The organism is Pseudoalteromonas sp. 3D05, from assembly GCF_002723455.1.
Lineage (GTDB): Bacteria > Pseudomonadota > Gammaproteobacteria > Enterobacterales > Alteromonadaceae > Pseudoalteromonas.
The window spans coordinates 701-55,752 of the sequence record NZ_PDUS01000012.1; the positions used below are offsets into that span (position 1 = coordinate 701).

Genomic DNA, 55,052 nt, shown 5'->3' on the forward strand with positions numbered 1-55,052 from the left:
CCTAGAACCTAGAACCTAATGTTCCCATATCGCTCTTGAATTTATTCTATTTACCTCCATATAAATCTAGTCGATATTTGTTGTGTCATTTGATTTAAAGTTATCTTTACGGCGTTTTTAAATTTTTTCGATTAAAAATGGCTAACTTTATCAACAGATAGTTCGTTGTATCGCAGAGTCTGGTATAGTGGCGCACGAGATAAATGCTGAAAATTACAGCGTTTATCAAAATTGCTAATTAATATGTTCTTTTTTATGAGCAGTATATTAATTAGTAATATTATCCCCATTGTTTGGGGGCATAAAATGGGTTAGTTGATGTTCAGCTAACAAAGAATACATTGTAACGGTTTTATCATGATATCTAATTTATTTACCAAGATTTTTGGTAGTCGCAATGACCGCACTATTAAAAATTTAAGAAAGACGGTCGCGCTAATCAACGCGCTTGAAACGCAACTAGAAGCGCTTTCAGACGAAGATTTAAAAGCCAAAACAGCAGAATTTAGAGAGCGTTACGATAACGGGCAAAGTCTTGATGACATTTTGCCAGAGGCATTTGCTGTCGTGCGTGAGGCGTCAAAACGTGTTAATGGCATGCGCCACTTTGACGTTCAGCTTTTAGGTGGCATGGTTTTACATCAAGGCCGCATCGCAGAAATGCGTACAGGTGAGGGTAAAACCCTTACTGCAAGTTTACCTGCTTACCTTCGTGGTTTAACAGGTAAGGGTGTTCACGTTATTACGGTGAACGACTACCTTGCTAAGCGTGATGCTGAAACTAACCGTCCATTGTTTGAGTTTTTAGGCTTAACAGTGGGCTGTAATGTACCAGGCATGATGCCACAACAGAAAAAAGAAGCGTACTCAGCAGACATTACCTACGGTACAAATAACGAGTTTGGTTTTGATTACTTGCGCGACAATATGGCGTTCAGTATTGATGAGCGCGTACAGCGTCCACTTTACTTTGCTGTCGTGGATGAGGTGGATTCAATCTTAATCGATGAGGCGCGTACTCCGCTCATTATTTCAGGGCCTGCAGAAGATAGCTCGCAGCTTTACACCGAAATTAACACCATTGTTCCTTTACTTGAATTACAAGAAAAAGAAGACGAAGAAGGTGTTGAAGGCGATGGCGATTTCACCATTGATGAAAAAGCAAAACAAGTTCATTTAACTGAACGTGGCCAAATTAAAGTTGAAGAATTACTTTCGGAGCGTGGCTTAATTGAAGAGGGCGATTCGCTTTATTCTGCAGGTAGCATTACGTTACTTAGCCACATTTATGCTGCGTTACGTGCTCATAAGCTTTATCAAAAAGACATTGATTACGTTGTTAAAGAAAACGAAGTAATTATTGTTGATGAACACACAGGCCGTACAATGGAAGGTCGTCGTTGGTCTGAAGGTTTACACCAAGCTGTTGAAGCAAAAGAAGGTGTAAAAATTCAAAACGAAAACCAAACGTTGGCATCAATTACCTTCCAAAACTATTTCCGTATTTACGATACCCTTGCAGGTATGACAGGTACTGCAGACACTGAAGCATTTGAGTTTCAGTCAATCTACGGTTTAGATACTGTTGTTATGCCAACTAATAAGCCAATGATCCGCGACGATCGTGCTGATTTAGTGTATCTAACACAAGATGAAAAATACGAAGCAATTTTAGTTGATATTAAAGATTGCCAAGAGCGTGGGCAACCAGTGCTTGTTGGTACTATCTCGATTGAAAGCTCTGAGTATTTATCGCAGTTTTTACGTAAAGAAAAGATCAAGCACAACGTACTAAATGCAAAGTTCCACGCGCAAGAAGCCGATATTGTATCTGATGCTGGTTTACCAGGCACAGTAACCATTGCTACCAACATGGCAGGTCGTGGTACAGATATCGTACTCGGTGGTAACTGGAACAGCGAAGTTGAAAAGCTGGATAACCCAACTGACGAGAAAATAGCTGAAATCAAAGCTGCGTGGCAAATTCGTCATGATGCTGTAATTGCAGCGGGTGGTTTACATATTATTGGTACTGAACGCCATGAGTCGCGACGTATTGATAATCAGTTACGTGGTCGTTCGGGTCGTCAGGGTGATGCTGGTTCAAGCCGTTTCTACCTTTCGATGGATGATGCGCTAATGCGTATATTTGCTGGTGAACGCATGACTAACATGATGCGTAAACTCGGTATGCAGCGTGGCGAAGCCATTGAACATCCATGGGTAAACCGTGCTATCGAAAACGCTCAGCGTAAAGTAGAAGCGCGTAACTTTGATGTTCGTAAACAATTACTTGAATACGATGATGTAGCAAACGATCAACGTCGTGTTGTATACGCACAGCGTAATGAATTACTTGTTGAAGGTGATATTTCTGAGACAATTACGGTAATTCGTGGCGATGTACTTAACGGTATGATTGACCAGTACATTGCACCGCAAAGCTTGGCTGAAATGTGGGATATCCCGGGTCTTGAAGAACGCTTAAAACAAGACTTCTTATTGGAACTGCCAATTTCGCAATGGTTAGCTGACGACAGCAAGCTATACGAAGAAAAATTACGTGATCGTATTGAAGAAGCGGTTACTAATGCCTATAAGGAAAAAGAGCAGCAAGTTGGTGAGTCTGTTTTACGCCAGTTTGAAAAAGCAATTATGCTACAAAGCTTAGATCAGCATTGGAAAGATCACTTAGCTGCGATGGATCACCTACGCCAAGGTATTCATTTACGTGGTTATGCGCAAAAGAATCCAAAGCAAGAATATAAGCGTGAGTCATTTGAGTTGTTCTCTGAAATGCTTGAAAACCTTAAAGTTGATGTTGTAGGCATTTTAAGTAAGGTTCAAGTGCGTGCAGAAGAAGATGTTGAAAAAGTCGAAGAGCAACATCGCCGCAGTGAAAATGCGCCTCGTCAGTACCAGCATGAAGAAGCTGAGCACGTGGGTGGTGAAGCACCAGCAGGTGCTACAGTATCAGCCCGTACGGAGCCAAAAGTAGGCCGCAATGAGCCATGCCCATGTGGTTCTGGCCAAAAGTTTAAACAGTGTTGTGGTAAATTAAAGTAACCCTAGTTTAAACGTTGAAAAAGCGACGCATGCGTCGCTTTTTTGTTTTTAAATTAAGGGGAAAGGTTAAAGGGGAAAGGTACTAGGTTCTAGGGAAGTAACTAGGAGCTAGGCGCAATTCTTTCTTCTTGGTGCGGCTATTAAGCTGTTTTTGCGTCAGCAAGCTTAACGCCTACGGGTGTTAAGATTAATTTCGGGGTTAATGTTTTATTTGTAGGCGAGTGGCTTGCCACCGCGTTTTTAAAGATTTTAATGATGTTTGTTTTGCGTCAGCAAGCCTGATGTCTATAGCTTTTTTATAATTAAAGAAAAAGGGTGTCCAATGACCAAAAAAATTGTCCATGTAGCTGTTGGTGTGATCAAGGCAGGTAATACATTATTTATCTGCAAGCGACCTGACGACAAGCACCAAGGGGGTTTGTGGGAATTTCCAGGTGGTAAGGTAGAAAGCGGTGAGAGTGTGTTTGAGGCCCTTAAACGTGAATTACACGAAGAGGTTGCGCTTACTATAAACAGCTCAAGCGAACTAATGGTCATAGAGCATGACTATGGTGATAAATGTGTAAAGTTAGATGTGCATTTGGTCACAGATTTTAGTGGTGATGCTCATGGCGCTGAAGGCCAAAAAAGTGCGTGGGTTGAAATAGCCAAACTAGATGAATACAACTTTCCAGCCGCTAATGTTGATATAATCAATAAGCTTAAGTCACTTGGCTAAAGCATAGGTTTACAAGGTTAAAGCGAATAAGCCACAAGTTAAAAGTTACTTGTGGCTTTAAATTTATTTATAAATATTCAAACACTTTGATAACGCGCTCTACGCCAGATACGTTTCGAGCGATATTCACAGCAGCATTTGCCTCTGCATCACTTACTAAGCCCATCAAAAAAACTTCGCTGTTTTCAGTTACCACTTTAATGTTATTACTACTGATGTTTTCAGCAGTGAGTAACTGAGTTTTAACTTTTGATGTTAACCACGAATCATGTGTTTTCGTACTAATACTGATATTAGAGCCAATTCTAATTTGGTTGTGAATTTTACGAATGCCTTGAATGTTTTCAACCGCTTGCATGGCTTCGTTTTTCATTTCTTGCGTGGCTACTTGGCCAATCAGCAATACAATCCCGTTAACACTAATGGCGTTGAGGTTTGCGTGATCTTTTAAGCGCTGTACGTCGTTGATGGCAATACCACTTTTAATTTCAATGTTACTGTCGTCAATCTGTGAGCCGATGGTACGGCGATCATTCGCGGCTGTTACGGCGCCTGCGGTACCAACCACAACAGCAGCGGCACAACCTTGCAGCAATAAAACGGTACTAATAATAATAAGAGACTGCTTGAGCATTAACTTTCATCCTGCGGAAATAGGGTTAAATCAATAAGCTCACTTAAACAATGTAAATTTACTAAGTGAGATTCAATAATACGACTTGGACGTTTTGAGGGAACACGTATTTCTACATCATTAGCGCCTAACAACCCCACGAGTTCACCTCCGTCATCGCCTACCATAACTATGACCTTCATATCTTTGGTAAGTGCAGCTTCGACGGCAGAAATTATATTTTTTTCATTCCCATTGCTGGCTAACACCAACAATAAATCACCTTGGTGTGCAAAAGCTCTAATTTGACGCGCGAATGTCTCGTGGTCTTCACTTTGGTTGTTTTGGCCTAAGTTAATGTGCTCCTGCGAGAGTGCAATTGCTGGCAAGCACGGGCGTTCAGTTTCGTAAAAGTTGATAAGTACGCCAGCCATGTGCTGTGCAAGCATGTGACAACTTGCAGTGCCACAACAAATCAACTTATTACCATTAATAAGGCTCTGTGCAATAGTAAATGCAGCGGATTCCAATGCGCTTGGTAGTACTTCACCTGCCGCAATTTGTACTTGAATGCTTTCTTTAAAAATTTCTTTTATAGTGTCTTGCATATTAAAATACGTTTTTTATCCAATTAAGTTGTTGCGATGTGTCGCCAGTTATTGCGACAAAATCGATTCTTAGCGGCTGGTTTGTTAGCTTTTTTGCCGCTAAATAATGATAAATAGTGCGCTTTAGACGCTGTTGCTTTTGTTTTCCTAACGCATGAATAGCGCCGCCTTTTACTTTACTACTGCGAAATTTAACTTCAACAAACACCAAAGTGTCTCCGTCACGCATTATCACATCTAGTTCACCATAGGGGCAGTTATAATTTCGCTCTATGGGAATTAACCCTTGCTGTTGTAAATATTTTTGAGCTTCTAGCTCGTAGTATTGACCTTTTTCTCGGCTATTTTGCCACAGCTGCTTAAACCACGACATGACAACATCCTTGTTGGTATTAGTACATTATTCACCGCTTGCAACTTGCATAAACAAAGGCACAGGGGCTTGTGTTTTAAGTTTTACAGGCTTTATTTGCTTATCTTTATATTGCGCCCAATTTAATTGACGATTAATTTGGCCGTCACTGGTAATACTCAATTGGCCGGTTAAACCTGCATACTGTTTTCCAGGAAACACTCTCAGCTGGTTTAGATCATCAAGTAAGGCGACTGAATCGTACGCCATCGCGAATAAACGCTGGCTAATATCTACTTGCTCAGGCCACAGTGAGTTATATTGTTGACGCAGTGTCTGATTTGCAATTTGACCACTTAGCATCCAAGGTAACTCAGTAAAATATAGACCATCAAGGTCACCTTTGTCAGTTCTATCTATTTGCTTACTATGACTTTTAGAGCTTGCATAAAGAGGAATACGATCGGCAAAGGTACTCACGTTCACATCTAAATAGGGTTTTATTAAGCGTGTTTCAGTCGCATCACCTAAGATATAAATTACATCGATATCTCTGCGCGAACGCGTTTCGCTTTCTACTTCTGTTTTAAATAATGCTTTCACACCTTTTATACGCTCTTTAGACTCAGCGACTTCGAGCAAACCTTTGATTGTATTTGGCATGTCTTTTTTGTCTTTATAAAGACCTACTTGCGGTTGGGTTTCGCTGTAGCGCTGCCATTGAACATTAAAGTAATCAACCAAGCGTTGACCAGCACTGGTATCTGGTGCAAGAAGCATAGGCTTTTGATAGCCCTGCGCTAAAAAGTGTTCTAACGCTTGTTGTACTTCATGCTCTGGGTTTAATGCAAAAAAGTAATGTTGAGCTGAAGTTCGCTCGCCTTCAATCGCGTTTAAATGCAACGTAGGGTAGCTTTTCAACGATTGCTCGTTTGTCAGTTTATCTATATTTACTTTAAGTAGCGGGCCAATTACAAAGTTGGGCTGAATTTCATTTAGTTTGGCGTTAATTTCTGATGTGCTTAGCATTTCATCAATAAAAGTGGTTTCATTTATTTCACTATTATCGAGCGCACCTAGGATGCCGGCTTTTAATGCATCACCTAATCGTTCATTTGCACCTGACTGGGGGAGTAATACTACTAAACGTTTTATATTTAGCGGCTCAGCTGCTAGCAGTTCTGCGTCTTTCTCTGGTAAAACCGCCGATGCAGGGTGGCCAGGGTAACGTCTTTGCCAGTTGTTGATTGCTTGGTCGAGCTCAACCGGTGCCCCCGAATATACTTGGTGGTATAACGCTAAATTAACCCAGCCTTGTTGAACAACCGAGCCACGATTAAAGCGTTCTAAAGCATAAGAAGATAGCTGCTGTAAGTTTTGCCATAGCGCTTGGTTTAAACTTGGAATAGTTAAATTACTTTTGCTAGCTGTTTCAGATGCTTTAAAAAAATAAGGCACGGCTTTTTTCGGTAACTCTTGTGATGTATACACACTGCCCGTTAAATATTGGTGCCACGCATAGTGCTCAGCTTGAGTAAGCTGGTTATTTAAAGTAGCTAGCATTTCGAGCGCTAAGCTGTTTTTGCCTTGTTGTTTTTGCGCAAATGCGATGTAAAGTTTGTTTTGAATTTGATCAACGCTGGGGGTTTGTTCAAGGTCAGTGCATATTTGCTCTAATAATGGCCAGCGCTGCTCTGTAATGGCAGCATCGCGTGCGCTATAAAGCAGCTGAATTTTATCTGCACCTTGGCGATTTAAGGCAAGTTGGTACATTGAGCGTGCATCAGTTGCTTGAATTTGTGCCGAACTATTCGCTGAACTAAGGTTTTCACTGGTTTTAGTCGGTTTTTCGGTTGTACTACAGGCCGATAACCCTGACAATATGATTAATAGACTAACAAGTTTAAGTCGCACAATGATTTCCCAATACGTTAACGCGATTTGCTTATATTACTGACTGACGCAGGAGACCTCAATGTTAAATGAGGAGAATTCAGATAAAATCGGCACTCTTTACATCGTTGCTACCCCAATTGGCAATTTTGACGACTTAAGCCAGCGCGCAATTGCGACACTATCTCAAGTTGACTTAATCGCTGCTGAAGATACACGCCACACTGGCAAGTTGCTCAGTCACTTTGGTATTAAAGCTAAAACCTTTGCTTTGCACGACCATAATGAAAAACAAAAAGCGCAGCAAATTATTGACCAGCTAAATCAAGGGTTAAATATTGCATTAGTTTCAGACGCAGGTACTCCGTTAATAAGCGACCCAGGCTATGCAGTGGTAAACTTATGCCGTGAACAAGGCGCGCATGTCACACCTGTGCCAGGTGCATGTGCTGCAATTACGGCAGTGTGCTGCTCAGGACTACCCACTGATCGTTTTCAGTTCATTGGTTTTACTCCAGCTAAAAGTAAAGCGCGCCAAGATTTTTTCATTGAAGCAGTAAATTCAGGCATTACCAGTATTATGTATGAAAGTACGCACCGTATAATGGCCAGCCTCGATGATTTAGAGAGTGCCCTTGGTAGCGAGCAACAGGTGGTATTTGCCAAAGAGCTAACCAAAACCTTTGAAACCTTTTTTAATGGTACGGTAGCTGAGCTCAAGCAATTTTTAACAGATGACCCAACCAAGCAACGTGGTGAGATAGTATTGATGCTGCCAGGCAAACCAAAGCTAGTTGACGACATTCCACCCGAAGCACGTAAAATGCTTGCGCTACTTGAAAGCGAAATGCCAATGAAAAAAGCCTGCGGCATTGTGGCTGATTACTTTGGTATGAAGAAAAACGCTTTATATAAAACAATTATTGACGAAAAAGGTTAATTCTTTACTGCACGTAGCATCAAGCTCAGGTATACTGCGCGCCGAGTCAGCCAAGATAATCGCTGCCTGCAACGAAAATGCGCAGGGGGAGGAAAGTCCGGGCTCCACAGGGCAGAGTGCCAGCTAACGGCTGGGGGGCGTGAGCCCACGACAAGTGCAGCAGAGAGGAGACCGCCAACTTCGGTTGGTAAGGGTGAAAGGGTGCGGTAAGAGCGCACCGGGCCGCTAGTAATAGTCGGTTGCAAGGTAAACTCCACTCGGAGCAAGACCAAATAGGGTTCCTTATGGCGTGGCCCACGTTGGAACCGGGTAGGTTGCTTGAGCCATAGAGCGATTTATGGCCTAGACGAATGATTATCGCTTTCTTCGGAAAGAACAGAACCCGGCTTATAGGCTGACTCACTCATTCAATAAAAAAGCCCGCAGTTAACGCTGCGGGCTTTTTTGTGTTTGAAGTTAAATGATATTACTGCCTTGCTCTGGATCGCGAGATTTTTCTGCTTGTTCTCGTATTTCGCCGGTGTCACTGCTGACATCATCAACACTTGATGCAGTAACCTGTGAAGTATGCGGTTTTTTTGCCGATGAAGGGGGATTTCCTGTTTGACGAGACTCGCTTTTAGCTGGGTAAATATCTTCACCTTGGCTATTGAGTAATACACGTTCGCGGGCGTCATCTGGCATACTAATGCCGTGTTCAGTAAACTCATTAATTAACTCACGCATTAATTGCGAGGCGACTTTTAATACACTGTGTTCTTCACTGTTGACCCAAAAGTAAATAGTAAAATTGAGCGTTGCCGAGCCTAAATCATTAATTAGCACTTGCGGGGTAGGATCATTTAATACTGCATTCTGATTACCAATGATTGTTAATGCCAACTGCTGGGCACTCTTTGTATCGTTATCGTAGCCAATACCTAACGTAAAGCTGCCGCGCATTTTTGGGTTTGCGGTTAGATTTTTAATCGTGTTTTTGTATACGGTGGCGTTGGGGATTTGAATGTGGTTGCCGTCAAAATCGACCAGCGTTGTGGCGCGTGCGGTGACCTTTTTTACAACACCTAAATGACCATTCACTTCAATGACATCATCGATTCTAAATGGTCGTTGCACACTCAGTAGTAAGCTAGAGATAAAGTTTTCAGCAATGTCTTTAAATGCAAATCCGAGTATTAAACCAAGTAGCCCTGTACCACTCATTACAGCGACTGCAAACTCGGTTAACCCCGCCAAGCGAAGAAAAATATACAAGCCAAATAAAATGATAAGGGTACTTATAAAACGCCTTACTACCAAATGAAGTAAGCGACTTTCACTAACATACCCTAAAGGTTTTAGAAGCAGGTAAGACAAAGGGCGGGCAACAAAATAACAGCATGTGACAGCTAAAATACCTAATAAAATAGCGGGTAGCATTTGCCCTGCGGCGTGTAAAAACTGCACGACTTGACTTTGGATGACAGCGACAGTGGATTGCCAAGAATACGCAGCCGATGCTGCAGAGGTATCTTTAGATGCGAATGTAACAATTTGATTTAAAATAACATATAAATTATTCACTGACTGTCCTTGTACTTTCTAACGTTTAATCTTAAGCGATATCTTTGCAATTAAAAGGCCAGTGTTACTTGGCAGGTATATTGCTGCGTTTTTAGTAAGTTCATTTGCAATGTATTTAAATGTAGAGCAACCCGCTGCTATTGCGAGTGGCATTATGTAGAGAGTAAATTATGGCAAAAAATAAATATGGTTATCGGGCAGATTCACCTAGTAAAATCCCTTTACGCGGCTGGTGGAGCATTGTAAAGCGCGTGTATGCAAATTCATCAAGAGATAACTTGTCGTTTGTGGCAGCAGGCGTTGCATTCTATGCATTGTTAGCTATTTTTCCCGCCATTGCAGCGTTAGTCTCTGTGTATGCTTATTTTTCATCTCCGGCTGAGATTACAGCTCATTTAAGTCAATTTATTACCTTGATACCGCCCAGCACGCGTGAAATCATCTTGCAGCAAGTAACCGATGTAAGTCAAAAATCACAAGCGACTTTAAGCTTCAGTGCGATCAGCACATTAATTTTGGCGGTGTGGAGTAGTAGCAAGGGCTCTCAAGCACTAATAACTGCGTGCAATATTACTTATCATGAGAAAAATAAACGTCAGTTTTTAATTGCGTTATTAATGAGGTTTGTATTTTCTGTTGGCGCAATTATGGTTGCTGTGATCGCCTTGTTGATCATTGGTATTTTACCCGTTGTTTTAAATTTAGTTGGACTTACACAAGGTGTGGATCTTGTAATACAACTAATATCATGGCCATTTTTAGCAGTGATATTTAATGTTGCATTGGCGTGCCTATACCGTTATGCACCGCATCGCCGTGAGGCAAAGTGGCGATGGGTTACACCGGGTTCATTGTTTGCGACTGTATTGTGGATTTTGGCGTCTGTCGGGTTTTCATTTTATGTCGCTCAATTCTCCTCCTATAACGAAACGTATGGATCACTAGGCGGTGTTGTTATCATGCTGATGTGGCTATATTTAAGTGCGTACATGATTATTTTTGGCGCAGCTTTTAATGCCAGTATTGAGCAGCAAACATTATGTGATAGCACTAAAGGTGATGACAGTGAGTTAGGTGAAAGGGGCGCTTATGTGGCCGACACCCTTACAAAACGTCAAAAAAAGCAGCACGCCAATAAAACGGATGCAGATGATTAAGACTTATAACCTAAGCCGCAGCATTTTTGTTACCTACATGGGTGTAGGAAAGGGGCGTAAGCAGGACGCGCAAGCATTGCTCGTTTTGACTTAGCCCACTAGGGTACAAACCTCGCGCGCGATTAAATCGCTCCTAGTATGAACAAATTTTAATCCGCTAAGGGTCAACTGACCCTCGCTATTAATTGTGTTGTTTATTCACTAAAGCAATGAATTCTTTCTCAGGCAATGGTTTTGAAAACAAGTAGCCTTGCCCATAGTCACAGCCTAGTTGCAGCAATAAGTGGTGCTGTTCGCGAGTCTCAATTCCTTCTGCAATTACTTTTAAATTAAACTGATGAGCCATATTGATTAAGGCTTTACACAGAGCAAGTTGCTGATTCCCTTCTTTGATATCATCAACGAAGCATTTGTCTATTTTTAAATAATCGGCATCCATTTGCTGTAAATAAGCGAGGGACGAGTAACCCGTACCAAAATCATCGAGCGCCAGCTCCATACCTGAACGCTCTAATGATTTAAGGCGCTGTTGTGTTAGAGGCTCTTGTGAAATCATCAGGCCTTCAGTGATTTCTGCTACGATAGCATTGAGAGGTAAATTGGCTTCGTGCAGTAGCTGCGGCCATTTATCTATGCCACTGTCTAAGCAACTGAACTGCACAGGGGATACGTTAACACTCAATTGAAAGCTGTTATCGATGCTGCGAAGAGTTTGCAGTGTTTGCAATGCCTTGGTAAATGCGAACTGACCAAGTGGATTGATGTATCTTGACTCCTCAGCAAGTGGAATAAATTGGGCTGGGCTAATAAGTCCTTGAACTGGGTGTTGCCAGCGCATTAATCCTTCAGCTTTGTGGATTTTCTCGGAGCTAAGATCGACAATTGGCTGATAATAAAGTTCGAATTCATGCTGCTCAATCCCGTAGCGCATGCTTTTTAGTAATTCCATTCTATGCTGTGCTTGTTCACGCAGTTTTAAACTGAAGAACTCGTAGCAATTGCGACCATTTTGCTTGGCTTGGAACATGGCCTGATCCGCGGCCTTGAGTAGTTGCTCACATGAGTCGCCATCCGTGGGGGCAATCGCAATACCGATACTCGCTGCAATAAAGATTTCTTCTTCTTCAAGCAGAAATGGTTGCGACATAGCTTGAAGTAGATCTTTAGCTACTTTTTTAATGTGATCTTCACTGATAATTTTTGTGTGCACGATAACAAATTCGTCACCACCAATTCGGGCCATAAAATCAATATCTTGATTTGTTTCATGTAGCCTGTGCGCAATCATTTTAAGTAATTCATCACCATAAAAGTGGCCTAATGTATCGTTAATATCTTTAAAGTGATCAAGATCCAGCAACATGATAACCAGCGGCGAATCTTTACTGTAATTTTTACTCAATCGTTGATTTAATCGGTCCTTTAACTCAACTCTGTTAGGCAAATTGGTTAAATGATCAAAGTGTGTTTGATGCCATATTAATTCATCAGCTGCTTTTTTTTCTGTGATATCTGTAAAAATAGCCACGCGACGGTGAGGGTTGCCGTATTCGTCATAAACAGTATCTATCGTTAGCCATTCAGTAAAAAGCTCACCATCTTTTCGTCTATTTTGTATTTCACCTTGCCAACGACCTGACTGCTCAATCATTTGCCACATTTCTTTGTAGAAAGACTTTTTGTGTCTTCCTGAATTTAAAATGGAAATGGGTTTACCCAGTACTTCGTCTTTACGGTATTGAGTGACCTCGCAAAAAGCAGGGTTAACATCCAATATAATGGCATTCGGATCGGTGATAACCATACCTTCACTGCTATTTGCATAGACTAAAGAGGCAAGGTTAGAGGCTTTTTCAGCATGTTTTCTAGAGGTGATATCTTGGAGTACCAGAGTGTATTCGTTGCTATTAGGTTTAGCGCTAATTCTTACCTCGTAAACGTGCTTTGGATTCTCATCTGAGTCTTGTAATTCAAATTGCGCTGTCTCTTTGCCTGTCGGTAAGTTTTGTAGTAATTGTTTGCTTTTCTCTTCGTCGAGTAAATCGCGTAAATGCAGTTTGGAATTAGCATAAACAGGTTTATTTAAGCGTGAAACTTGCCCCCCTAAATTAAGCACATCACCATGAATATTAATACGGATATAAATATCAGGTAATGCACTGAGTAAGCTACTTAACTCGCTATGCTGGCGCTTTACATGTGCTTCAGCGGCTAAGCGTGTTTGCGCCATTTCTTCGAAGTGTTCGTATAGAGAGTTGAGCTCAGGGCTTTTTAGGCTAAATTGCTTTGGTAGATATCCTTTGGCAAGCTCTTGAATGGCGCAAGTTAGTTGCTTTAATGGGGTAAGTATTGCTTTTTTTAATCGCAAGTGAGCAAACACACACATTATCGAAATAATTATAATGAACGTGATTAGGGCATTAATAAAAAGCTGGTTTGCATTTTCAATGTCTTTATCAAAAGGGATAGCAATATAGGCATTGAGCGTGTTATTTACTTCATCTTTGTACATTTGTTGTTTATGGAGTACGTGATTAACGCCGTTAAAATCAACAATGTTGTTAAAGCCTGATGTTGCATCACTGAAACCGTATTCGCTGATGTTTTTGCCAAACCTTTTTGCATCATAGGGGGAATTAGCCAAAACCCGGTTGTGGCTGTCGGTAATTATCGCAAGCGTGCCTTGAGGAAGGTGAAAGCTTGCCAGTTTTTTACTCCACCAATCCAAAGTAATAACACTCACAACTACGCCGTAAGGAGTCTGATTTTCATCAAGCAGTGGGTATGCAAAATTAACTGTGAGGGTATCTAAACTTCGATCTTTTTGAAAAAAACCGATCGCAAAATCTTTCGTAGCAAGGGCGTTTTTAAAATATTGACGATCACTAATATTGATGTTCTTGTTCATACCACTTAATAAACAGCGTGGCTTTCCTGTTAAATCAATGATCCCAATATTGGCTATTTCCAGGTTAAGCGCACTTATTTTTTTTAAATAGGCTGGGCATCCCTTTTTTAGTGGGGCTGAAAAATCATCTAATCTTGCAAGTTGAACAGTAAAATTTTTTACTTCATTTAATAAGCCTGCTTGCTGTGTAGTAAGTTGCTGTGCAATAGCAAGTGCTTGCATACGGCTTTCTTTGAGTACATTTTCTTTTGCATACCAAAGGCTAAACAAAATAGCCACAATGCCAGGTAGGCTTAATAAAATGAATAAGCGATAAAGACGAGTTTGTAATGATAAAGATAAGATAACGATACTCTTTATTATTTTCATTTGGTGCAAAATTGTATCTAAAAAACTAAAAAATAACCATATAATATATAAGGCTATTTACCATTCTGTTTAAACGAATGATTGATACTATTTTATGCAATGGTTGTTTTTCGTTTATGTGCATATTATTAATCATAGTTAAGCATATGAGAGCAATCATGCAAATATTAAATATCCTATCAAGTTACGCTACCAGTGATGGTGATGGAGTCAACATTAGCCGTATTCCTGGGTTTGATGGCAAGCACCTAAACCCTTTTTTAATGATTGATGAATTAAAGTCGAACGATCAAAATGATTTTATGGGTGGGTTTCCTGCACACCCGCACCGCGGGGTTGAAACTTTTACCTATATCATTAAAGGTGGTTTTGAACATCAGGATCAAATGGGGAATAAAAAAGCTATTCGTGCGGGAGATGTACAGTGGATGAGTACAGGCTTTGGGGTTATTCACAGTGAAATGCCACTGGCAGATGCAAAAGAAGGTATGCACGGCTTTCAAATTTGGCTCAATATGCCAAGCGCAGATAAGTTAAGAGCGCCAAAATACCAAGACACAACAACTTCGCCTGCACCCGTGAAGCAAGATGAGCAAGGCGTTAAGTTAACTGCATTAGCAGGCAGTTGGCAGTTTGCTGATGAGCAGCAAATTTCAAGTCTACAAGATTTAGCGGCTAATGGCATGTTGGCTGATGTGACATTACCGGCAAATACTCAGTTTACACATGCGCCTTTAGCTCAATCAAAAGTTATGATTTATGTTCATACAGGTGAAATTGATACGGAGCAAGCGGGAACGGTTAAAGCTGGGAGCTTGCTTATTTTACAGCCAAACAGTGCAATTGCTTTTAGCTCAAGCAAGGGCGCGGGTGTATTGTTGCTTGCGGGTGAGCCGCTTAACCAACCAATTGCACACATGGGACCGTTTGTTATGACTACCCAAGCTGAGTTGCAACAAGCCGTTCGAGATTATCAATCCGGTAAATTTGGTACATTATAGGAGATTATTATGGGCTTACTTGTCGATGGTCAGTGGCATGATAAATGGTATGACACTGATAATAACCAAGGTGAATTTAAACGTGAAGCAGCTCAACTACGCAATTGGGTGACACCTGATGGCAGTGCTGGAAAAACAGGGGACGCTGGCTTTAAAGCTGAAAAAGGACGCTATCACTTGTATGTGTCACTTGCGTGTCCATGGGCACACCGTACGCTTATATTTCGTCATTTAAAAGGGCTTGAAGATTACATTAGCGTATCTGTTGTAAGCCCTGATATGCTTGAACATGGATGGACATTTGATAAATCTAATCACAGTTCGGGTGATGATTTATTCGATAAAGCTTATATGCATCAAATTTATACAGCGCATAAAGCTGATTATTCAGGCCGCGTGACTGTTCCTGTGTTGTGGGATAAAAAGACCAATCGTATTGTCAGTAATGAGTCTGCCGAGATTATTCGTATGTTTAACTCAGCATTTGACGGATTAACCGGGAATACCATGGATTTCTATCCGCATGAGTTGCGCTCTCAAATAGACGAGGTAAATGACTTTGTTTATCACAACATCAATAATGGGGTATACAGAGCTGGGTTTGCGACGACACAGCAAGCATACACTGACGCTTTTGATGATTTATTTAGCGCGCTTGATAGCATAGAAGCTCGCCTAGAGAATAACCGTTATTTAGTGGGGGATACGCTCACTGAAGCTGATTGGCGTTTATTCACGACTTTAATCCGATTTGATAGTGTGTATGTTGGTCACTTTAAATGTAATTTACGCACCATTGAAAGCTACCCTGCAATGAGTAATTACTTGCGTGAGCTATATCAAATTGCTTCAGTAAAGGAAACGGTTGATTTTTATCATATTAAACGTCATTACTATTTTAGCCATACAATGATTAACCCAACGCAAGTAGTACCCAATGGTCCTTATATAGATTATCAAGAGCCACATAATCGAAATTAAATAAAAGAGCTACGAGCATTCATTGTTCGTAGCTTTTCATTACCTTGGTGATGGTATCAATACCAAACATCACTTTTTGTACAAATGATTCAGCGCTTTTAACTAAATTAAAGTTAGGATGTTGAGACCAAATTGCTTGTAACTTGTTGTCGATTAATATGGCTTGTTTGTCAGATTCGTTTCGTACGGGGTTATTGCTATGAATGCTTTGCCCTGATTTAGCTGCTGTTTCAAAAAAAATCACAGCGTCGTATTGTGTAAGTTCTGTTTGCAAATCCGTGTTAAGGCAATCAAAAAAATCGCTAGTTTCATCAGGCCAATAAGCTAAACCATCTAAACTACCACGGTCACACAGCATTAAGCGGTTTGGGTGTTCGGTACGTTGAATATGTTCTAGATTTTTTTGTAGATTGAATATGGCTTGCTGATGGGATTTTATAAGGTGTGGTTCGTTGTTTCGTTTGATCCCTCCGCTAAATAACATAGTCGCGGATTCAGGGACTACCACTATTTGTTTAGAAAACTCTCGGCGTAATAAATCAATTGCTGTGGTTTTCCCGCCGCCAGGACCACCTGTTAATACGATGCGCTTTTTCAATTTATTTAACTCATACACAAATGTAATAACTGTACGTTAATGAAATAAAGTAAAGATGAGAAGCCTAAATAGACACTTTACTGATGCGGATCATATAAAATAGCTGAATACTGGATAATAAACCTATCTCTAGCAATATTTATAATGCTTTTCGTTGCAATGAATTATTAAATTCAATTCGCTAAAGCTAAAATCTCCAACTGAAAGTGATTAACAATGTTTGTCCTCTAATACCATTTTAGTTGGTGCATACTTTAGCTATGGCTCAGGTTAAATAAACCGTAAAAGCCAAGTAAACTTACTGAGCTTACTCAGTTTACTTTGGTTTGAGTCATTGTTTTTCAATGCTTGGTAACCTGCCCCAGCTGTAAATGCACTGGCAATACCAACGTTGGTAACTGCGAAGCGTTTAAGCCGGTAGTTTAAGGCTTGGTGATGCTGACGCTTGAGCTCGTCGCGAAAATCCATTTTTTCAGTGAGTTCTTCCACCCTTTGCTGTGGCTTATTAACGAAGTAATCAATGATCATGAGTCATCCTTATTAATATTTAATAGCTGACGAAGACTGCGAAGCGATTTATCGAACCCGATTTTACCGCTGATATACCCTATATTTTTCCAAAGCCAAGTAAGACAAAGAAGCTGTAATGCAATCAAAGAACCCGCTGTTAACCACAAAGATTCGCTGAAGGCGAAAATAGCGATGCCTATTGTTGCAAGTAACCCAGCCCAAAGCAGCACTAACCCGCCGGCAAAACATACCAACAAAATAATGGTAAGCGCTAGTGAGCGTGTTGAAAGGTGCCATTCGGCAGCTGCAATGTTTTTACAGGTCTTAGCTTGTGAGTGATAATCACTGTAAAGTTGCTTGGAATAATCTGAAATCTTCTCGAGGTGAACTTGCCACTGGTCAGCCGTATTAGGTTGATCAGTGGCATGTTGCTGTTTCTCACTTGCGTGTTGAGAATGAGACATGATTGAGCTTACTTACGGTTAAATAATGCAGTGACTAACATGCCGGCAGCAAATGCGATTCCTGCTGTTGCAAGCGGATTCTCAGAGGCTAGTTGGCGTGTTTTACCACTGTACTGTGTGATTTTTTCGCGGGCAATTTGCTGCTTCTCTGACAGTGTTTCAGCAGAGCTAGTAGCACCTTCACGAATACTTTGTTCTGCGGTTGCGGCTCTTGTTGATAATGCGTCAACTGCGCTGTGTGCAGCAGAGGTTGCTTTTTCTGTAAGCGGAGCTTCGCTTGTTGGTAAAGTAGGATCTACTTTACTGTTAGTTGAAACTGACGCTTTTGAGTTTGTAGCTGCTGTAGCCATAATATTCCTTCCTTAAATAATTAAAAACAAGTGTGTCTAATTACCAGCAGTTTCCATACCAATAAACTAAGTTGTTTATATTCAGTTGCTTATGATTTTTTGTTGTAAGATTGCTAATATTTTAAAACTTTTAACAGTAATAATTACAGGTCGATTAAGTAATCTTTACAACAGATAAAATCGGTACGTTAATGAGGTTGATTATTTGTAATTATTCATCGTTTATTCAGTAACCAGCCTTGGGGCCTTAGTTAGCTTGATCTACAGAAAAAAATATTTTTTTATTGTATTCCACTTTTTCCCACATAATTCAGTAGCTTTGCGCTAGGCCTTATTTTTTCTGGCTTGCACAGTCAACTATAGAGTTTTGCTGACTTGACAAAATGGCTTGTCAAGCCCTAAACTGGAGCACTGTGGTAAAAAGTGGTTTTTAGTGGATCAAATTGGATCAAAACTAATTTTAGCCAGTTAATAACAAAATTTTCTGTAGGCTTTTATGTTTCGCGGTGCGAGTTCGCTCAGTATGGATGACAAAGGACGCTTTGCGGTACCAACCAAGTATCGAAACGATCTGCTGTCTGAAGATATGGGCACTGTGATTTGTACCATCGCGTTGAATGAGCCTTGCTTATGGTTGTACCCACTTGCTAAGTGGCAAGATATAGAAGAGCGGCTTGCGAAAATTTCTAATATGAATCCACGAGCTAGGCGCATGCAACGCATGTTATTAGGAAATGCAACAGAATACCAACTCGACAAAAATGGCCGAATTTTGCTGGCACCGTCATTACGTGCCCATGCTGATTTAGGCAAAAAGATAATGTTAGTTGGGTTGATAAACAAATTTGAGATCTGGGATGAAGAGCGCTGGAATGAACAGATGCGTAAAGACACCGAAATTGAAATGCTCGGTGATTTTGAATCAAGCCCAGATCTAGACAACTTCTCACTTTGAGTAGCTAATAAAAAAGGCAATTTATAACTAATGACAGCGCAATTTGAACACATTTCCGTGCTTATGGACGAAACCATCGATGCTCTCGCGATTCAGCCAGACGGCATTTACATGGATGGTACATTTGGCCGTGGCGGACATTCAGGGCAAATACTTGCGCGATTAAGTGATGCAGGTCGCCTACAGGCTATTGACCAAGATCCCCAAGCTATAAAAGCAGCTGAAAAATTTGCTGACGATAGCCGTTTTGCAATTGCCCATACCCGTTTTTCAAATATATACGACGTTGCACAGCAAAACGATCTATTGGGTAAGGTTGATGGCATTTTATTAGACATTGGCGTGTCTTCACCACAGCTCGATGATGCGGATCGTGGTTTTAGTTTTATGAAAGATGGTCCATTGGATATGCGAATGGATCCAACCAGCGGTCGTAGCGCTGCGCAATGGCTTGCTGAGGCTGAGCTTGAAGATATTACTCACGTTATAAAAACCTATGGTGAAGAAAAATTTGGTCGTCGTATCGCGCACAAAGTGCTTGAGGTGCGTGAGCACACACCGATCACAACAACTAAGCAACTTGCTGATTTAGTTGATGAAGCTGTACCAGTGAAGGATAAATTTAAGCACCCTGCAACACGTACTTTCCAAGCAATCAGAATTTATATCAACAGTGAATTAGAAGAGATCCAAACAGCATTACAAGCATCTTTGGATGTTTTGAAGCCAGGTGGTCGATTGGTTGTTATTTCGTTTCATTCACTAGAAGACCGTATTGTTAAACAGTTTATTAAAAAACAGAGTAAGGGAGCAGCATTACCCAGAGGTCTGCCTTTAACCAATGAACAAATAAATAAAAATCTGACGTTAAAAGCAGTGGGTAAAGCTATCAAACCAAGCAAAGATGAAATTGAGCATAATCCACGCTCGCGTAGTTCAGTGCTTAGGGTTGCACAGAGGTTGGGATGAAACCAAAAGCGAATCATCGCCAACCCAACTTATTTTTAGAGATTTTAAAAGGCCTAGGAGCAAATAAGCTAACCTCGGCCTTGTTGGTTGTGATATTCGCATCTAGTTTGAGTGTGGTGCAAATTACCCACCTCGCTCGCCAAGAGTTGATAGAGCAAGATGAATTGTTACAAGAGCGAGATGAACTTGATCTTGAGTGGCGCTATTTGCTTGTTGAGGAAGAGTTTTATTCGCAGCATGCGCGTATCGAAGAAATTGCGATTATGCAGCTTAAGATGAAACGCCCAACAAGCCAAGATGAACAGGTGATAACACTGCCATGAGAAGCAGAGCGAAAAAACCAGTAAATAGTTTGATCACATGGCGTTTTATGCTGGTGTGCTCTGTTGTGTTGCTTGTTTTTGTAACTTTGATGTCTCGTGCTGCTTATCTTCAGGTTATTGAGCCTGATAAAGCACGATCTGAAAGCAATAAACGCACGGTAAGAGTTGAAAAGCTGCATGTTCAGCGAGGAATGATTTTTGACCGTCATGGTAAAGAGTTAGCAGTCAGTGTACCTGTGGTTAGTGTGTATGCAGATCCAAAAGCCCTTCATAAATCTTTAGTTGCAAAAGTACTTAGGCAGGCACGCAAAAATGGCGAGGATCAAAAGGCGCTAAGCGAAAATAAAGCCCTTCTTAATCAACGTGTCGCGCTATATTATAAAAATGACTTACGCTGGCGAGAACTGGCCGATGTATTGCGCATTGAACCGAAAAAAATAAACAGCCGTTTACGCGATGATGCAACTCGACGTTTTGTATACCTTAAGCGCCAAGTAACGCCTGCTGTTGCAAATTATATTGGTGATTTACGTCTTCCAGGCATTCATTTACTTGATGAGTCTAAGCGCTATTACCCTGCTGGTGAAGTGACCGCCCATGTATTAGGCTTTACAAATATTGATGGTAAAGGCATTGAAGGTATTGAAAAGCTCTATGAGAATGCCCTCACGGGTGAGGAAGGTCGCCGTACAATTCGTAAAGATGGGCGAGGCCGAGAGGTTGAAGTACTGGACGAACGAGAGCGAGTAGAGCCTGAAAATATTCAATTAAGCATTGATCAACGTATTCAAGCAATAGCTTATAAAGCTGTTAAATCAGCTGTTTTGACTTATAAAGCCACATCAGGCTCAGCCATGGTGGTTGATGTGAAAACTGGCGAAGTGTTGGCAATGGTTAATAGCCCCTCTTTTAATCCTAATAATTTAAGCGATGCAGCACCTCATAAGCGTCGTAATCGCGCAATCACTGATTTGTTTGAACCAGGCTCAACCGTTAAGCCTCTGGCCATTTTAGCTGGATTAGACTACGGCACAATCCAACCGGAGGATACCGTTGATACCTACCCAGGCTGGATGCGCTTAGGTGGTAGCTTAGTTCAAGATACACGCAATCATGGTGATATGACGCTAAGGGATATTTTAAAGTATTCAAGCAATATGGGTGTCACGAAAGTGAGCCAAGACGTACCTAAAGATTACTTTGTAGGTTTATATCAAAAAGTAGGCTTTGGTATTGATTCAGGCACCGGAATGGTCGGTGAAAGTAGTGGCTTATTCTACCCGAATCGTCGTTGGTCTGATCATGAAATTGCCGCACTATCATTTGGTTACAATATTGCTGTAAGTACTGCTCAAATGGCTCGTTTTTATGCCATGTTAGGTGCGGGTGGCGTTAATAGACCGCTTACCGTATTAAAGCAAGACTCTATTCCTGAAGGGGAACGCGTATTTCAACAAAAAGATGTTGAAGCCGTTGTGCATATGATGGAAAGCGTGTTCGAAGACGGAGGCACTGCAAGCCGGATCAAAGTAGACGGTTATCGTGCAGCGGGAAAAACGGGTACTTCTAAAAAAGCGGCAGTAGGCGGTTACGGCGACGAATATGTTGGCTATTTTGCTGGCATTGCACCTGCGAGTAATCCACGTTTAGCTGTTGTGGTATTAATCAATGAGCCCGGTGGAGATGTTTATTATGGCGGTGCGACGGCTGGACCTGCATTTGCTGAAATAATTTCTAATTCCTTACGAATTTTAAACGTAGCGCCTGACAAAGGTTCTGTGGCCTACGTGAAAGGCAAAGATGATGGTGCGTGATTTACACACAATATTAAAACACATTGAAATTGACGCAACGAGCTTAATGGTTAATGAGCTGCGTTTAGACAGCCGCGACGTAAAACCGGGCGATGTGTTTATTGCAGTAAAGGGTCACCAACTTGATGGTGGCCAGTTTATTGAGCAAGCAATTAAAAAAGGCGCTGTAGCGGTCGTTGCAGATCGTTTATGTGAATTTGACTGTGATTTTGAGCAGTTATACTTAACATCAGATTTGGATAAAAAACTCCCTGTACTGGCAAGTCGTTTTTATAATTCGCCTAGTGAGATGCTTGATTTAATTGGTGTTACCGGCACAAACGGCAAGTCAACAACCACTGCGATGATTGCCCATTTAGCAAATCATTGTGCAAAGGCTGCTGCAATTATTGGTACATTAGGGTATGGAGAGCCAAACTCGTTAACACCCTTGATAAACACCACGCCTTCATGTGTAGATCTACAGCGTATTTTATCTGAACTTGTTACACAGAAAAAGCAGCTAGTGGCGATGGAAGTTTCATCACATGGTTTAGTGCAACATCGTGTATTGGGCAGCCGATTTAAAGCGACTGTATTTACTAACCTTTCGCGTGATCACCTCGATTACCATGGTGATATGGCCAGTTACGCACAAGCAAAATTAATGCTATTTCGCGACTTTGATTCTCAATTGGTTGTTTTAAATCAAGATGATAACCAAGTGCAACAATGGTTAGAGCAATATGATTTTACAAACTTAATCTGTTATGGCCGTAAAAACTTAGTGCCAACGGGTGCACAGTTTGTATATTTTACCGATGTGAGTTACCACAAGTCGGGTATTTCGGCACAGTTAACTACAAGTTGGGGTGATATCGCGATACAATGCCCACTGTTTGGCGAATTTAACTTGTACAATTTAGCAGCTGCCATTGCGACCTTGTTAGGTTTAGGTTACCCACTTGAAGCGTTGGCCGCAGGTTGTGCTAGCTTACAACCCGTTTCAGGGCGTATGCAGGCTTTCAGTGAGCAAGGCCAACCAACATGTATTGTTGATTATGCGCATACACCTGATGCACTCGCATTAGCACTGCAAGCACTGCAGCAGCATGTTCCTGGTGGTGTGAGTTGTGTGTTTGGTTGTGGTGGCGATCGTGATAAAGGTAAACGCCCGATAATGGCTCGCGCTGCTGAACAAAATGCAGATAAAGTGATTATCACCAGTGACAACCCTCGCAGTGAAGACCCTATGCAAGTAATCACAGAAGTTGCAGCGGGCTTGGAAAATCCGCATCACGCACATTTAGAAGCGGATCGCGGTGCTGCAATTGAGTTTGCTATTAATAACGCAAAAGAAAATGAAGTTGTTTTAATTGCCGGTAAAGGCCATGAAGATTATCAAATTATCGGTTCTCAGCGCATAGATTTCTGCGATCGTAAATTTGTACAACACACCTTAAAAAAACAAAAAAGAGGATCGCAGTTATGATCCCTATGGATTTTGATTGGCTTGCTAACGTGTTAGCAACGCAAAGCCCAAGTGATAATAAAACGATAAAGAACATTAATACCGACACCCGTACTTTGTGCGATGGTGAGGTGTTTTTAGCGCTACAAGGGCCTAACTTTGATGGTCACAAGTTTGTAGAGCAAGCAAAAAGTAAAGGCGCTATTGGCGCTATTGTTCACCGCAAAGTAGATGTAGATATTCCTCAGTTTTTAGTTGCTGATACCCGTTTAGCGCTAGGTCAAATTGGTGCTGCAGTGATGGCTAGTGTTGCACCTAAGACTATTGCAATTACAGGAAGCGTCGGTAAAACCACAGTTAAAGAAATGTGTGCGGCAATTCTTGGCGGCCACGGTGAGGTGCTAGCAACAAAAGGCAATTTCAATAATGATATTGGTGTGCCATTAACCCTATTAAGATTAGAGCCGCAACATCAATATGCAGTTATTGAGCTGGGCGCTAATCACATTGGTGAAATTGCTTATACCGCAGCAATGACTAAACCGGATGTGGCAGTAGTGTGCAATGTGGCGGCTGCTCATATTGAAGGGTTTGGGTCACTTGAAGGCGTTGCTACAGCAAAGGGCGAGATTTACGACGGCTTAAAATCTGGCGGAATTGCGATTGTTAATTGCGACAGTGAATTTAGTCAATCTTGGCTAGATAAACTCCCTAAAGAAAAAGTCAAACGCCTTTCAAGCACACAAAAACTTGATGTATGGGCAGAGGAAGTGCTGCTTGATGAACAGGCCCACGCATCATTTTATATTTGCACTGCTGCTGAGCGCGTAAAAGTAAAACTAGCATTACCTGGCCGACATAATGTAATGAACGCACTCATTGCAACAGCACTGACATCTGAGTTTGGTGTTAGCGTGAAAAGTGCAGCTGATGCACTTGCTAATATGGGTGAAGTTAAAGGGCGAGTAAATATGATTAAAGTAAGCAATATGCTAACTGTAATCGATGATACTTATAACGCGAACGTGCAGTCTGTAAAAGCCGCAATTGACTTACTGAGTGATATTGAAGGTCAACGAATTTTAGCTTTTGGTGACATGGGGGAGCTTGGTGAAGAGGCTCGCATGTATCATCAACAAGTGGGTGAATACGCAAAACAAAAAGGTATTGATGAGCTCTACACATTAGGTGTATTGAGTAAGTACGCCAGTGATGAATTTGAAAAGCCTAATCGTCACTTCTCCAGCCGAGAACAGTTGTTACAGCAGTTGCAGGCTCGTTTAACTGAGAAATCACAAAAAACCACTATCGTCGTGAAAGGATCGCGCAGCTCTCGAATGGAATTACTTGTACAAGATTTAGTTAACAGCCAGCAAAATGGCAGTAATGGAGCACCAACATGTTAGTTTGGTTGGCAGAGTATTTAACCCAATATTACAGTGCATTTAATGTCTTTTCTTACCTTACAGTGCGAGCTGTATTAGGTATTTTAACCGCCTTATTAATATCGTTGTATTTTGGTCCTAAACTGATACGTAGTTTACAAAAAATGCAAATTGGTCAGGTCGTACGTGATGATGGACCTGAATCTCACTTATCTAAAAAAGGCACGCCTACCATGGGCGGCTTGTTAATTTTAGCGTCTATTTTTACCAGTACATTACTATGGGCTGATTTAGCTAATAAGTATGTGTGGGCAACGCTGTTTGTTATTGGCTCACTGGGTATTGTTGGTTTTGTGGATGATTACCGAAAGGTTATTCGTAAAGACCCCAAAGGGTTAATTGCTAAATGGAAGTACTTTTGGCAATCAGTTATCGCGCTGGTTGTTGCTTGTGCGTTGTTTTTTACAGCAAATCACGCTAATGAAACCTCGCTTGTTGTGCCATTTTTTAAAGATGTATTACCGCAATTAGGCCTGTTCTATATTGTGATGACCTACTTTGTGGTTGTCGGCACTTCGAACGCGGTGAACTTAACTGATGGTTTAGATGGCCTCGCAATTGTGCCGACTATTTTAGTGGCAGCAGCTTTGGCAATTATTGCCTATCTAACAGGCAATGTTAATTTTTCTGCTTATTTGCATATTCCGCATTTACCTTTAGCAAGTGAATTAGTTGTTGTTTGTACAGCCATAGTGGGTGCAGGACTTGGGTTTTTATGGTTCAACACGTACCCAGCGCAAGTCTTTATGGGCGATGTAGGCTCACTAGCGCTAGGTGGCGCACTGGGAATTATTGCTGTACTTGTACGCCAAGAATTGGTGTTAGTGATTATGGGAGGGGTATTCGTTATGGAAGCCTTGTCCGTTATTTTGCAAGTGGGCTCGTATAAGTTAAGGGGCCAGCGAATCTTTAGAATGGCGCCAATTCATCATCATTATGAATTAAAAGGCTGGCCAGAACCTCGCGTTATTGTTCGCTTTTGGATTATATCGATTGTGCTTGTGTTAGCAGGCCTTGTGACATTAAAGATCAGGTAGATGACGTATTTAAACGAGATACAAACAAAACGTATAACAGTGCTCGGGCTCGGTGTAACCGGTCTGGGCATTGTGCGTTTTTTATTGTCTCATAATATTGCACCAACAGTGGTAGATAGCCGCGAATTACCCCCAGGTAAAGATTGGTTGCATAGCCATGCGCCTGAACTTAATACTCATTTTGGTGACTTAAGTTGTGCTAATTTATCGACAGCCGATATTATAATTATTAGCCCTGGCCTTAGCTTAACAATACCTGCAGTGGCAGACGCTATTGCAGCGGGTGTTGAAGTGATTGGTGATATAGAGCTGTTTGCGCGTTTAAATGACAAGCCAGTAGTTGCGGTGACCGGTTCTAATGGTAAATCAACGGTTGTTACTCTTGCCTATGATGTTCTAAAAGCGGCAGGGTTTAATGTTGGCTTAGGCGGTAATATTGGCACTGCTGTACTTGATTTGTTAGCGGGTGATTTTGATGTGTATGTGCTAGAGCTTTCAAGCTTTCAGCTCGATACTTCGACCAGCTTAGAACCGATCAGCGCTACAGTGCTAAATGTATCAGAAGACCACCTTGACCGCTATGCTAGCTATCAAGCATATATAAGCTCCAAACAAACAATTTATACTAATACAGCATTGGCTGTAGTTAACAAAAATGATTCAGCTACTCACACCGATGTTAACCCGCAAGTGAGCTTTGCTCTATCTGACGCGGATTATTGTGTATCAACAATAAACGGTGAGCCTTACTTTACTGCTCACGGTAAAGCTATTTTACCGGTTAGTGACCTGAGCGTTGTGGGTAATCACAATCACCTTAATGCGCTATCAGTAATGGCATTATTACAGCCTTTCGATATATCTGCTGAGCAATTTGCTAAAGCGTTTACTGTATTCAAAGGGCTAGCTCATCGTTGTCAGTTTGTTGCTGAGTACAGTGGGGTCAAATATTTTAATGACTCAAAAGCAACAAATGTAGGTGCCACCATTGCGGCTATTGATAGTTTGTCAGAGCAGGCGAGGCAGTTGATTGTGATTGCTGGTGGCGATGCCAAAGGCGCTGATTTAGATGCACTTAAACCCTACTTACAAGATAAAGTAAAAGCACTGATCTGTTTTGGTAAAGATGCTAAGGCACTTTCAGCGCTGACTAACAAGTCGCATTTGACAGAAAATATGGCCCAAGCTGTAAAGCTTGCTAAGGCTCAGGCTGAAGCTGGCGATTATGTGTTGCTAGCACCAGCGTGTGCGAGCATCGATATGTATAATAACTACATGCAACGAGGCGAGCATTTTTGTGAGTGTGTAAAGGCGGGTGAACAATGATTGCACTGGCTGATATTCGCGAGGCTTTAACGCCAAAACAATCAGCACAATTGTACGATGTGCCTCTATTGTACTGCGTGATCATGCTTATTGGAGTTGGGTTTGTCATGGTGACGAGCGCATCTATGGCAACGGCTGATCGATTGTTCGACAATCCCTATCATATATCTATTCGTCACAGCATGTTTTTAGCCATGAGCTTTGTGCTTTTTTGGATTGCATGTAGTGTGCCTATGGATTGGTGGAAACGCTCTAACCCTTATTTGTTAATATTGGGCATGGTTTTATTGGTCATTGTGTTAATAGTCGGTCGTGAAGTAAACGGGGCTAAAAGATGGATACCGGTAGGCCCAATTGGCTTTCAAGTTGCTGAGGCTGCAAAGCTCTACTTTTTTAGTTACATCGCGGGTTACCTTGTTCGTAAACGTGCAGAGGTGCAAGAAAATATAAAGGGCTTTGCAAAGCCTATTGCAGTATTTGCCGTTTATGCTTTATTGATTTTGTTACAGCCTGACTTAGGGACGGTTGTGGTTATGTTTGTTACCACTGTGGGTTTGTTGTTTTTAGCTGGCGCTAAATTATGGCAGTTCTTTGCGTTAATCTTAACGGGAATTGGCTTAGTGGTTTTACTGATAATAGTAGAACCTTACCGTATGGCTCGTGTAGTTGGCTTTTTAGAGCCATGGGATGATCCATTTGGCAAAGGTTATCAGCTAGTGCAATCGCTAATGGCCTATGGTCAAGGTGGTTGGTTCGGCCAAGGGCTTGGCAATAGCGTACAAAAATTACAATATTTACCCGAAGCGCATAATGATTTTATTTTTGCTGTGATAGGCGAAGAGCTTGGTTTTGTTGGCGTGTTAAGTATTTTAACCGTGTTTTGTGTTTTAGTTTTTCGTGCCCTTTTAATTGGGCAACAGGCACTTAAATGTGGCAAAGAATATGAAGGTTATTTTTCATTGGCCATTGGAATTTGGTTTGCTTTTCAAACCATGGTGAATGTGGGAGCCAGTGCCGGTATTTTACCGACTAAAGGGCTAACGTTACCTTTTGTATCTTATGGTGGTTCTAGCTTATTGATAATGACCATTGCCGCAGGGATTTTATTCCGTGTTGATTTTGAAACAAAAATGGCAACTAAACAAGCAACATCCCGAGGAGGTAAGCGATGAGTAAAAAGCTAATCGTTGTTGCCGGCGGTACGGGCGGACATATTTTTCCTGGTATTGCTGTTGCCCAGCACCTGAAACAGCAGGGGTGGCAGGTAAGTTGGATTGGTACAGCTGATAGAATGGAAGCGCAGGTCGTGCCTAAACATGATATTGCGATTGATTTTATTAATGTTAAAGGCGTACGTGGCAACGGCTTAAAACGTTTAATTAAAGCGCCTTTTATGGTTATCAATGCCATTATGCAAGCACGCAAAGTATTAAAAAAGCAGCGTCCAGATGTGGTTTTAGCCATGGGAGGTTATGTGACTGGCCCAACGGGTATTGCAGCACGAAGCTTAGGAATTCCATTAGTGATCCATGAGCAAAATGCAGTAGCCGGAATGAGTAATAAGTGGCTGGCAAAGTGTGCAAATAAAGTGCTCGCTGCATTTCCTAGTGCATTTGAAAATGGCAAAAGTGAAGTTGTTGGCAATCCTGTTCGTCAAAGTGTGGCAAAGGTCGCAGCACGACATGCATCAAGTCCAATTAACGTATTAGTTGTGGGTGGTTCATTGGGTGCTCAGGTGCTTAATAGCACACTGCCTTCGACTTTTAAGGAATTATCTCAAATAACTGAGGTAAACGTGTGGCACCAAACAGGTAAAGGTCATCTCGATGGAGTTACTCAAGCCTATAAAGCCCACGCATTTAGCTCAGACCTAGTAAAGGCCGCTGAGTTTATTGATGATATGGATGCCGCGTATAGCTGGGCTGATATTGTTATTTGCCGTGCAGGCGCGCTCACAGTAAGTGAGATAGCCGCAGCAGGAAAAATGGCATTGTTTGTGCCATTCCCACATGCAGTTGACGATCATCAAACCGCAAATGCGCAATTTTTAGTTGCTGCTGAGGCTGCATTATTAATGCCGCAAGGTGAATTTAACCAAGCTAATATTGTCGATACCTTGAGACCTTATTTAGAACAGCCAAAATTAATAGATCAGATGGCGCAGCGCGCAAAAGCGTTAGCCACCATTGATGCCACAGCGCATGTTGCACAGCACTGTGAGCAAGTAATAGATAAAAAGAGAATTGTGTGAACGAATTAAATAAACAAAGTGTGGGTGTAAATAACTCATCACGACCAGCAATGCGACGAATCGACACTATCCACTTTATTGGTATTGGTGGCGCAGGGATGGGCGGTATTGCAGAAGTATTGGCTTTTGAAGGCTACCGTATCACAGGCTCAGATATAGCTCATAGCGCTATGACAGAGCGTTTAATTAAAGCGGGTGCTGAAGTGTTTATTGGCCACCATGCAAATAATGTGAAAGATGCAAACGTGGTTGTTGTTTCAAGCGCTATTGATGAAACAAATCCTGAAATTATAGCTGCAAAAGCGGCGCGTATCCCAGTTGTACGTCGTGCTGAAATGCTGGCTGAGCTGATGCGTTTTCGTCACGGTATTGCGATTGCAGGCACACACGGTAAAACCACAACAACGAGCTTAATAGCCAGTATTTATGCTCAAGCAGGGCTCGATCCGACATTTATTATTGGCGGTTTACTTAATAGTGCTGGCAGTAACGCAAAAGTAGGTAAAAGTGACTTTTTAATTGCAGAAGCTGATGAAAGCGATGCATCATTTTTGCATTTACAACCCATGGTTTCAGTGATCACAAACATTGAAGAAGATCACATGGATACCTACGGTGGTAGTTTGGAAAAAATGAAAGACACGTATGTTGAGTTTATCCATAATCTGCCATTTTATGGCTTAGCTGTGGTGTGTATTGATTCAAACGTTGCGGCAGAGCTAATTCCACGATTTGCTCGACCCGTGATCACCTATGGCGAATCAGCAGAGGCTGATTACCGCATGCTTAACTTTAGCCAACAAGGCAATACCTGTTCTTTTACAGTACGTACCAAACAAGGTAATGACTTAACGATTCAGCTGAATATGCCAGGTAAACATAATGCTTTAAATGCGACAGCTGCTATTGCTGTTGCAAAAGATCAAAATATTTCGGATCAAGCAATTTTACAAGCCTTAGATAAGTTTGAAGGAATAGGCCGTCGTTTCCAACACTACGGTACGTTTGAAAATGAGTGCGGTAATGTCATGCTCGTTGACGATTATGGTCATCACCCATCTGAGGTTGCAGCGACTATTGCAGCAGTACGTGAAGGGTGGCCAGATAAGCGTTTAGTGATGATTTACCAGCCACATAGATTTAGTCGTACTCGTGATTTGTATGAGGACTTTGTTAAAGTACTTGCTGATGTTGACCAGCTATTACTACTCGATGTTTACAGTGCTGGTGAAGAGCCTATTATCGGTGCTGATAGCAAGAGTTTATGTCGAAGCTTACGTCAGCGTGGCAAAGAGCCATTACACATAGCCAGTAATTCAGAGCTTGCAGGCGTATTAGCGAATATATTACAAGACAATGACTTAGTTTTAACGCAAGGGGCTGGTAATATAGGTCAATTAGTTAAACAGTTAGCGGCAACAGAGTTGTCGGTTGAACAGCTAAAGCAGGTAGAAGTATGACACAACTCAATACACAATTTGGCAAGGTTGCAGTGCTATTGGGTGGCGACTCAGCAGAGCGTGAAGTGTCGATCAGATCGGGTCAAGCCGTATTAAGTGCTTTACAAGGTGCAGGTGTTGATGCGATTGCTTTTGATCCAAAAGAACAGCCATTGTGGCAATTAAAAGAGCTTGGCGTTGATCGGGTCTTTATTGCTTTGCATGGCCGTGGTGGAGAAGATGGCACTATTCAAGGCGCGCTTGAGTTTATGGGCTTGCCTTATACCGGAAGCAATGTTTTGGGCTCGGCATTAGCGATGGATAAAATTCGCTGTAAACACTTGTTTAAATCAGCAGGGCTCAGTACTGCGCCATATGCAGTTGTTGATAGCAAACGAGGTTTTGATACTGCAGCAATAATGAGCGACCTTAAAAAGGTGATGGTGAAGCCATCTCATGAGGGCTCGAGTATCGGTATGGCGCAAGCTAATACAGCTGAAGAATTGGAATTAGCCCTAACAGAAGCGTTCAAGTTTGATAACCAAGTGTTAGTGGAACAATGGATAACAGGTCGTGAATTTACAGTAACAGTGCTTGGTAATGACGTTCAACCTGTGATTGAAATGACGACACCGAATGGTTTCTATGATTACCAAGCTAAGTATCAATCAACAACGACTCAATACCATTGCCCTGCAGATTTATCAGTAGCGCAAACCAAATTATTGCAAGACATAGCGCTGCAAGCGTTTGACTTGGTGGGCGCAAGTGGCTGGGGTAGGGTTGATGCTATGCAGGATGAGCAAGGGAATTTTTACCTGCTAGAGGTTAATACTGTGCCTGGCATGACAGAAAAATCATTAGTGCCGATGGCAGCAAAAGCAAACGGGGCAACTTTTGAGCAATTAGTTGTTCGCATTTTGGAGCAAACACTTTAAAATGCATCCCCTTTTAGAAAAAGCAAAGCAGTTAAAACAGCAACTTAATTGGTCGCTGGTTTTTGGTATTAGTTTTTTTCTTGTTGTGGTGATTAGCTTAGTGCAGATCACCAGTGGGGTTCAGCAGTGGCTGGTGGACAATAAAGATGCGCAAATAAAGCATTTAGCGGTCATGGGTAAGCCTAAGTATACGGATGAAAAAGCCATTATAATGGCAATAAAAAAGGCCGATTTATCCAGCTTTTTTGACTTGAACGTGACCCATGTTCAGCATCTAGTACAAGCGTTACCTTGGGTTGCCACTGCTTCTGTTAGAAAGCAGTGGCCTGATACATTACAGGTGTATGTTGTTGAACATCAAGCGGTTGCTGTATGGAATAGTGATTTACTGCTTAATAAGCAAGGTGAAGTGTTCCAAGCAAACAGTGAGCAACTTGATGAAGAGTTACCGCAGTTATATGGCCCAGAAGGCAGTGAGCACGAAGCGTGGACAGCCTATCAACAATTTGATGATATGCTGAGCTTAAACCAATTAAAGTTAACTAGTTTAGCCTTGTCTGAACGGTTCTCATGGCAGCTTTGGCTTGATAATGGTATTCGCCTTAATTTAGGCCGAAAAGAAAAAGCAAAACGGGTACAGCGATTTATAGATGTCTACCCACGTATGGAAAAGCGTGCAGATGCACAAGTAGATGTAGTGGATTTACGGTATGATACCGGCCTTGCAGTGAGCTGGAAGCTCCTGGAAGAAGCACAATTACAAAATAAGAGTAAGGCATGACTAAGTCAGCAGAAAGAAACCTAGTGATTGGATTAGACGTTGGCACCTCAAAAGTGGTGGCCACGGTTGGTGAAATCACCGCAGATAATAAGCTCAGTATTGTTGGAATTGGTAGCCAAGTATCCCACGGTATGGATAAAGGCGGCGTGAATGACCTTAACTTAGTGTCTGAATCGATTCGTCGTGCAATTGATGAAGCCGAGTTAATGGCAGATTGCCGTATTAGCTCTGTATATTTGGGTATTTCAGGGAAACATATCCAATGCCAAAATGAAAATGGCGTTGTTGCTATCAATAATACCGAAGTCACAGAAGAAGACGTTGAAAACGTAATTCATATTGCCCGCTCAGTGCCTATTTCAGCGGAACGTAAGATGCTGCATGCGCTACCGCAAGAGTACAGCATTGATATGCAAGAGGGCATTAAAAACCCGCTGGGCATGAGTGGTGTGCGAATGGAAGCCAGAGCTCACATTATTACGTGCTCAAATGACATGGCTAAAAATATTGAGAAATGTGTTGAACGCTGTGGCTTAGAGGTAGATCAGTTAATATTTACAGCGCTGGCATCATGTTACTCAGTTCTCACAGATGACGAAAAAGAGCTGGGTGTAGCGGTACTTGATATTGGTGGTGGTACAATGGATATCACTATTTATATTAATGGTGCTTTACGCCATTCTGCCGTGATTCCGGTAGCGGGCAATCAAGTTACTGGAGATATTGCGAAAATATTCCGCACGCCGATATCACATGCTGAGTCTCTCAAGGTACAATATGCGTGTGCAAGCAGTCAAATGGCCAGTAGTGAAGATACAATTGAAGTACCAAGTGTGGGTGGACGTCCAGCGAGACTTATGTCGCGCCATACGTTATCTGAAGTTGTAGAGCCACGTTTTAGAGAATTATTTGAACTGGCGATGGAAGAAATCCGTCGTTCAGGATTAGAAGACCAAATTGCAGCTGGACTTGTTATTACAGGTGGTAGTGCAAAAATGGCAGGGGCCATGGAAGTAGCTGAAGATATCTTCCAAATGCCAGTAAGAGTAGGTAAACCAATCGGGATGGTTGGTTTAACAGATTATGTTGATGATCCTTCATATGCAACGGCGGTGGGCTTATTGCAATACGGCCGTACAATGCAATCGATGAATGCACAAAAGTCGAAACCTGAAGGTGATAACAATTGGTGGAACCGTATTACAAAGTGGTTTCAAGGCGAGTTTTAGTACTCAAGTCGGAGAGTAAACATGTTTGATATTATGGAACAACACAGCGAAGAAGCTGTAATAAAAGTAATTGGCGTGGGCGGTGGCGGCGGTAACGCTGTTGAGCACATGGTAAAACAACAAATTGAAGGCGTACGCTTTATTGCTGCGAATACAGATGCGCAAGCATTACGTAATTCATCAGCAGACATTACAGTTCAACTTGGTACGCAAATTACATCAGGTTTGGGTGCAGGCGCAAATCCAGAAGTGGGTCGCAGCTCTGCAGAAGAAGATGCAGACACAATTCGCAACAGCCTTGAAGGTGCCGACATGGTATTCATCGCAGCCGGAATGGGCGGTGGTACAGGTACAGGTGCTGCACCTGTCGTTGCTAAAATAGCGAAAGATTTAGGTATTTTAACGGTTGCTGTAGTTACACGTCCGTTTGACTTCGAAGGTAAAAAGCGTGCAGCAGCTGCTGAACAAGGTATTAATGAGTTGTCAGAAATTGTAGATTCACTTATTACAATTCCTAACAATAAATTGCTTAAAGTTTTAGGTAAAGGGACTACACTATTAGATGCCTTCGCTAAAGCAAACGACGTGTTATTTGGTGCTGTGCAAGGTATTGCCGAATTAATTACCCGTTCTGGTTTGATCAATGTGGATTTCGCCGACGTACGTACTGTTATGTCAGCAATGGGCACTGCAATGATGGGAACTGCTTCAGCATCAGGTCCTGATCGTGCGCAAGAAGCCGCAGAAGCTGCTATCTCTAGCCCGCTATTAGAAGATGTTGACTTAACAGGTGCTAAAGGCATTTTAGTTAACATTACTGCGGGTATGGATATCGCGATTGAAGAATTTGAAATCGTCGGTAATCACGTAAAAGCATTAGCATCTGAAAATGCAACGGTTGTTGTGGGTGCTGTTATCGACCCAGAAATGACTGATGAGCTGCGAGTAACAGTTGTTGCAACAGGTCTAGGTGGCGATCGTCGTCCACAATTTGGTATTGTTGATAATGGCTTTAAAAAAGCATCAGGCTCTGATGTAGCAAGCTCAACAAGCCAGACAAGCAGCAGTATGTATGTACCAAGCTTTGCAAGCCAAGGTAACAGCAGCCATGAAGTCGATAATGCTTCAACGACAGAAAAACAAGAATCAGGCATGACGGCTCAAAGTGGTAGCGCAAAAACCACGGAAAGTGGTAAAACATCTGATAAGTCTGAAGGTGGTGATTACTTCGACATTCCTGCATTTTTAAGAAAGCAGGCTGATTAAGCAAAATTATTTTTGCATGAAAAGTAAACAAATTTGGCAGCTGGTCGTATCTGTGATATTATCCGCCGTCTAACTGTAACTATAAGTGAGCGAACCTATGATTAAACAGCGTACGATTGCAGAAGTAGTCAAAGCCATAGGAATTGGACTTCATAAAGGTGAGAAGGTCACAATAACTCTCCGACCTGCGAGCGCAAATACTGGGATTGTATTTCGTCGTGTCGACCTTGATCCGGTTGTTGATTTTGAAACAACACCTGAAGCCGTTGGTGATACGCAGTTGTGTACCTGTTTAACAAATAAAGATGGTGTTCGCTTATCTACGACTGAGCACCTTATTGCAGCGGTAGCAGCAATGGGGATTGATAATCTAATTGTAGAATTAGACAGCTCAGAAGTGCCTATTATGGATGGTAGTGCATTACCATTTATATACTTGTTACAAAAAGGCGGGATTGAAGAGCAAAAAGTTGCTAAACGCTTTATTCGTATCAAAGAAAAAGTACGTATTGAAGAAGGTGATAAATGGGCCGAGATTGAACCGTATGATGGTTTTCATATCGACTTTGAAATTGCCTTTGATCACCCTGCAATCAATGAAAGCCGCCAACGTATTGGTTTAGATATTACGGCACAAAGCTTTACTGAAGAGATCAGTCGTGCACGTACATTTGGTTTTATGAAAGATATTGAGTACATGCATGCTAATAACCTAGCGCTGGGTGGCAGCATGGATAACGCAGTTGTATTGGATGAGTTTAAAGTACTTAACCCAAATGGCCTGCGTTACAGCGATGAATTTGTTAAGCATAAAATATTAGACTGTGTTGGTGATATGTTTATGACTGGCCACAACATGTTAGGTAAAATTACTGCCTATAAATCGGGTCACGACTTAAACAATAAACTACTTCGCAAAATCATGGCAACTGAGTCAGCATGGGAGTGGGCAACATTTGAAACGCCTGTAACTATGCCAGCACCAGGCTTAGAAGTAGCCACAGCTTAATTGCTTGTACTATACAGTTATAAAAAATGACGCTTAATAGCGTCATTTTTTTTGCTTAACTTTTAACAACTCGCAGCTCTTACAGTTCCAATAAGCGCTGTAATTGCACCAACTCAGTAATTTTATACGTAGGCGTAATTGCTGGCGGTAGTTCAAACCCTGGGTGTTGCAACCAACAGGTATCAATACCAGCATTCATACCGCCTAGGATATCGCTGCTTGCAGTATCGCCAACCATTAAAATATTTTCTTTATTAGGGTTACCCATTAATTTAAAGGTGTGATCAAAGATTTCAACCGCGGGTTTTGCAATTCCTACTTGCTCAGATATGACTAGCCAGTCGAACATATCCTTTAAGCCAGTGTGTTCCAAACGACGCGCTTGTAGTTGAGTAAAGCCATTGGTAATAATACCTAACTTAGCGTGCGGTTTTAGCTTTTTAAGCAGCGTTTTAGCGCCTGGCAAAGACTCACAAATTTCAGCCATCGCAGTTAAAAAATCATTATTAAGCTGTTGCGCAGGCACGTTAAGCTTATCGGCCCACTCACTAAATCGGGTGATTTGTAAATGCGTTGCAGAAATTTTATTATTTTGATAATCAAGCCATAAAGACTTATTCGTTAGTTGGTAGTGGGCATAATCTGCCTGAGTAAAATCTACATCGCGGGTTGCGAACATACGTCTGAGGCCTTCGAATGCATTGAAACTAAATAACGTTTCGTCGGCATCAAATAAAACATGGGTGTATTTCATTACACCTCCTTTTTGTAAAGTTCAGGATGTAGAAAGGGCGCCATAGCCAGTGTAAGCGCTTGAGTATAGGTGCTTTGGCGTGTTGCATGATTATTTGTTAATAAGCCAATAGCGCCACCTTGTTGTTTGATATTTGTAGTATTGAACGCATCATCCATTACATCGCCAAGCTCTTGGCCCTCTAACAATGCATTATAATGCACTTGGGGCAGGGGTAAGTTGCAGCTGCGCCCAATACTTTGGGTTGCTGAATCGGCGATAACCACAAAGGCAAAGGTTGCAGGTCCGTAACTAAATTTGGCAGCGCCTCCTTCCATAGCGACATAAAAATCAGCTTGATGATGTTGTTGTGCATACGCTACGCGATTTTGCGCTCCAATGCGGGTTTCGTCTTCGCCTATGGGTTGATCTGGTACTTGAGAAGGGGCGTGTATGCCGATGCACTTGATTTCGTGCTCAGGGAAAAATGCAGTGAAAATGTGTTTGGCTGCATTGATTTTAACTGGGTTTTTTGAGCCAACAATAATGTTTAGTATTTGGGTATGAGAGTTCATACACTACTCCTTTACGTTGCAAAGCAGTAGTGTACTTTAATTGTATTAAAAGTATATTTTAAATCGGTATATCAATGGGTGATAAGTCTGCAAGGGCGCGTTTCTTTAAAATGATATCTTTAATAAGTGGGGTTAAAACTAACTCCATTGCTAATCCCATTTTTCCACCCGGTACCACCAAGGTGTTTATTCGCGACATAAAACTGCCTTCAATCATTTGTAGATAATAAGGAAAGTCTACATCATCAATTCCCCGAAAACGAATCACTACAAAGCTTTCATCCAGCGAAGGAATATCTTTGGCGCTAAAAGGGTTAGACGTATCAACTGTCGGAACGCGTTGAAAGTTTATATGAGTGCGAGAAAATTGTGGTGTAATGTGATTAATATAGTCATCCATACTGCGCACAATAGAACCCATCACCGCTTCTCGAGAATGGCCACGCTCAGAAGTGTCTCTGATTAGTTTTTGGATCCACTCAAGGTTAATAATAGGCACCATGCCAATAAGTAAATCAACATGTTTGGCTACATCGTGATCTTGATCTACAACTCCCCCGTGTAATCCTTCATAGAATAAAATGTCAGTATTGCTTTCAAGCTCTTGCCATGGTGTAAAGGTACCGGGTAACTGATTGTATGGCACGGCTTCGTCAAAGGTATGCAAGTATCGGCGTAACTTACCTGCTCCTGTTTCACCGTAGTTACTAAACAGATCTTCTAGTGCGCCAAAGTCATTTGCTTCACGGCCGAAGTAACTAATATGTTTACCTTCTTGCTGTGCTTCGCGTACTTTTTTATCCATTTCTGGACGTGTATAGCGATGAAAACTATCGCCTTCTATAAAAGCAGCGGCAATATTTAAGCTGCGAAAAATATGCTTCACGGCATTTGTTGTGGTGGTGGTTCCCGCACCAGATGAACCTGTGATTGCAATGATAGGGTGTTTAGCTGACATAGTTATTCTCGTTTTAAGTAGCCCCCTAGTTATAAAGTGTAGCAAGGGGGTAGGTCAAGTAGCATATAACTAAGTGAATTTATTATGTACACCAGCACAGCTCAACCCACTGACTATACAGTGTTTATTAAAATAAAGCCTTGAACTTAAAAATAACGATGAATAACCCAGCGCTATTATAAAAGCAGAGGAGAAGAAACTTGAATAGGGTTATGAACAACAGATTTGGGAATTGGCCCAAAATAGCGCTATGATAGAACCCATAATAATAACCAAAGAGGCAATAAAATTGACTTTAGTACGACAAGGACTTGCCTTTACGGCACTGTTATTACCATTAGTCGCAAACAGCGCGATGCCGAAAAGTGAAATATTACTCGCAACCTTAAATACTGAATACGGTTTACAGGTAAGCCGTGTTACATCAGCAGACCGTTACAATAACCAACCTCTGTTGACTGAAAAAGGCATTTATTTTACCCAAGAAGTTAAAGATCAAGGGGAGAGTCAAACTGATTTAGTATTTTATAGTTTTGCGGATCAGCAAAGTTATAACCTCACGAATAGTCCAGTTAGTGAATATTCGCCGACTTTAACCCCGTCGGGTGATGCATTATCCTCGATTGTTGTGGAGCCGAGTGGTCAGCAAAAGTTATGGCAATATCCGCTAGAGTCAAACGAACAGCCAAGCCGCATTTTTGAATGGATAGAGCCCGTTGGTTACCATGCATGGGGACGCGATAATGATGTGGTGATGTTTATTTTAGGCGAACCACATACACTACAATACACCAAAGTGGCAGCTGCTAAAGGTAATGTAGTTGCAAAAGATATAGGTCGAACACTTACGTTTAACGCAACATTGTCTGCATTTACTTTTAGCTACAATAAAGAAGGTAAGAACTGGCTAGCCAGCTACGACCCGAGTACTCAAGCTGTCAGTGATATATTTCGTTTACCTGATAATGTACAAGATTATGCATTTACCAATGATGATACCGTTATTTACTCACTCCATAATCGTATTTATAAACGTAGCGTCAGTGAGCCTGACAGTGTATCTTTGTGGCTTGATTTGACGCCTTATTGCAGCACGCAGATAACCCGTTTAAGTTATAATAATGAACAGCTTGCGTTTGTGTGCAGTAAATAGCTTAGGGGCTAGTTGTAAAAAACAGATAACTAACAATCTACTGAGAATAAAGGATATCCATGACAGTTACACCTGAGCAAATTAACGAACAACTTGTTGCATTGGCATGCCGTAGTAACTTTAAGATAAAAAATATCTCTGAATACATGCTACCTAATTCAAAAGAGGCGATTTATTTACATGTTGAAGGTGGGCAGACAAAATTAGTGCTGCGTCCTGCACTTGAAGTGTTTAGCGATGATTTTAATGCAATAGATGGAGTAAGCCGAATTGCAGGTTTTTTTCACAGCAGTGAGATGACCCGCTTTCCGACGCGTATCTTTAAAAGTGCAAACCCTATTCATTACGGTATTGGCTTTAAAATGACAAGCGTTGAAGGTGCTAAAACATTTATAACTCAATTAGTAAAAATTATAAACGGCTAGCTTGAGCTTATTGATAGTAAGTAATAGATATAAAAAAAACGGCAAGTAAATCACTTGCCGTTTTTTGTTGTTGGTATAAATTAACGTTTTAAAAAGCTGTTTACTGAAGCCAGCTCTCGCTCTTTAAGCGCTATGCAATTGTCTACACTTTCTGATAGTTTACTTAACGTTCGCGCATAACCTGGGACATCAGCGATTTTGTCACTAAAGAATGAGTTGGTTTTCTTTAAGCTACTTGCATCACATCCTGACGTTGTAAAATACGGGAGGTTAGGCACAAAGAACGGCGGTAAATTAGCAACCACTTTGTCATAGTTTGCATATATCCATTCAATAAAGAGTGCGTCGCGGGCGCTAGTGTACTTTTGACCAGACATAATTGTACGCATGTCAGATGCAGTTACATCATCCGTTAAACTGTAATTAAGCACCCTAGTTTGTAATTCAGGGTTGCCAAAATAGCTCATCGCAGCAAGCATTTTAGTTCGCACTTGTGGGTCTTTGGTTGTTTTAAAGGTCTTGATGTAGTCGTCTAAAAGGTTTTTATCACCATGAAATGCCGCTAAACTTAAATAGGTAGAGGCTAAGTAAGGGTCTACTTTTTCTGGATTATTTAGATAAACCTGTGCCTGCGCTTTTGCAGTATTTATTACACTTTGATCTTCGCCATCAAAACCAAGACGCGAAACAACTTGAGAGCGTAGTTGAGCAATGGCAGCATCCTCATTTACTTTAGCTGTTAAGCCATATTGTTTAGCCGCAGGTGAAATGCTTTTACGAATAAAGGTAGGCCACAACTCTTTATTACTTTCATCTTCAAATGTGCGTTTCTGTGATGCTAGGTATCCCAATGCAGTACTGGCAACACGTGGATGTTTGTCGCTAACAAAGGTTTCAAGTGTTTGCATTAAATGTGCAGCAGAAATTACACCCGCATCTAAAAGTGCATCCGCAGCTGATAATAAAGCAAGACGTTCGCGTACAGTTAATTGCTCGGCTGCATTATCAATCAAAGCAGCAAATTGATTATCGTCTAGCACCCAGCGGTAATAACCCAAAGCGCCTTGATCTGGGTAGATCCACTCAGGGGTAAAGTCTAGTTCGATTTTTTGTGTTTCTTGGTTAAGCAGTACATTGGCTGTTCTTACTTTATCACCCGCACCATACTTAATTGCAACGGGTACATTCCATAATTGTTTAGGCGCATCAACACCCGCATTAGTGAATCTACTTTGGTTTATCGTAATTATTTTACCTTGCTGACTTACTTTAATAAGCGGGAACGATGATTGCTCAATAAATGATTTTAATACACCTGCCACATCTTTATTTGAGGCATCACCTAAGGCTTGCCATAAGTCAGCTGCTTCTGCATTTTTGTAAGAAAATTTCTTCAAATAGGTTTGAATACCTTTTTGAAATGCATCCTCACCAATCCAGTTTTCAACCATTGAAAGCACAGCGCTGCCTTTACTATAAGCAAGGCCTAGGCCGTCCATAATGTCAGCTTCTGTTTTAATTGGTTTGCGAATGGGTTTTGTGCTTAAACGAGCGTCTAGCGCCATTACTCGATTTTGTGGTAAATCTAAGTGTGATTCAAATTCAGGGTTTAACTGTGCGGTGATTTTAGCGGCCATCCAACTTGCAAATGCTTCATTCAACCATAAGTCATTCCACCATTTCATAGTAACCAAGTTACCATACCATTGGTGTGCAAGTTCGTGGGCTATTATAGACACGTTGCGTTGCTTTTTACTGCGTGTTGCAGTTGCAAGGTCGACCAATAAAATGTCTTCACGGTAGGTAACAAGGCCTGAGTTTTCCATTGCGCCAAACGGGAATTCAGGTACTGCAACAGAATCCAACTTTTTATAAACGTAGGGGCTACCAAAATACTCTTCAAGTGCTGCTAATACGCGAGGCATATTTTGTTCAGCATATTCGGCTAAATGTATTTTTCCCTGAGGTGTAATTATACGCCCAGGGATAGGCATGCCTTTGACTTCACGTTCTTCAAATGGCCCAACAGCCATCGCAACAAGGTATGATGGAATTGGTGGTGTCTTATCAAAATAATGCGTCGTCATATCGCCATTTATAGTGGTTTTTAGTTCTGGCGTATTGGCATAAACTTTTTGCGAACTCGGGGCTGTGATGGTCAACTGAAACGGAATTTTATAACTTGGCTCATCAAATACAGGAAATGCACGACGAGCGTCACTCATTTCAAATTGTGTAAACAAATAAGGTGTGCCTTGATCAATTGTTTTATATAATCCTACACTTTTTCGGTTATAAGGGGCTGTAAAATCAATTTTTAAGATGTATTTACCAGGTTGAATTTGATGCTCACAAGCAAGTTTTACTTTACCAGTTTTTAGCATTTGAGCATTTAGGTCACAGTTTTCTTTACCTAGTAATTGCACCATCTGGGTTGCGTAGTCAACACCATTGAGCTCAATATACTTAGTCGGCTTAAGCACTTCTAGCGCTATTTCGGTTTGACCACTAAAGGTATCTTGAGCTGGATCTAAGGTCAGTGAAACCTGTTGAGAACTTGGCTTGGCGAGTTTTTCGATAACGTATTCATTAGCATGAGCTGCATTTACTGCAATAGCCACACTAAGCGTGAGTAAGCTTTTTATAAACATAAGAGTCCCTGAACTGTTCTTGTTAGAATTTTACTACATCCTAGCAGTTTTAACGTACAGAGTAATGGACTAGATAGTAACAAAGTTTGTCAGGCGCTTAAGCGGGCAGTAAAGCGTTTCCAATGAACATGAGGGTTAATATTTCGTACTTGTTGCAACACAGTGTCTAACAACTGAATGTTAGCAAAGGAGTCTTCTGGATAGTCAATAAAGCCCATCAAGTAATTAAAAGCATCTTTGGAGTTTGCTTGCATGGCAAAAATACGAATCTGTTGCTCAAAGTTGAGCCGTAGACTGCTCATCGCGGTTTTCATTCCAAGCTGATCAACGGTAGGGATATCACATTTTTGTAGGTAGCCAGCACGTTCGCCTTCACCAGAGAACCAAATACGTACTTTTTCACTATACCGTCCTGACTTTGAAGGTAAGTCAAACAGCAGTCGTGTTTCATTACGTTGTTTTAATAATGTAATGTAATCTGCTAAGCCAGCTTCCAATAAAGCTTTGTGAACAGGTACTATACGATGCTTTATTTTTCCATGGGTATGAAAATCAAAGCATAAAAGGCCATCATGCTTGACTATATCTGTTAATTGTAAGTGGCCTATTTCGTCGCTATATGCACCTGTATAGTAGGCCAGTAAAGGCAGCCAAAAATGCCAATGTTTTGGCTGTTCTCGGGGGAGACGATGATCACCATAAATATACCCATGTGAGAGGGTATGTAGTTCCATTGCAGAAAATGGACGTCGACCTAGATGGGATTTCAACGTAATACCCTGAAAGTAAATATTTGCGCTAGTTTATAGCAAATTTTACTAAGCAAATAAACTAGCGTGAAGATTTTACTAAAGTTATTCGCTTAACGCTCGAGCAAGTCCTACGGGCTCAATTTCTACACAGACTTGGTCATCATTCCAATTTAGGCCAATCAATGCATCGTCTTCTTTTAGGTCTTCAACCCAATCATCTAAGAATTCGTCAAGGTTAATTTCGACAGGGCTGTAATCAGTCCACTCTTCTTTGCATTGCGCTTTTGCTGCTGCTTCACTCTCCCACAGGAGCAACACATCGGTGTTCTCAAACTGGTTAGATTCACAAACAACAAAGCCGCCGTCTTCTGCGCCTAGCGCCCAAACCTGTTCAGTTTGACGTGCTTTTTCTACAAAACTAACTAGTTCTGATTCAATTTCGATATCGCTCATGTGTTTATCCTTTATGTTAAATTCTAGGATCGGTTTGCTTTACGCACTCTTGTTGAGCAAAATTTTGATAAAAATCAACTAAGGCCGTAAAAGGCGTAAGCTCTGTTAGTTCGCGAAAGACTATCCAATCAAGCAAACAGTATAAACTGATGGCAAGGCAATCACAGCTAATAAATTGCTCATCAGTTAAATGACTATTTAAATAGCTTAATGTTTCAACAATGCGTTCGTTTTGGAGATTAAAAAATAATTTATCTTCACTGGTATCAAACCCAGAGCGCTGACAAAGTAAAAGCTCGACTAACGAATCGTTGCAGGCGTTGATAATAGTGAGTAGACCCTCTTGTTGCCAATTCAGTGGTGCACATTGATGTTTGACGAGTAAATAACGCATGATAGAGTTTGAGTCGGTGATGGTTTGTTCATTATCAATTAGTATCGGTACTTTACGAGCAGGGTTATTATTGATCAGTACTTGGCGATCTTCCTCTGAGAAAATATTTAAATTAGTAAACTCCAAAGGCTGGTCATGAAGTAAAGCCCATATTCGTATACGACGAACGTAAGGCGAAGTAGTTGAACCTATTAGCTGCATTTTCAATCCTTAAAAATAAAGCCGCATGAGCGGCTTTATATGTTTTAATTTGTACAGACACTTTTATTCTGTGCGGCTTGTTACTTCAAGTAGGTGAAAACCAAACTGAGTTTGAACAGGCCCTTGAACTTGATTGATTGGCGCTGAAAATACGACTTTGTCGAACTCAGGTACCATCATACCAGGACCAAACTCACCCAGTGCACCACCATCTTGACCAGAAGGACAGTTTGAATGTGCTTTTGCTAACTCGGCAAAATCTTCGCCTTGTTCAATCTTTTCTTTTAAATCTAAACATTGCGCTTCGCTATCAACTAAAATGTGTCTTGCACTTGCCACTGTCATAAAATCTCCCGGTAAAATTGTATTTTTTTTCAAACAAATTTGTATGCTTTCTAGTCTAGTCTATATTCAACCATTAGTACTAGTATAAATTTATTGAATCTTGGTAATAGCAAGTTCAATTGCTTGGGTTAACTCTTTTGAATTTGGCTTAGTTTTACTGTTAAAGCGCTCAACTTTAGTACGATCTGCCGATACAACGTATTTATAAAAGTTCCAGTTAGGTGAGCTGGTTTGCTCATTCAAGTGCTTAAAAATAGGATTGGCATCACTACCACGTACCTCACTTGTGGCAAACATTGGAAAGGTTACACCATAATTAATATAACAGACCTTTGCGACATCTTTCTCATCGTCTTCTTCTTGAAAAAAATCATCAGATGGAAAACCTAGCACTACTAAACCTTGATCTTGATACTTCTGATAAACCTCTTCTAATCCTTTGAATTGAGAGGTAAACCCGCAATTACTTGCCGTATTCACAATCAATAGTGGTTTGCCTTTAAATTGGCATAAATCTAAAGTCTCTTTTGAGCGTAATTTACGCATGCTGACATTGGTGAAGTCATTGCAGCCTTGCTCAACATTTTGCGAATTAGTGGCTTGTATCGATTCTGCGTTAGCCAGTAGGCTAAAACTAATTATTGCGGTACTCAGTAGTATGTTTTTTATCATTTTTAGATTCCTTTAAGGTACGTATAATGCGAGTAATTAAGCCATCGCTTTGCGCTAGAGTCACTGCAAATGTTACGTTACTATGCAATAAACAGATCAACAATAAGTAAACCTTATGATAACTCGAATTGCTAATAAAAATGACTTACCGGCGATTGTCGCGATTTATAATGAAACAATAGCAAGCCGGATGGTAACAGCAGATACGCAGCCGGTGAGTGTATCAGAGAAACAAGCATGGTTTGAAGGCCATACCAATAAACGACCAATATACGTGTACGAGCAAGATAACACCGTTGTTGCATGGCTTAGTTATAAGTCTTTCTATGGCCGTCCTGCTTATGATGGCACCGTCGAAATAAGTATCTATATCACCTCATCAGTCCAAGGGCAGGGGTTAGGTAAGAAGTTGCTAACTTTTGCAGAGCACAAAGCAAAAGAACTAGATATAAAAGTCTTACTAGCTTTCATATTCAGTCATAATTTACCCAGTATTTATTTGTTCCAAAAGTTTGCTTATGAGCAATGGGGCTTGTTGCCAAACGTAGCAATCATGGACGGAAATACTTACAGCCTTTCTATATTAGGTAAGCGATTAGATTAAAAAGTACACATTTATGTTAAATCTATATTTTTAAGCTACGCTTTTACATATAGTTTATTCATAAGAAGGATCGAGTGTGCGTAAAATTTTAATTGTCGATAGTAGCAGTGTTATAGCAATGCGGTTAAAGGTTTTACTAGAGCTGATCCAGTGCGACGTTGATCTTGTGCATTACTCAATGCTAAGCGAAGACATTGTTTATGATTATTATGATTTAACGGTTATCGCTCACGGGGTTCCGCTTAATGTAGTTAATTCGTTTCTTCATAAAGTAACTAATAAAAACTATTTACTTTTGGCGCCAAAGGCTGAAAACGGTGATCAATTAAATGCATTTAGCGAGTTAAATCAGCTCATTCCCAATGCTGTCGTTATTTACCCTTTCTTTGCGAATAAAGAGATTAGTTCATTACTTGAAAGTATATTAGATCTCGGCCCTGATTATATTCTACAGCTGCCGGTAGTGTTGCTAGTTGATCACCTACCTGAACGGCTTGAAAAAGTGAAAAGTAGCCTTATTGGGGCACATATACAAACAATATCAGCCAATACCTACAAAGAAGCAATCGCATCAGCACAAAAGCATAAATTTGACCTTTTACTAAGCGACTTTAGCCTACCAGATGGCTCTGGCCTCGAAATATTTGCGAAAATGAAGCAAATTCAGCCGCAATGCCGTTGTTTACTATTTACCTCGAAGCCTAATCAAGTATCGATGATTGAAGCAATACGCCAAGGGGTTGAAGATGTTTTAGTTAAGCCCATTGATGAGAATGCATTATTGCAGTCAGTTCATAAACTCTGGCAAACAGAATTATTAAAGCGGCACAATACTGAGCTGGTTGAGCGGCTTCAAGACACGGTTGATGCATTAATCGAAAAAGATAGTCTACTTAGGGTCATTTATAAGCACACACCTGATGCGATCATGCTCTTCGAACGTGATGGCAAGATTATAGAGGCCAATGATGCATGCTGCTCGTTATTTAGCATAGCGAGTAACGATTTTCAGGGGCTCAATGTGTTTAATTTATTGGATAAGCCTTCTGCTGACGAAATTAGCAAAAAGATTTCTACGCTTAATGTTAACCGCCAATTTAGTTGCGATTTGTATTTGCCCAGAGAGGAGGGAATTGGCATTCCATTAGTTGGCTCATTTAATGAAATTGATCACCATGGTGAAATTGCATTAGCTGTTATTTTTAAAAACGTAACGCACCTAAAACAAAAAGAAGATTTGTTACTCGAAGCCAAAGATATGCTTGAGGAAGAGGTTAGGGCGCGAACATCACAGTTGGAGCACGCTAAAAACTTGGCAGAAGCGGCAAACCACAGTAAATCAGAGTTTTTAGCAAACATGTCTCATGAGCTGCGAACACCTATGCACTCAATACTCAGTTTTGCACGATTTGGCTTGGATAAGCTTAAAAAAGGCGAGCTAGCGGTCGATAAATTACTTAAGTATTTTACTCGAATTGAGTCCAGTGGGGAGCGCTTACTTTCACTATTAAATAACCTACTTGATTTATCTAAGTTAGATGTAGGTAAATTTCCATTTAATCCTAAAGAACATGAACTCAGCTATATTATTAAAACAGCGATTGATGATGTGTCAGGTACAGCAATGGAAAAGGGTATCGACATCAAATACCAGCCCCCTGTAACGCAAGTTTCGGCACAATGTGATGAAGAGCAAATAAACCAACTACTGCGAAACATATTAGGCAATGCATTAAAGTTTAGTAATTCGCACAGTGTTATCACTATAACGCTTAATCTTGTGCAGGATATGGCCGTGATAGAAGTGATAGACAGTGGTGTAGGAATACCTGAAGAAGAGTTAGAACATGTTTTTTCTAAATTTGTACAAAGCAGTAAAACCGATAATGGGTCGGGTGGTACCGGGCTTGGGCTTGCACTGTGCCGAGAGTTTATTTCCCTTCATAAAGGGACTATCTCGGCACATAACAATGAGTTAGGGGGCACGACTATTCGCATTATGTTGCCTTTAAAAATTGTGGATATAGATTAAACAATAAACAAATATAATAGTCTTGTTGTAAGAATGAGTATAGGTACTAAACTATTAACATGTAATGAAAATGGATGATAAATTATTATGTCTGTAACGAGAGTCTTAGCTGTAGATGATGAGCCCTATAATCTTGAAATTATTGAAGAGATATTAGAAGACTTACAGTTTGAATTAAAATTAGCAACCAGTGGACCTGAGTGTTTAGCTGTTGTGGAAGATTTTGCACCGCAGGTTATCTTACTGGATGTAAGCATGCCTAAAATGAATGGTTATGAGGTTTGTAAAGCCTTAAAAGATAACCCTAATACAGCTCATATCATAGTTATGTTTGTTTCAGCCAGAGGTACTGTTGAAGAGCGTATGGAAGGGTACTCTGTAGGGGCTGAAGATTACATTGTTAAGCCATTTGGGCAGAATGAGCTCAAAGCAAAGCTTAAGCACTTAAACCAAGTGATTTTGGAAAAGGAAAACTTAGAACAACAGGTTGAAGATGCAACGTCTACCGCTTTTAATGCGATGGCCAATAGCAGTGAAATGGGTCAAATCGTTAATTATATAGAGAGTATTGCGTTAATTGATAATGTGCCAGAGCTTGGGCGTGCATTGGTAAGTTGCCTCAAGAGTTTTGATTTACAAAGTAATCTAGAGTTTAGATTTGATGATGCGCCGCCAGAGCACTTTGCATCATATGGTAATTGTTCTCCGATTGTGATTGAGCTATTTGATATGCTTAAAAATAAAGGGCGGTTGCATGAGTTTTCTCACCGCATTTTAGTTAATTACGAATTGATCAGTATGCTCATTTTAAATATGCCGGATCATGATCCTGACAAACATGGCCGTATTCGTGACCATGTTTGTTTTTTAGTCAGTGTGACTGAACAGCAATTCCGCGCAATATTAACTCGGCAGAAATTAGAGTCTCAACAAGCTAAATTTAATGATGTTGCTGAAATGCTTCATAGAAAATTTCATGATCTGATCGATTTACTTAATACTAACCGTGTAAGCAATGAAGCTGTTTTTAAACAGTTGCAAGAGGAGTTAGAAGAGCGTATTCCAAGCATGGGGTTAGATGAGGATCAAGAGGTCTTTATTTATCAAAAAGTAGATCAGACAATTCAGAACTCAGTTGCGCGAGCAGAAGCAGTACAGGATGTTAAAAAAGCATTCAACGAGATTGAACAAGATCTTGCATTATTGACCAGTAAGGATTAAATGTTTTACGCGTCTCGCGGAAGCCCTTTTTCAACAATGCGAATTAAACGAGCTGTTTTGCGAAGTTGTTTTTGTTTTTTTAACTGTTGTGCCAGTGCCCAGTCGATATGCTCTTGAACTAACTCAGTTGCATCTTGGCGGGCGTCATTAAGCGCATCAATGATACGCTGATCAAAGTTTGCATTGCCTAACCCTACAGCTAGATTTCGTTGCCAACGTTGATGGCCTATACGACGTATTGGACTTCCTTCTGTGTTATTTAAGAACGTTGTTTCATCCCATGCAAATAGCTCAAGTAACTCTTTGTCTTTTAGTTGTTTTCGTGGATGGAAGTCAGCTTCATCGGTAATCTGGCCGTAGCGGTTCCATGGGCACACTAATTGGCAGTCATCACAGCCATAAACACGATTGCCCAATAACGCACGGTATTGTTCAGGGATTGGTCCTTGCAATTCAATGGTTAGATATGAAATACATTTACGTGCGTCAACTACATAGGGTTCAACAATGGCTCCTGTTGGGCAAAGGGTTATACATGCAACACATTTACCACAGCCTTCAAAGTCATTAGGCTTGTCAATTGGCAATGGAATATCAACAAACAGCTCACCTAAGAAAAACCATGAGCCAGCCTCTTTATTAATGAGTAAGCTGTGTTTTCCTTGCCAACCAAGCCCTGCTTTTTCAGCTAATTGGCGCTCCAACACAGGTGCAGAGTCTACAAAGGGGCGAAAGCCTAATTGGTCAACGTGGAGCTCTATTTTTTGGCCTAGCTTTTTAAGCCTATTGCGCATCAATTTATGGTAATCACGACCTAGCGCATAACGACTAATATAGGCTTTATTGTTTTCTTTTAGGTTTTTAGCAAAGCGGGCGTCGGGGGGGAGGTAGTTCATTTTGACCGAAATAACCCGTTGCGTGCCGGGAACAAGCTCTGCAGGGCGAGCGCGTTTCATACCATGCGCTGCCATATATTCCATATCGCCGTGATAACCTAAATCAAGCCAACGCTGAAGTTGCGCTTCGTGCTTAGTTAAATCAATATCGGTAATGCCTACTTCGCTAAAGCCAAGCTCTTCACCCCATCGTTTAATATCCAAGGCAAGTTGTTTGTAATCAGAAGTTTGGCTAGTCACACGGGCACATCACGGTTTTTAATGGCTGCGTAACTTAACACAATGACTTGTAAATATCACCAGATCCTACACAAAACGCTTGAGTTGATGCTGGGTCTGTTCACTGAGTTGTTGTGACTGCTGACAGTCTACCAGTGCAATATCGATTTGCGCTTTAGCTTGCGATCCTAATTCAACTATTTGTTCGACTGACTGATGTGTCTGGTTTTGTGTTTCTTCGAGCAAGTGTACAGCACTCACAATTTGTTGAAGTTGTTGCTGGTTTTGTTCAAATTCAACCAGTCGTTGAGTAAAGCCGTGGGATGTTTTACTTATAGTATCTTCTGCGTGATTAGAGTAACTCATCAGTTGTTCAGACTCTTTATTTGTTTGCCCAACTAATGAATCCATTTGGTTAATAAAGTCACTGATTTGACGTGTGGCATCACTTACTTTGACTGATAATGTTCTTACTTCATCTGCGACTACAGCAAATCCTCGGCCGGCTTCACCTGCACGCGCAGCTTCAATTGCAGCGTTCAAAGCTAGTAGATTGGTTTGATCTGAAAACTCTTCAACCATTTTTAAAATACTACGAATATTTTCACTATTTTGTTTTAGGCCGGCTATAGTTTCTGAAAACTTACCAAGTACCTGACCAATGGCTTTTACTTGGGTAACAAGCTCTGTTAATTCGTTTGCTGAGTGATTAACAAAGCCTAGGTGCTCTGAGTTGATTTCGTGCACACTGTCAGTGTTACCGACGATTGCTTGCAAGCTATCAGTGATTTGGTTACTCGCTGATGTAATGGTTTGGCTAAAATCAATTTGCTGTTCACTTAAAGAGGCTGTTTGCTGCATCGAGTGGGTGACGTCGCTATTGCTTTGTGCGCTGGCTTGGGCACTTTGGTAAGTTGTTGCAAGTAGTTCACTCAAGTGGGTTGTAAACACATTATATTGTTCACTAATTTCGCGAAATTCATCGTAAGTAAACTGTGGTAACTTAGCTGCTAGATTCGCATCTTGATGATTAATTTGCGTTAATGTGTCACGCATAGCTTTGACGGGGCGTACGATTAAAAAACGCATATAGAAAACAGTAAAGATAAAGCCGATAATAATGACTGCCGCGAGCAGCCAAAACAACCCCGTATCAGAGGCTTGAGCTGTTAGGCTTTGGTATAACCATATAAGTGTAATAGCTTGAAAAGCAAATACAAAACTAAGGTTACCAATGATCTTTCGGGTTAATGTAAAAAAAAAGCTTTGTTCTATAAAGTTATAAATACGCATATACCCACTCATTAACGTTCCACTTGGCTGTTGCATAGTGTTTTACTCAGTATCGTTCAATTATATTTTAATTCAAGCATATACCCAAGCCACCTCAAGATGCGAGCGTCGTTGCAGTTAAAAGCGATTTAGGCTTGTAACAATTATAGTGAGTTTAAAATCATTTTGGTATTGCATGGGTAATTAGTAAAAATGCCATCGACACCATATCTAAGCATTTGCTCTATGTCTTCTTGTTTGTCTACCGTGTAAGCATAAACTTGTAAATCGCGTTTTTTAGCATCAGCAACAAACTCATGGTTAATAAAATTTTTATCAATATGAATACTGTAAGCATGAAGTCGTTGGGCAAACTCTGCATAGTTAATGGGAATTGAAGCCGTTAAAGCTCCAATCTTCACCCATGGTAACTGTTGTTTAAGCCACATGAGTTGATGGTGATCAAAAGAAGACACTAAAAGGTTATCGCGAGAAAGTTTATTCGCTGCCACACTGGCTTCAATCAAGGTAACAAATTTATCAAGAGAGAAGGTATGTTTGAGTTCTAGGTTGATCAGTGTACTGTTGTTTACCCATTCAAGTAATTGAGACAATGTTGGTACGTATTCACCATTACCAGCGTCAAACTGTTGAATCTGTTCACGCCTTAAGTTATTTACCTTGCCACGACCGCTGGTGGTTCGGTCGAGCCAGGTATCATGAATTATCATGTAATCATCTAAGCAGCTTTGAACGTCTACTTCAATCCCATCAACGAGTATGTCAACAGCCGCTTTTATTGCACTTTGTGTATTCTCAGGGTATGAACCGCTTGCACCGCGGTGAGCGAATATTTTCATCATCTGTGTTTCCGTGTCACTGACCAGGTTTCGTAAAACGCTGCGCTGATCACTAAAGTTCCACCGACTAAAGTCAGTAATGAAGGTTGTTCATGTAATAATAAAAAGGCTAAAAATGTACCATATAATGGTTGTAAACAAGATATAAGCCCTGCCGTTGCCGCCGATAAATACTGTAAACTTGCCGCAAACAAGGAGTGCGGTGTGGCTGTAAATATTACACCTGCAACGATTAACAGCCCTAAATCATAATGCGACACTTGCATCACGGGTACTTCAATAAAAGCACATAATAATATGCTTGCCACTACCGTTTGATAAAACATGGTTTGTGGTCCGCCGTATTGACTAAAATAACGCTTATGAATGATGTTTCGAAAAGCGAAAAAAAACGCCGATATTACGCCAGTTAATACACCGAGGGTAACATCGTTGCCAACATCAGCACTTGGGATCAGTAAATATATCCCTAGCAAAACCACTGTTGCGCTTATTAAGTCTGATAGTTTCGGTTTATTGCCATGAAAAAAAGGCTCTATAAACACGGTGATTACAGGGTAAGTAAAAAATGCAATCATACCCACAGCGATCCCCGCCATTTGCATGCCTGCAAAATAAGTAACCCAATGTATACCGACTGTGACACCTAAAAAAAGCGCAATGAGGTAATCTTTTCTTGTGTGAAGCTTTATGTTTTTCTTTTGGATAAGGAGCAACAGTAAGAGGGTAAGGGCTGCAATTGCAGCGCGATAAACGGTGATATCTAACGCATTTAAGTTAATCAATTTAGCAAACAGTGCTGTACCGCCGAATAACAAGACAGCAATGTGCAAGTAGAGTAAGCTTTGTTGTTGTGGCTGCATTCAACCCCTTATTTTTCTTTATTATCCAGAGTTCAGGTTTATTAATACTTATTCAAGCGTGTCGCTAAATACTGCCATTGCAGCATGCTTATATGACATTTGTCAGCTCAACTAGTGACAATTTACACTACTCGAGGTGTAGATTAAAAGCGATAGTTTATCTATCAAATAACTGTATTAATATGAGTAATGTATGAATGATGCCATTTTATTTAGTTTGCAGATTGCACAGCATTATGAAATTTTTTGGATGCATATCACACAGGGTATTGCGGTGATATCACTTGCTTTTTGGATGTAACGTAGGTTTTTATGAGTTTGAATAAATTGTTAGATAAATATATTAAAACTAAATCCTTTTGGAACTGGGGACCTTTGCTCTTTACTGGTTTTTATTTGCTACCCACAATTTTTAATTTTTCACAATTAAGTACGCTAAATATCACTGTGACCTTACTTTTCTATGTCGCTTTTATAGTGCTGTATATTTTTGCTGTGAATAAGAAACTGGGTAATGTAACCCCACTATTTTCTGGCATGGTTTTAGTCTGTGTTTCTGCCAGCTTTTTTACACCAGGGACGTCTACTTTATTTGGTTTTACAGCTTATATCGCTGGCTTTAGTTTTACTAAATTTGCTAAGTGGATTGCGATTGGCTGTGTTTTTTTATGCGTTTTGTTAAGTGCTTATTTAGCCGATGTAAACAACCCAGAATACTTCTTAGCTGGTTCACTCATTTTAAGTATCGCGCTGTTTAGTTTTGGTGCTGCAGCGCGTAAAGAGCATATTCATAAAATGCGTGAACACGAAAGTGCACAGCAATTAGAACAATTAGCAGCGATTGCTGAGCGAGAGCGTATAGCCCGTGATTTGCATGATATATTAGGTCATTCGTTATCGTCTATTGCGCTAAAATCGGAGCTGGCGAGTAAACTCAATCATGCAGAGCGTTACGCGCAAGCAAATACTGAAATTGACCAGGTTGCAGAGTTGGCTAGGCAGTTACTCAGCGATGTTAGAAATGCGGTAAGCGATTTGAAGCAGCTGAACATTCATAGTCAGCTTAATGCGCTTAATCAACGTTTACTTGAGCATGGTTTTGACGTCATGTTCAAAGCGGATGTCGATAAGCTACCCGCCTCTGTTGAGGGCGTTGCTAATTTAATTATTAAAGAAGCGGTCACAAATTTAATGCGCCATTGCGTTAGTAAACAATGTGAAATTGATGTAGAGCAAACTTCTGAGCAGCTTAATATTTTAATAACTAATCCAGATGCGTGCGACAAAATAGCCATGGGTAATGGCTTAAATGGCATTAAGGAGCGAGCTGAGCAGCTAGGTGGTTCTGCGCATATTCAAATAGGGCAAAGTTTTAAGTTAAATGTGAGTTTGCCTTTATACCCAAACCACCTCAAGATGTAGAATTCAGCGTTTCACAGGGGCTTAATAT

51 protein-coding genes and 1 other RNA gene are annotated in these 55,052 nt (G+C 40.9%); 29 read left to right on the plus strand and 23 right to left on the minus strand.

Annotated elements, in window-relative coordinates; genetic code table 11:
- Positions 1–357: 357 nt before the first annotated feature.
- The gene (secA, locus tag CSC79_RS12725) at positions 358–3,066 is read left to right on the plus strand and encodes a preprotein translocase subunit SecA (RefSeq protein ID WP_099296145.1); all 2,709 of its coding nucleotides are present in this window, start codon (positions 358–360) and stop codon (positions 3,064–3,066) included.
- A 322-nt stretch (positions 3,067–3,388) separates the two neighbouring features.
- Positions 3,389–3,784, plus strand: a complete 396-nt coding sequence (gene mutT, locus CSC79_RS12730) for an 8-oxo-dGTP diphosphatase MutT (RefSeq protein ID WP_099296146.1) — start codon at positions 3,389–3,391, stop codon at positions 3,782–3,784.
- A 67-nt stretch (positions 3,785–3,851) separates the two neighbouring features.
- Here the strand turns inward: mutT and dolP are convergent, their stop codons facing one another.
- Genes dolP through CSC79_RS12750 form a run of 4 tightly spaced genes read right to left on the minus strand, consistent with a single transcriptional unit; the run spans position 3,852 to position 7,271 of the window.
- Entirely contained in the window at positions 3,852–4,418 is a 567-nt protein-coding gene (gene dolP / locus CSC79_RS12735) for a division/outer membrane stress-associated lipid-binding lipoprotein (RefSeq protein WP_099296147.1), read from the minus strand.
- Positions 4,418–5,005 (minus strand): SIS domain-containing protein, encoded by a 588-nt coding sequence (locus tag CSC79_RS12740; protein WP_099296148.1) that lies wholly within the window; start codon positions 5,003–5,005, stop codon positions 4,418–4,420. The genes dolP and CSC79_RS12740 overlap by 1 nt, the downstream gene beginning before the upstream one ends.
- Before the next feature lies 1 nt (position 5,006).
- Positions 5,007–5,378, minus strand: a complete 372-nt coding sequence (locus tag CSC79_RS12745; protein WP_099296149.1) for a YraN family protein — start codon at positions 5,376–5,378, stop codon at positions 5,007–5,009.
- A 27-nt stretch (positions 5,379–5,405) separates the two neighbouring features.
- Positions 5,406–7,271, minus strand: a complete 1,866-nt coding sequence (locus CSC79_RS12750; protein WP_099296150.1) for a penicillin-binding protein activator — start codon at positions 7,269–7,271, stop codon at positions 5,406–5,408.
- Between the two features lie 61 nt (positions 7,272–7,332).
- Between CSC79_RS12750 and rsmI the strand changes: the two genes are divergently transcribed.
- Complete coding sequence (gene rsmI / locus CSC79_RS12755; protein ID WP_099296151.1) at positions 7,333–8,190, plus strand: 16S rRNA (cytidine(1402)-2'-O)-methyltransferase; 858 nt, start codon at positions 7,333–7,335, stop codon at positions 8,188–8,190.
- Between the two features lie 42 nt (positions 8,191–8,232).
- An RNA gene (gene rnpB / locus CSC79_RS12760) (RNase P RNA component class A) lies at positions 8,233–8,596 on the plus strand.
- Positions 8,597–8,646: 50 nt separating this feature from the next.
- Here rnpB and CSC79_RS12765 read toward each other — a convergent pair.
- Positions 8,647–9,753 carry a mechanosensitive ion channel family protein gene (locus CSC79_RS12765; protein WP_237114015.1) on the minus strand — a complete coding sequence of 369 codons (1,107 nt, stop codon included), beginning with the start codon at positions 9,751–9,753 and terminating at the stop codon, positions 8,647–8,649.
- Positions 9,754–9,923: 170 nt separating this feature from the next.
- On the opposite strand from CSC79_RS12765, the gene CSC79_RS12770 reads away from it, so the two are divergent.
- Positions 9,924–10,910, plus strand: coding sequence for a YihY/virulence factor BrkB family protein (locus CSC79_RS12770; RefSeq protein WP_099296152.1), 987 nt, complete (start codon positions 9,924–9,926; stop codon positions 10,908–10,910).
- A gap of 181 nt (positions 10,911–11,091) precedes the next feature.
- Here the strand turns inward: CSC79_RS12770 and CSC79_RS12775 are convergent, their stop codons facing one another.
- Positions 11,092–14,187 (minus strand): EAL domain-containing protein, encoded by a 3,096-nt coding sequence (locus tag CSC79_RS12775; RefSeq protein WP_180270435.1) that lies wholly within the window; start codon positions 14,185–14,187, stop codon positions 11,092–11,094.
- Between the two features lie 158 nt (positions 14,188–14,345).
- On the opposite strand from CSC79_RS12775, the gene CSC79_RS12780 reads away from it, so the two are divergent.
- Positions 14,346–15,188 carry a pirin family protein gene (locus CSC79_RS12780; RefSeq protein WP_099296253.1) on the plus strand — a complete coding sequence of 281 codons (843 nt, stop codon included), beginning with the start codon at positions 14,346–14,348 and terminating at the stop codon, positions 15,186–15,188.
- Between the two features lie 9 nt (positions 15,189–15,197).
- On the plus strand, positions 15,198–16,169 hold the full coding sequence (locus CSC79_RS12785; RefSeq protein WP_099296153.1) for a glutathione S-transferase family protein: 972 nt from the start codon (positions 15,198–15,200) through the stop codon (positions 16,167–16,169).
- Positions 16,170–16,188: 19 nt separating this feature from the next.
- Here the strand turns inward: CSC79_RS12785 and CSC79_RS12790 are convergent, their stop codons facing one another.
- The 4 genes from CSC79_RS12790 to CSC79_RS12805 all read right to left on the minus strand — a co-directional run bounded on the left by CSC79_RS12790 (position 16,189) and on the right by CSC79_RS12805 (position 18,091).
- Positions 16,189–16,767, minus strand: coding sequence for an AAA family ATPase (locus tag CSC79_RS12790; RefSeq protein ID WP_237114016.1), 579 nt, complete (start codon positions 16,765–16,767; stop codon positions 16,189–16,191).
- Positions 16,768–17,037: 270 nt separating this feature from the next.
- On the minus strand, positions 17,038–17,295 hold the full coding sequence (locus tag CSC79_RS12795; RefSeq protein ID WP_099296155.1) for a hypothetical protein: 258 nt from the start codon (positions 17,293–17,295) through the stop codon (positions 17,038–17,040).
- On the minus strand, positions 17,292–17,741 hold the full coding sequence (locus tag CSC79_RS12800; RefSeq protein WP_099296156.1) for a hypothetical protein: 450 nt from the start codon (positions 17,739–17,741) through the stop codon (positions 17,292–17,294). The genes CSC79_RS12795 and CSC79_RS12800 overlap by 4 nt, the downstream gene beginning before the upstream one ends.
- An 8-nt stretch (positions 17,742–17,749) precedes the next feature.
- Positions 17,750–18,091, minus strand: coding sequence for a DUF883 domain-containing protein (locus tag CSC79_RS12805; protein WP_099296157.1), 342 nt, complete (start codon positions 18,089–18,091; stop codon positions 17,750–17,752).
- A gap of 496 nt (positions 18,092–18,587) precedes the next feature.
- Here CSC79_RS12805 and mraZ point away from each other — a divergent pair, with 496 nt between their 5' ends.
- The 16 genes from mraZ (at position 18,588) to lpxC (ending at position 36,323) form a co-directional block, all read left to right on the plus strand.
- Complete coding sequence (gene mraZ, locus CSC79_RS12810; RefSeq protein WP_099296158.1) at positions 18,588–19,046, plus strand: division/cell wall cluster transcriptional repressor MraZ; 459 nt, start codon at positions 18,588–18,590, stop codon at positions 19,044–19,046.
- 30 nt (positions 19,047–19,076) lie between these two features.
- On the plus strand, positions 19,077–20,015 hold the full coding sequence (gene rsmH / locus CSC79_RS12815) for a 16S rRNA (cytosine(1402)-N(4))-methyltransferase RsmH (RefSeq protein ID WP_099296159.1): 939 nt from the start codon (positions 19,077–19,079) through the stop codon (positions 20,013–20,015).
- On the plus strand, positions 20,012–20,338 hold the full coding sequence (gene ftsL, locus CSC79_RS12820) for a cell division protein FtsL (protein WP_099296160.1): 327 nt from the start codon (positions 20,012–20,014) through the stop codon (positions 20,336–20,338). Before rsmH ends, ftsL begins: the two co-directional genes overlap by 4 nt.
- Complete coding sequence (locus tag CSC79_RS12825) at positions 20,335–22,152, plus strand: penicillin-binding transpeptidase domain-containing protein (protein ID WP_099296161.1); 1,818 nt, start codon at positions 20,335–20,337, stop codon at positions 22,150–22,152. The genes ftsL and CSC79_RS12825 overlap by 4 nt, the downstream gene beginning before the upstream one ends.
- Positions 22,145–23,623, plus strand: coding sequence for a UDP-N-acetylmuramoyl-L-alanyl-D-glutamate--2,6-diaminopimelate ligase (murE, locus tag CSC79_RS12830; protein WP_180270437.1), 1,479 nt, complete (start codon positions 22,145–22,147; stop codon positions 23,621–23,623). The genes CSC79_RS12825 and murE overlap by 8 nt, the downstream gene beginning before the upstream one ends.
- Positions 23,620–25,008 (plus strand): UDP-N-acetylmuramoyl-tripeptide--D-alanyl-D-alanine ligase, encoded by a 1,389-nt coding sequence (murF, locus tag CSC79_RS12835; RefSeq protein ID WP_099296163.1) that lies wholly within the window; start codon positions 23,620–23,622, stop codon positions 25,006–25,008. The genes murE and murF overlap by 4 nt, the downstream gene beginning before the upstream one ends.
- Positions 25,002–26,084, plus strand: coding sequence for a phospho-N-acetylmuramoyl-pentapeptide-transferase (gene mraY / locus CSC79_RS12840; RefSeq protein WP_099296164.1), 1,083 nt, complete (start codon positions 25,002–25,004; stop codon positions 26,082–26,084). The genes murF and mraY overlap by 7 nt, the downstream gene beginning before the upstream one ends.
- Positions 26,085–27,410, plus strand: a complete 1,326-nt coding sequence (murD, locus tag CSC79_RS12845; protein WP_099296165.1) for a UDP-N-acetylmuramoyl-L-alanine--D-glutamate ligase — start codon at positions 26,085–26,087, stop codon at positions 27,408–27,410.
- A complete protein-coding gene (ftsW, locus tag CSC79_RS12850; protein WP_099296166.1) occupies positions 27,407–28,582 on the plus strand; it encodes a cell division protein FtsW in 1,176 nt (391 codons plus the stop codon). The genes murD and ftsW overlap by 4 nt, the downstream gene beginning before the upstream one ends.
- Positions 28,579–29,661, plus strand: coding sequence for an undecaprenyldiphospho-muramoylpentapeptide beta-N-acetylglucosaminyltransferase (gene murG, locus CSC79_RS12855; RefSeq protein ID WP_099296167.1), 1,083 nt, complete (start codon positions 28,579–28,581; stop codon positions 29,659–29,661). The genes ftsW and murG overlap by 4 nt, the downstream gene beginning before the upstream one ends.
- A gap of 50 nt (positions 29,662–29,711) precedes the next feature.
- Positions 29,712–31,121 carry a UDP-N-acetylmuramate--L-alanine ligase gene (gene murC, locus CSC79_RS12860; protein WP_237114019.1) on the plus strand — a complete coding sequence of 470 codons (1,410 nt, stop codon included), beginning with the start codon at positions 29,712–29,714 and terminating at the stop codon, positions 31,119–31,121.
- Positions 31,118–32,038 (plus strand): D-alanine--D-alanine ligase, encoded by a 921-nt coding sequence (locus tag CSC79_RS12865; RefSeq protein ID WP_099296169.1) that lies wholly within the window; start codon positions 31,118–31,120, stop codon positions 32,036–32,038. The genes murC and CSC79_RS12865 overlap by 4 nt, the downstream gene beginning before the upstream one ends.
- Before the next feature lies 1 nt (position 32,039).
- Positions 32,040–32,819, plus strand: coding sequence for a cell division protein FtsQ/DivIB (locus CSC79_RS12870; protein WP_099296170.1), 780 nt, complete (start codon positions 32,040–32,042; stop codon positions 32,817–32,819).
- Positions 32,816–34,048, plus strand: coding sequence for a cell division protein FtsA (gene ftsA / locus CSC79_RS12875; protein ID WP_099296171.1), 1,233 nt, complete (start codon positions 32,816–32,818; stop codon positions 34,046–34,048). Before CSC79_RS12870 ends, ftsA begins: the two co-directional genes overlap by 4 nt.
- A gap of 21 nt (positions 34,049–34,069) precedes the next feature.
- Positions 34,070–35,314 (plus strand): cell division protein FtsZ, encoded by a 1,245-nt coding sequence (gene ftsZ, locus CSC79_RS12880; RefSeq protein WP_099296172.1) that lies wholly within the window; start codon positions 34,070–34,072, stop codon positions 35,312–35,314.
- A gap of 97 nt (positions 35,315–35,411) precedes the next feature.
- On the plus strand, positions 35,412–36,323 hold the full coding sequence (gene lpxC, locus CSC79_RS12885; protein WP_099296173.1) for a UDP-3-O-acyl-N-acetylglucosamine deacetylase: 912 nt from the start codon (positions 35,412–35,414) through the stop codon (positions 36,321–36,323).
- 79 nt (positions 36,324–36,402) lie between these two features.
- Here lpxC and yjjG read toward each other — a convergent pair whose 3' ends face one another.
- The 3 genes from yjjG to CSC79_RS12900 are packed head-to-tail and all read right to left on the minus strand — an operon-like array spanning position 36,403 to position 38,589.
- On the minus strand, positions 36,403–37,077 hold the full coding sequence (gene yjjG, locus CSC79_RS12890; protein ID WP_099296174.1) for a pyrimidine 5'-nucleotidase: 675 nt from the start codon (positions 37,075–37,077) through the stop codon (positions 36,403–36,405).
- Positions 37,077–37,631, minus strand: coding sequence for an inosine/xanthosine triphosphatase (yjjX, locus tag CSC79_RS12895; RefSeq protein WP_099296175.1), 555 nt, complete (start codon positions 37,629–37,631; stop codon positions 37,077–37,079). The genes yjjG and yjjX overlap by 1 nt, the downstream gene beginning before the upstream one ends.
- 58 nt (positions 37,632–37,689) lie before the next feature.
- Positions 37,690–38,589 (minus strand): phosphoribulokinase, encoded by a 900-nt coding sequence (locus CSC79_RS12900; RefSeq protein ID WP_099296176.1) that lies wholly within the window; start codon positions 38,587–38,589, stop codon positions 37,690–37,692.
- Between the two features lie 289 nt (positions 38,590–38,878).
- On the opposite strand from CSC79_RS12900, the gene CSC79_RS12905 reads away from it, so the two are divergent.
- Positions 38,879–39,742: a hypothetical protein gene (locus CSC79_RS12905; RefSeq protein WP_099296177.1), complete on the plus strand. Its 864-nt coding sequence runs from the start codon at positions 38,879–38,881 to the stop codon at positions 39,740–39,742.
- Positions 39,743–39,801: 59 nt separating this feature from the next.
- Positions 39,802–40,167, plus strand: a complete 366-nt coding sequence (locus tag CSC79_RS12910) for a hypothetical protein (RefSeq protein WP_099296178.1) — start codon at positions 39,802–39,804, stop codon at positions 40,165–40,167.
- 80 nt (positions 40,168–40,247) lie between these two features.
- Here CSC79_RS12910 and CSC79_RS12915 read toward each other — a convergent pair whose 3' ends face one another.
- The 6 genes from CSC79_RS12915 to CSC79_RS12940 form a co-directional block, all read right to left on the minus strand.
- On the minus strand, positions 40,248–42,818 hold the full coding sequence (locus CSC79_RS12915; RefSeq protein WP_099296179.1) for a M1 family metallopeptidase: 2,571 nt from the start codon (positions 42,816–42,818) through the stop codon (positions 40,248–40,250).
- Between the two features lie 89 nt (positions 42,819–42,907).
- Positions 42,908–43,588 (minus strand): hypothetical protein, encoded by a 681-nt coding sequence (locus tag CSC79_RS12920; protein ID WP_099296180.1) that lies wholly within the window; start codon positions 43,586–43,588, stop codon positions 42,908–42,910.
- 84 nt (positions 43,589–43,672) lie between these two features.
- Positions 43,673–44,023 carry a DUF2750 domain-containing protein gene (locus tag CSC79_RS12925; protein ID WP_099296181.1) on the minus strand — a complete coding sequence of 117 codons (351 nt, stop codon included), beginning with the start codon at positions 44,021–44,023 and terminating at the stop codon, positions 43,673–43,675.
- Between the two features lie 16 nt (positions 44,024–44,039).
- A complete protein-coding gene (locus tag CSC79_RS12930) occupies positions 44,040–44,618 on the minus strand; it encodes a glutathione S-transferase family protein (RefSeq protein ID WP_099296182.1) in 579 nt (192 codons plus the stop codon).
- 63 nt (positions 44,619–44,681) lie between these two features.
- Positions 44,682–44,963 (minus strand): peptidylprolyl isomerase, encoded by a 282-nt coding sequence (locus tag CSC79_RS12935; RefSeq protein WP_099296183.1) that lies wholly within the window; start codon positions 44,961–44,963, stop codon positions 44,682–44,684.
- Between the two features lie 90 nt (positions 44,964–45,053).
- Entirely contained in the window at positions 45,054–45,635 is a 582-nt protein-coding gene (locus tag CSC79_RS12940; protein ID WP_099296184.1) for a glutathione peroxidase, read from the minus strand.
- Between the two features lie 115 nt (positions 45,636–45,750).
- Between CSC79_RS12940 and CSC79_RS12945 the strand changes: the two genes are divergently transcribed.
- From CSC79_RS12945 to CSC79_RS12955, 3 genes are all read left to right on the plus strand, one after another.
- A complete protein-coding gene (locus CSC79_RS12945; protein ID WP_099296185.1) occupies positions 45,751–46,239 on the plus strand; it encodes a GNAT family N-acetyltransferase in 489 nt (162 codons plus the stop codon).
- 118 nt (positions 46,240–46,357) lie between these two features.
- Positions 46,358–48,271, plus strand: a complete 1,914-nt coding sequence (locus tag CSC79_RS12950; protein ID WP_099296254.1) for an ATP-binding protein — start codon at positions 46,358–46,360, stop codon at positions 48,269–48,271.
- Positions 48,272–48,358: 87 nt separating this feature from the next.
- Positions 48,359–49,492 (plus strand): response regulator, encoded by a 1,134-nt coding sequence (locus CSC79_RS12955; RefSeq protein WP_099296186.1) that lies wholly within the window; start codon positions 48,359–48,361, stop codon positions 49,490–49,492.
- A gap of 5 nt (positions 49,493–49,497) precedes the next feature.
- Here the strand turns inward: CSC79_RS12955 and queG are convergent, their stop codons facing one another.
- The 4 genes from queG to CSC79_RS12975 form a co-directional block, all read right to left on the minus strand.
- The gene (queG, locus tag CSC79_RS12960) at positions 49,498–50,628 is read right to left on the minus strand and encodes a tRNA epoxyqueuosine(34) reductase QueG (RefSeq protein WP_099296187.1); all 1,131 of its coding nucleotides are present in this window, start codon (positions 50,626–50,628) and stop codon (positions 49,498–49,500) included.
- 66 nt (positions 50,629–50,694) lie between these two features.
- Positions 50,695–51,912 carry a methyl-accepting chemotaxis protein gene (locus CSC79_RS12965; RefSeq protein WP_099296188.1) on the minus strand — a complete coding sequence of 406 codons (1,218 nt, stop codon included), beginning with the start codon at positions 51,910–51,912 and terminating at the stop codon, positions 50,695–50,697.
- A gap of 131 nt (positions 51,913–52,043) precedes the next feature.
- Positions 52,044–52,739, minus strand: coding sequence for a glycerophosphodiester phosphodiesterase family protein (locus CSC79_RS12970; protein WP_099296255.1), 696 nt, complete (start codon positions 52,737–52,739; stop codon positions 52,044–52,046).
- Positions 52,739–53,602, minus strand: coding sequence for a DMT family transporter (locus CSC79_RS12975; protein WP_099296189.1), 864 nt, complete (start codon positions 53,600–53,602; stop codon positions 52,739–52,741). The genes CSC79_RS12970 and CSC79_RS12975 overlap by 1 nt, the downstream gene beginning before the upstream one ends.
- A gap of 312 nt (positions 53,603–53,914) precedes the next feature.
- Here CSC79_RS12975 and CSC79_RS12980 point away from each other — a divergent pair, with 312 nt between their 5' ends.
- On the plus strand, positions 53,915–55,024 hold the full coding sequence (locus CSC79_RS12980) for a sensor histidine kinase (protein WP_099296190.1): 1,110 nt from the start codon (positions 53,915–53,917) through the stop codon (positions 55,022–55,024).
- Positions 55,025–55,052: the final 28 nt, after the last annotated feature.

Excerpts from the sequence above, each read along its gene's own strand:
- secA (WP_099296145.1), top strand. The coding sequence starts at position 358 with ATGATATCTAATTTATTTACCAAGATTTTTGGTAGTCGCAATGACCGC.
- mutT (WP_099296146.1), top strand. The coding sequence starts at position 3,389 with ATGACCAAAAAAATTGTCCATGTAGCTGTTGGTGTGATCAAGGCAGGT.
- dolP (WP_099296147.1), bottom strand. The coding sequence starts at position 4,418 with ATGCTCAAGCAGTCTCTTATTATTATTAGTACCGTTTTATTGCTGCAA.
- CSC79_RS12740 (WP_099296148.1), bottom strand. The coding sequence starts at position 5,005 with ATGCAAGACACTATAAAAGAAATTTTTAAAGAAAGCATTCAAGTACAA.
- CSC79_RS12745 (WP_099296149.1), bottom strand. The coding sequence starts at position 5,378 with ATGTCGTGGTTTAAGCAGCTGTGGCAAAATAGCCGAGAAAAAGGTCAA.
- rsmI (WP_099296151.1), top strand. The coding sequence starts at position 7,333 with ATGTTAAATGAGGAGAATTCAGATAAAATCGGCACTCTTTACATCGTT.
- CSC79_RS12770 (WP_099296152.1), top strand. The coding sequence starts at position 9,924 with ATGGCAAAAAATAAATATGGTTATCGGGCAGATTCACCTAGTAAAATC.
- CSC79_RS12775 (WP_180270435.1), bottom strand. The coding sequence starts at position 14,187 with ATGAAAATAATAAAGAGTATCGTTATCTTATCTTTATCATTACAAACT.
- CSC79_RS12780 (WP_099296253.1), top strand. The coding sequence starts at position 14,346 with ATGCAAATATTAAATATCCTATCAAGTTACGCTACCAGTGATGGTGAT.
- CSC79_RS12785 (WP_099296153.1), top strand. The coding sequence starts at position 15,198 with ATGGGCTTACTTGTCGATGGTCAGTGGCATGATAAATGGTATGACACT.
- CSC79_RS12795 (WP_099296155.1), bottom strand. The coding sequence starts at position 17,295 with ATGATCATTGATTACTTCGTTAATAAGCCACAGCAAAGGGTGGAAGAA.
- CSC79_RS12800 (WP_099296156.1), bottom strand. The coding sequence starts at position 17,741 with ATGTCTCATTCTCAACACGCAAGTGAGAAACAGCAACATGCCACTGAT.
- CSC79_RS12805 (WP_099296157.1), bottom strand. The coding sequence starts at position 18,091 with ATGGCTACAGCAGCTACAAACTCAAAAGCGTCAGTTTCAACTAACAGT.
- mraZ (WP_099296158.1), top strand. The coding sequence starts at position 18,588 with ATGTTTCGCGGTGCGAGTTCGCTCAGTATGGATGACAAAGGACGCTTT.
- rsmH (WP_099296159.1), top strand. The coding sequence starts at position 19,077 with ATGACAGCGCAATTTGAACACATTTCCGTGCTTATGGACGAAACCATC.
- ftsL (WP_099296160.1), top strand. The coding sequence starts at position 20,012 with ATGAAACCAAAAGCGAATCATCGCCAACCCAACTTATTTTTAGAGATT.
- CSC79_RS12825 (WP_099296161.1), top strand. The coding sequence starts at position 20,335 with ATGAGAAGCAGAGCGAAAAAACCAGTAAATAGTTTGATCACATGGCGT.
- murF (WP_099296163.1), top strand. The coding sequence starts at position 23,620 with ATGATCCCTATGGATTTTGATTGGCTTGCTAACGTGTTAGCAACGCAA.
- mraY (WP_099296164.1), top strand. The coding sequence starts at position 25,002 with ATGTTAGTTTGGTTGGCAGAGTATTTAACCCAATATTACAGTGCATTT.
- murD (WP_099296165.1), top strand. The coding sequence starts at position 26,085 with ATGACGTATTTAAACGAGATACAAACAAAACGTATAACAGTGCTCGGG.
- ftsW (WP_099296166.1), top strand. The coding sequence starts at position 27,407 with ATGATTGCACTGGCTGATATTCGCGAGGCTTTAACGCCAAAACAATCA.
- murG (WP_099296167.1), top strand. The coding sequence starts at position 28,579 with ATGAGTAAAAAGCTAATCGTTGTTGCCGGCGGTACGGGCGGACATATT.
- murC (WP_237114019.1), top strand. The coding sequence starts at position 29,712 with ATGCGACGAATCGACACTATCCACTTTATTGGTATTGGTGGCGCAGGG.
- CSC79_RS12865 (WP_099296169.1), top strand. The coding sequence starts at position 31,118 with ATGACACAACTCAATACACAATTTGGCAAGGTTGCAGTGCTATTGGGT.
- CSC79_RS12870 (WP_099296170.1), top strand. The coding sequence starts at position 32,040 with ATGCATCCCCTTTTAGAAAAAGCAAAGCAGTTAAAACAGCAACTTAAT.
- ftsA (WP_099296171.1), top strand. The coding sequence starts at position 32,816 with ATGACTAAGTCAGCAGAAAGAAACCTAGTGATTGGATTAGACGTTGGC.
- ftsZ (WP_099296172.1), top strand. The coding sequence starts at position 34,070 with ATGTTTGATATTATGGAACAACACAGCGAAGAAGCTGTAATAAAAGTA.
- lpxC (WP_099296173.1), top strand. The coding sequence starts at position 35,412 with ATGATTAAACAGCGTACGATTGCAGAAGTAGTCAAAGCCATAGGAATT.
- yjjG (WP_099296174.1), bottom strand. The coding sequence starts at position 37,077 with ATGAAATACACCCATGTTTTATTTGATGCCGACGAAACGTTATTTAGT.
- yjjX (WP_099296175.1), bottom strand. The coding sequence starts at position 37,631 with ATGAACTCTCATACCCAAATACTAAACATTATTGTTGGCTCAAAAAAC.
- CSC79_RS12900 (WP_099296176.1), bottom strand. The coding sequence starts at position 38,589 with ATGTCAGCTAAACACCCTATCATTGCAATCACAGGTTCATCTGGTGCG.
- CSC79_RS12910 (WP_099296178.1), top strand. The coding sequence starts at position 39,802 with ATGACAGTTACACCTGAGCAAATTAACGAACAACTTGTTGCATTGGCA.
- CSC79_RS12915 (WP_099296179.1), bottom strand. The coding sequence starts at position 42,818 with ATGTTTATAAAAAGCTTACTCACGCTTAGTGTGGCTATTGCAGTAAAT.
- CSC79_RS12925 (WP_099296181.1), bottom strand. The coding sequence starts at position 44,023 with ATGAGCGATATCGAAATTGAATCAGAACTAGTTAGTTTTGTAGAAAAA.
- CSC79_RS12930 (WP_099296182.1), bottom strand. The coding sequence starts at position 44,618 with ATGCAGCTAATAGGTTCAACTACTTCGCCTTACGTTCGTCGTATACGA.
- CSC79_RS12935 (WP_099296183.1), bottom strand. The coding sequence starts at position 44,963 with ATGACAGTGGCAAGTGCAAGACACATTTTAGTTGATAGCGAAGCGCAA.
- CSC79_RS12940 (WP_099296184.1), bottom strand. The coding sequence starts at position 45,635 with ATGATAAAAAACATACTACTGAGTACCGCAATAATTAGTTTTAGCCTA.
- CSC79_RS12945 (WP_099296185.1), top strand. The coding sequence starts at position 45,751 with ATGATAACTCGAATTGCTAATAAAAATGACTTACCGGCGATTGTCGCG.
- CSC79_RS12950 (WP_099296254.1), top strand. The coding sequence starts at position 46,358 with ATGCGGTTAAAGGTTTTACTAGAGCTGATCCAGTGCGACGTTGATCTT.
- CSC79_RS12955 (WP_099296186.1), top strand. The coding sequence starts at position 48,359 with ATGTCTGTAACGAGAGTCTTAGCTGTAGATGATGAGCCCTATAATCTT.
- CSC79_RS12965 (WP_099296188.1), bottom strand. The coding sequence starts at position 51,912 with ATGAGTGGGTATATGCGTATTTATAACTTTATAGAACAAAGCTTTTTT.
- CSC79_RS12970 (WP_099296255.1), bottom strand. The coding sequence starts at position 52,739 with ATGAAAATATTCGCTCACCGCGGTGCAAGCGGTTCATACCCTGAGAAT.
- CSC79_RS12975 (WP_099296189.1), bottom strand. The coding sequence starts at position 53,602 with ATGCAGCCACAACAACAAAGCTTACTCTACTTGCACATTGCTGTCTTG.
- CSC79_RS12980 (WP_099296190.1), top strand. The coding sequence starts at position 53,915 with ATGAGTTTGAATAAATTGTTAGATAAATATATTAAAACTAAATCCTTT.